This is a genomic window from Geobacillus sp. C56-T2 (genome assembly GCF_007829715.1).
Lineage (GTDB): Bacteria > Bacillota > Bacilli > Bacillales > Anoxybacillaceae > Geobacillus > Geobacillus icigianus.
Genome location: NZ_VJWB01000001.1, coordinates 2,650,994 through 2,708,664, shown reverse-complemented (window position 1 = coordinate 2,708,664; position 57,671 = coordinate 2,650,994). Strand labels below are relative to the sequence as shown.

At 54.9% G+C, this 57,671-nt stretch carries 58 protein-coding genes, 1 riboswitch and 3 other annotated features (2 of these 62 running past the window's edge); of the genes, 49 read left to right on the top strand and 9 right to left on the bottom strand.

Going from position 1 to position 57,671, the window contains the following annotated elements:
* Together GC56T2_RS13495 and argH are read left to right on the top strand one after the other, a co-directional pair.
* A protein-coding gene (locus GC56T2_RS13495; RefSeq protein WP_033844322.1) for an argininosuccinate synthase crosses the window boundary here: on the top strand, positions 1-343 show its 3' portion. 878 nt of this gene lie to the left of the window's left edge; the window shows 343 of its 1,221 coding nt (coding positions 879-1,221); the start codon falls outside the window, past its left edge; its stop codon occupies positions 341-343.
* Between the two features lie 50 nt (positions 344-393).
* A complete protein-coding gene (gene argH, locus GC56T2_RS13490) occupies positions 394-1,770 on the top strand; it encodes an argininosuccinate lyase (protein WP_144975886.1) in 1,377 nt (458 codons plus the stop codon).
* A 457-nt stretch (positions 1,771-2,227) separates the two neighbouring features.
* Here the strand turns inward: argH and GC56T2_RS13485 are convergent, their stop codons facing one another.
* Positions 2,228-2,674, bottom strand: coding sequence for a universal stress protein (locus GC56T2_RS13485; protein ID WP_144975884.1), 447 nt, complete (start codon positions 2,672-2,674; stop codon positions 2,228-2,230).
* A gap of 113 nt (positions 2,675-2,787) precedes the next feature.
* On the opposite strand from GC56T2_RS13485, the gene GC56T2_RS17855 reads away from it, so the two are divergent.
* The 3 genes from GC56T2_RS17855 to ald all read left to right on the top strand — a co-directional run bounded on the left by GC56T2_RS17855 (position 2,788) and on the right by ald (position 4,992).
* Entirely contained in the window at positions 2,788-2,928 is a 141-nt protein-coding gene (locus tag GC56T2_RS17855) for a hypothetical protein (RefSeq protein WP_165570922.1), read from the top strand.
* A 94-nt stretch (positions 2,929-3,022) separates the two neighbouring features.
* On the top strand, positions 3,023-3,787 hold the full coding sequence (locus GC56T2_RS13480) for an SDR family oxidoreductase (protein ID WP_144975882.1): 765 nt from the start codon (positions 3,023-3,025) through the stop codon (positions 3,785-3,787).
* An 86-nt stretch (positions 3,788-3,873) separates the two neighbouring features.
* On the top strand, positions 3,874-4,992 hold the full coding sequence (gene ald / locus GC56T2_RS13475; RefSeq protein ID WP_144975879.1) for an alanine dehydrogenase: 1,119 nt from the start codon (positions 3,874-3,876) through the stop codon (positions 4,990-4,992).
* A gap of 242 nt (positions 4,993-5,234) precedes the next feature.
* Here the strand turns inward: ald and GC56T2_RS13470 are convergent, their stop codons facing one another.
* Complete coding sequence (locus GC56T2_RS13470; RefSeq protein ID WP_144975877.1) at positions 5,235-6,329, bottom strand: M24 family metallopeptidase; 1,095 nt, start codon at positions 6,327-6,329, stop codon at positions 5,235-5,237.
* 138 nt (positions 6,330-6,467) lie between these two features.
* On the opposite strand from GC56T2_RS13470, the gene GC56T2_RS13465 reads away from it, so the two are divergent.
* Together GC56T2_RS13465 and GC56T2_RS13460 are read left to right on the top strand one after the other, a co-directional pair.
* A complete protein-coding gene (locus GC56T2_RS13465; protein ID WP_033019505.1) occupies positions 6,468-7,148 on the top strand; it encodes a metal-dependent hydrolase in 681 nt (226 codons plus the stop codon).
* Positions 7,149-7,409: 261 nt separating this feature from the next.
* Positions 7,410-8,717, top strand: coding sequence for a CBS domain-containing protein (locus GC56T2_RS13460; protein ID WP_144975875.1), 1,308 nt, complete (start codon positions 7,410-7,412; stop codon positions 8,715-8,717).
* A gap of 153 nt (positions 8,718-8,870) precedes the next feature.
* On the opposite strand, the gene GC56T2_RS13455 is transcribed toward GC56T2_RS13460, so the two are convergent.
* The gene (locus GC56T2_RS13455; protein ID WP_033844312.1) at positions 8,871-9,176 is read right to left on the bottom strand and encodes a YtpI family protein; all 306 of its coding nucleotides are present in this window, start codon (positions 9,174-9,176) and stop codon (positions 8,871-8,873) included.
* 101 nt (positions 9,177-9,277) lie between these two features.
* On the opposite strand from GC56T2_RS13455, the gene GC56T2_RS13450 reads away from it, so the two are divergent.
* Positions 9,278-10,225: a DHH family phosphoesterase gene (locus GC56T2_RS13450; protein WP_144975873.1), complete on the top strand. Its 948-nt coding sequence runs from the start codon at positions 9,278-9,280 to the stop codon at positions 10,223-10,225.
* Between the two features lie 217 nt (positions 10,226-10,442).
* On the opposite strand, the gene ytrI is transcribed toward GC56T2_RS13450, so the two are convergent.
* Together ytrI and ytrH are read right to left on the bottom strand one after the other, a co-directional pair.
* Positions 10,443-10,946, bottom strand: coding sequence for a sporulation membrane protein YtrI (ytrI, locus tag GC56T2_RS13445; RefSeq protein WP_144975870.1), 504 nt, complete (start codon positions 10,944-10,946; stop codon positions 10,443-10,445).
* Positions 10,943-11,284: a sporulation membrane protein YtrH gene (gene ytrH, locus GC56T2_RS13440; RefSeq protein WP_033844310.1), complete on the bottom strand. Its 342-nt coding sequence runs from the start codon at positions 11,282-11,284 to the stop codon at positions 10,943-10,945. The genes ytrI and ytrH overlap by 4 nt, the downstream gene beginning before the upstream one ends.
* A gap of 101 nt (positions 11,285-11,385) precedes the next feature.
* Here ytrH and dnaE point away from each other — a divergent pair, with 101 nt between their 5' ends.
* From dnaE to pyk, 5 genes are all read left to right on the top strand, one after another.
* A complete protein-coding gene (dnaE, locus tag GC56T2_RS13435) occupies positions 11,386-14,667 on the top strand; it encodes a DNA polymerase III subunit alpha (protein ID WP_144975868.1) in 3,282 nt (1,093 codons plus the stop codon).
* 117 nt (positions 14,668-14,784) lie between these two features.
* A complete protein-coding gene (accD, locus tag GC56T2_RS13430) occupies positions 14,785-15,657 on the top strand; it encodes an acetyl-CoA carboxylase, carboxyltransferase subunit beta (RefSeq protein ID WP_144975866.1) in 873 nt (290 codons plus the stop codon).
* The gene (gene accA / locus GC56T2_RS13425; protein WP_144975864.1) at positions 15,642-16,619 is read left to right on the top strand and encodes an acetyl-CoA carboxylase carboxyl transferase subunit alpha; all 978 of its coding nucleotides are present in this window, start codon (positions 15,642-15,644) and stop codon (positions 16,617-16,619) included. The genes accD and accA overlap by 16 nt, the downstream gene beginning before the upstream one ends.
* A 238-nt stretch (positions 16,620-16,857) precedes the next feature.
* Positions 16,858-17,817, top strand: a complete 960-nt coding sequence (gene pfkA, locus GC56T2_RS13420; protein ID WP_033844305.1) for a 6-phosphofructokinase — start codon at positions 16,858-16,860, stop codon at positions 17,815-17,817.
* A 253-nt stretch (positions 17,818-18,070) separates the two neighbouring features.
* A complete protein-coding gene (gene pyk, locus GC56T2_RS13415; RefSeq protein WP_144975862.1) occupies positions 18,071-19,834 on the top strand; it encodes a pyruvate kinase in 1,764 nt (587 codons plus the stop codon).
* Between the two features lie 160 nt (positions 19,835-19,994).
* Here pyk and ytvI read toward each other — a convergent pair whose 3' ends face one another.
* Complete coding sequence (gene ytvI / locus GC56T2_RS13410; protein ID WP_144975860.1) at positions 19,995-21,113, bottom strand: sporulation integral membrane protein YtvI; 1,119 nt, start codon at positions 21,111-21,113, stop codon at positions 19,995-19,997.
* A gap of 103 nt (positions 21,114-21,216) precedes the next feature.
* Here ytvI and GC56T2_RS13405 point away from each other — a divergent pair, with 103 nt between their 5' ends.
* From GC56T2_RS13405 to GC56T2_RS13275, 27 genes are all read left to right on the top strand, one after another.
* Entirely contained in the window at positions 21,217-21,672 is a 456-nt protein-coding gene (locus GC56T2_RS13405; RefSeq protein WP_061912418.1) for a DUF441 domain-containing protein, read from the top strand.
* Positions 21,673-21,960: 288 nt separating this feature from the next.
* Positions 21,961-23,079, top strand: coding sequence for a citrate synthase (gene citZ, locus GC56T2_RS13400; protein ID WP_144975858.1), 1,119 nt, complete (start codon positions 21,961-21,963; stop codon positions 23,077-23,079).
* Positions 23,080-23,183: 104 nt separating this feature from the next.
* On the top strand, positions 23,184-24,455 hold the full coding sequence (gene icd / locus GC56T2_RS13395) for an NADP-dependent isocitrate dehydrogenase (RefSeq protein ID WP_033019480.1): 1,272 nt from the start codon (positions 23,184-23,186) through the stop codon (positions 24,453-24,455).
* A 26-nt stretch (positions 24,456-24,481) separates the two neighbouring features.
* Positions 24,482-25,420, top strand: coding sequence for a malate dehydrogenase (gene mdh / locus GC56T2_RS13390; protein WP_033019478.1), 939 nt, complete (start codon positions 24,482-24,484; stop codon positions 25,418-25,420).
* 144 nt (positions 25,421-25,564) lie between these two features.
* On the top strand, positions 25,565-26,032 hold the full coding sequence (locus tag GC56T2_RS13385) for a MaoC family dehydratase (protein WP_144975856.1): 468 nt from the start codon (positions 25,565-25,567) through the stop codon (positions 26,030-26,032).
* A 249-nt stretch (positions 26,033-26,281) separates the two neighbouring features.
* Positions 26,282-26,989, top strand: coding sequence for a response regulator transcription factor (locus GC56T2_RS13380; protein ID WP_144975854.1), 708 nt, complete (start codon positions 26,282-26,284; stop codon positions 26,987-26,989).
* The gene (pnpS, locus tag GC56T2_RS13375) at positions 26,982-28,730 is read left to right on the top strand and encodes a two-component system histidine kinase PnpS (protein WP_033844298.1); all 1,749 of its coding nucleotides are present in this window, start codon (positions 26,982-26,984) and stop codon (positions 28,728-28,730) included. The genes GC56T2_RS13380 and pnpS overlap by 8 nt, the downstream gene beginning before the upstream one ends.
* Positions 28,731-28,882: 152 nt before the next feature.
* Positions 28,883-31,519, top strand: a complete 2,637-nt coding sequence (gene polA / locus GC56T2_RS13370) for a DNA polymerase I (protein WP_144975851.1) — start codon at positions 28,883-28,885, stop codon at positions 31,517-31,519.
* Positions 31,520-31,594: 75 nt separating this feature from the next.
* On the top strand, positions 31,595-32,419 hold the full coding sequence (gene mutM, locus GC56T2_RS13365; protein WP_144975850.1) for a DNA-formamidopyrimidine glycosylase: 825 nt from the start codon (positions 31,595-31,597) through the stop codon (positions 32,417-32,419).
* A gap of 26 nt (positions 32,420-32,445) precedes the next feature.
* On the top strand, positions 32,446-33,051 hold the full coding sequence (gene coaE / locus GC56T2_RS13360) for a dephospho-CoA kinase (protein ID WP_144975847.1): 606 nt from the start codon (positions 32,446-32,448) through the stop codon (positions 33,049-33,051).
* 116 nt (positions 33,052-33,167) lie between these two features.
* Positions 33,168-34,196 carry a glyceraldehyde-3-phosphate dehydrogenase gene (locus GC56T2_RS13355; protein ID WP_144975845.1) on the top strand — a complete coding sequence of 343 codons (1,029 nt, stop codon included), beginning with the start codon at positions 33,168-33,170 and terminating at the stop codon, positions 34,194-34,196.
* Between the two features lie 315 nt (positions 34,197-34,511).
* On the top strand, positions 34,512-34,886 hold the full coding sequence (speD, locus tag GC56T2_RS13350; protein ID WP_033019460.1) for an adenosylmethionine decarboxylase: 375 nt from the start codon (positions 34,512-34,514) through the stop codon (positions 34,884-34,886).
* Between the two features lie 122 nt (positions 34,887-35,008).
* Complete coding sequence (locus GC56T2_RS13345; RefSeq protein ID WP_033844294.1) at positions 35,009-35,407, top strand: hypothetical protein; 399 nt, start codon at positions 35,009-35,011, stop codon at positions 35,405-35,407.
* A 67-nt stretch (positions 35,408-35,474) separates the two neighbouring features.
* Positions 35,475-35,936: a transcriptional regulator NrdR gene (gene nrdR, locus GC56T2_RS13340; RefSeq protein ID WP_033019455.1), complete on the top strand. Its 462-nt coding sequence runs from the start codon at positions 35,475-35,477 to the stop codon at positions 35,934-35,936.
* Between the two features lie 105 nt (positions 35,937-36,041).
* Complete coding sequence (locus GC56T2_RS13335; RefSeq protein WP_144975842.1) at positions 36,042-37,424, top strand: replication initiation and membrane attachment family protein; 1,383 nt, start codon at positions 36,042-36,044, stop codon at positions 37,422-37,424.
* A gap of 11 nt (positions 37,425-37,435) precedes the next feature.
* A complete protein-coding gene (dnaI, locus tag GC56T2_RS13330; RefSeq protein ID WP_033019454.1) occupies positions 37,436-38,377 on the top strand; it encodes a primosomal protein DnaI in 942 nt (313 codons plus the stop codon).
* Between the two features lie 325 nt (positions 38,378-38,702).
* Positions 38,703-39,578 (top strand): putative sporulation protein YtxC, encoded by an 876-nt coding sequence (ytxC, locus tag GC56T2_RS13325; RefSeq protein ID WP_144975840.1) that lies wholly within the window; start codon positions 38,703-38,705, stop codon positions 39,576-39,578.
* A gap of 45 nt (positions 39,579-39,623) precedes the next feature.
* Positions 39,624-39,849, top strand: a binding site (T-box leader).
* A 49-nt stretch (positions 39,850-39,898) separates the two neighbouring features.
* The gene (gene thrS, locus GC56T2_RS13320; RefSeq protein WP_144975837.1) at positions 39,899-41,848 is read left to right on the top strand and encodes a threonine--tRNA ligase; all 1,950 of its coding nucleotides are present in this window, start codon (positions 39,899-39,901) and stop codon (positions 41,846-41,848) included.
* 321 nt (positions 41,849-42,169) lie between these two features.
* Positions 42,170-42,305, top strand: a sequence feature (ribosomal protein L20 leader region).
* A 53-nt stretch (positions 42,306-42,358) separates the two neighbouring features.
* Positions 42,359-42,880, top strand: a complete 522-nt coding sequence (gene infC / locus GC56T2_RS13315) for a translation initiation factor IF-3 (protein WP_074044349.1) — start codon at positions 42,359-42,361, stop codon at positions 42,878-42,880.
* A gap of 12 nt (positions 42,881-42,892) precedes the next feature.
* On the top strand, positions 42,893-43,093 hold the full coding sequence (gene rpmI / locus GC56T2_RS13310) for a 50S ribosomal protein L35 (protein WP_025949458.1): 201 nt from the start codon (positions 42,893-42,895) through the stop codon (positions 43,091-43,093).
* A gap of 25 nt (positions 43,094-43,118) precedes the next feature.
* Positions 43,119-43,478: a 50S ribosomal protein L20 gene (gene rplT / locus GC56T2_RS13305; RefSeq protein ID WP_011887944.1), complete on the top strand. Its 360-nt coding sequence runs from the start codon at positions 43,119-43,121 to the stop codon at positions 43,476-43,478.
* 64 nt (positions 43,479-43,542) lie between these two features.
* On the top strand, positions 43,543-43,794 hold the full coding sequence (locus tag GC56T2_RS13300) for a DUF1294 domain-containing protein (RefSeq protein WP_144975835.1): 252 nt from the start codon (positions 43,543-43,545) through the stop codon (positions 43,792-43,794).
* 15 nt (positions 43,795-43,809) lie between these two features.
* Positions 43,810-44,295: a dUTP diphosphatase gene (locus GC56T2_RS13295; RefSeq protein ID WP_144975833.1), complete on the top strand. Its 486-nt coding sequence runs from the start codon at positions 43,810-43,812 to the stop codon at positions 44,293-44,295.
* Between the two features lie 88 nt (positions 44,296-44,383).
* On the top strand, positions 44,384-45,469 hold the full coding sequence (locus GC56T2_RS13290; protein ID WP_033019448.1) for a M42 family metallopeptidase: 1,086 nt from the start codon (positions 44,384-44,386) through the stop codon (positions 45,467-45,469).
* Positions 45,470-45,708: 239 nt separating this feature from the next.
* Positions 45,709-46,353 carry a hypothetical protein gene (locus GC56T2_RS13285; protein WP_255516090.1) on the top strand — a complete coding sequence of 215 codons (645 nt, stop codon included), beginning with the start codon at positions 45,709-45,711 and terminating at the stop codon, positions 46,351-46,353.
* 91 nt (positions 46,354-46,444) lie between these two features.
* Positions 46,445-46,792, top strand: coding sequence for a hypothetical protein (locus GC56T2_RS13280; RefSeq protein ID WP_033844286.1), 348 nt, complete (start codon positions 46,445-46,447; stop codon positions 46,790-46,792).
* An 11-nt stretch (positions 46,793-46,803) separates the two neighbouring features.
* Positions 46,804-47,088, top strand: a complete 285-nt coding sequence (locus GC56T2_RS13275) for a hypothetical protein (RefSeq protein WP_033019443.1) — start codon at positions 46,804-46,806, stop codon at positions 47,086-47,088.
* 446 nt (positions 47,089-47,534) lie between these two features.
* Here the strand turns inward: GC56T2_RS13275 and GC56T2_RS13265 are convergent, their stop codons facing one another.
* Entirely contained in the window at positions 47,535-48,062 is a 528-nt protein-coding gene (locus tag GC56T2_RS13265; protein WP_255516089.1) for a hypothetical protein, read from the bottom strand.
* Between the two features lie 161 nt (positions 48,063-48,223).
* Positions 48,224-48,433 carry a small acid-soluble spore protein SspI gene (gene sspI / locus GC56T2_RS13260; protein ID WP_033019442.1) on the bottom strand — a complete coding sequence of 70 codons (210 nt, stop codon included), beginning with the start codon at positions 48,431-48,433 and terminating at the stop codon, positions 48,224-48,226.
* A 140-nt stretch (positions 48,434-48,573) separates the two neighbouring features.
* On the opposite strand from sspI, the gene GC56T2_RS13255 reads away from it, so the two are divergent.
* From GC56T2_RS13255 to crcB, 9 genes are all read left to right on the top strand, one after another.
* Positions 48,574-49,317 (top strand): HI0074 family nucleotidyltransferase substrate-binding subunit, encoded by a 744-nt coding sequence (locus GC56T2_RS13255; protein WP_144975827.1) that lies wholly within the window; start codon positions 48,574-48,576, stop codon positions 49,315-49,317.
* A 130-nt stretch (positions 49,318-49,447) separates the two neighbouring features.
* Entirely contained in the window at positions 49,448-49,972 is a 525-nt protein-coding gene (msrA, locus tag GC56T2_RS13250; protein ID WP_144975825.1) for a peptide-methionine (S)-S-oxide reductase MsrA, read from the top strand.
* The gene (locus tag GC56T2_RS13245) at positions 49,969-50,724 is read left to right on the top strand and encodes a TrmH family RNA methyltransferase (protein WP_144975823.1); all 756 of its coding nucleotides are present in this window, start codon (positions 49,969-49,971) and stop codon (positions 50,722-50,724) included. The genes msrA and GC56T2_RS13245 overlap by 4 nt, the downstream gene beginning before the upstream one ends.
* 41 nt (positions 50,725-50,765) lie before the next feature.
* Positions 50,766-51,095, top strand: a complete 330-nt coding sequence (locus tag GC56T2_RS13240) for a hypothetical protein (protein WP_144975821.1) — start codon at positions 50,766-50,768, stop codon at positions 51,093-51,095.
* 54 nt (positions 51,096-51,149) lie between these two features.
* Positions 51,150-51,391 (top strand) — a binding site (T-box leader).
* 39 nt (positions 51,392-51,430) lie between these two features.
* Positions 51,431-52,465, top strand: a complete 1,035-nt coding sequence (gene pheS / locus GC56T2_RS13235; RefSeq protein ID WP_144975818.1) for a phenylalanine--tRNA ligase subunit alpha — start codon at positions 51,431-51,433, stop codon at positions 52,463-52,465.
* Positions 52,466-52,486: 21 nt separating this feature from the next.
* Positions 52,487-54,901 carry a phenylalanine--tRNA ligase subunit beta gene (gene pheT / locus GC56T2_RS13230; protein WP_144975816.1) on the top strand — a complete coding sequence of 805 codons (2,415 nt, stop codon included), beginning with the start codon at positions 52,487-52,489 and terminating at the stop codon, positions 54,899-54,901.
* Positions 54,902-54,988: 87 nt separating this feature from the next.
* Positions 54,989-55,768 (top strand): molybdate ABC transporter substrate-binding protein, encoded by a 780-nt coding sequence (gene modA, locus GC56T2_RS13225; RefSeq protein WP_144975814.1) that lies wholly within the window; start codon positions 54,989-54,991, stop codon positions 55,766-55,768.
* A 305-nt stretch (positions 55,769-56,073) separates the two neighbouring features.
* Positions 56,074-56,136: riboswitch (Fluoride riboswitch) on the top strand.
* Positions 56,137-56,182: 46 nt separating this feature from the next.
* Positions 56,183-56,569 (top strand): fluoride efflux transporter FluC, encoded by a 387-nt coding sequence (locus GC56T2_RS13220; protein WP_144975811.1) that lies wholly within the window; start codon positions 56,183-56,185, stop codon positions 56,567-56,569.
* Positions 56,566-56,937 carry a fluoride efflux transporter CrcB gene (gene crcB, locus GC56T2_RS13215; RefSeq protein ID WP_144975809.1) on the top strand — a complete coding sequence of 124 codons (372 nt, stop codon included), beginning with the start codon at positions 56,566-56,568 and terminating at the stop codon, positions 56,935-56,937. The genes GC56T2_RS13220 and crcB overlap by 4 nt, the downstream gene beginning before the upstream one ends.
* A 212-nt stretch (positions 56,938-57,149) precedes the next feature.
* Here the strand turns inward: crcB and GC56T2_RS13210 are convergent, their stop codons facing one another.
* Positions 57,150-57,671, bottom strand: the 3' portion of a protein-coding gene (locus GC56T2_RS13210; RefSeq protein WP_144975807.1) for a YibE/F family protein. Its footprint extends 240 nt past the window's final position; 522 of the gene's 762 nt are visible here — the last part of the coding sequence; its start codon lies beyond the right edge, outside the window — the gene reads right to left on this strand; the stop codon is at positions 57,150-57,152.

The following is a 57,671-nucleotide window of genomic DNA, read 5'->3' as shown; positions in this document are numbered from 1 at the left end:
GGAAGTTGCCCATTTCAAACCGCTCATCGAGCAAAAAATCGCTGAAGTCATTTACAACGGCCTTTGGTTCTCGCCGCTTAAAGACGCGTTGGTTGCGTTTTTGAAAGAAACACAGAAAAACGTCACCGGCGTCGTGCGCGTGAAGCTGTTTAAAGGCCATGCGATCGTTGAAGGGCGCAAATCGCCGTTCTCGCTCTACGATGAGAAATTGGCGACGTACACGTCGGAAGATGAATTTGACCATCAAGCGGCGGTCGGCTTCATTTCGCTGTACGGCTTGCCGACCAAAGTCAACAGCATCGTGAACAAACAAAACAAAGCGTCGGTGTCGACCGGCCAATAAAAATGGAGAGAAAAGGAAGGAGGAAGTCGCATTCCTCTGCGGCGTGAGGCGTGAAAAAGCTTTGGGGTGGACGGTTTACGAAAACAGCGGAAGAATGGGTCGATGAGTTTGGTGCGTCGATCCCGTTCGACCAAGAGCTCGTCGAGGAAGACATTGAAGGGAGCCTCGCCCATGTGACGATGCTCGGCGAGTGCGGCATTTTGCCGGCGGATGACGTCGAAAAAATTAAAGGCGGGCTTTTGCGCCTGCTCGAAAAAGCGAAGCGGGGAGAGCTCGAGTTTTCCGTCGCGTATGAAGACATTCATTTAAACATTGAAAAAATGTTGATTGACGACATCGGTCCAGTGGGCGGCAAGCTGCACACCGGACGGAGCCGGAACGACCAAGTGGCGACCGATATGCATCTATATTTGCGCAAGCGCGTCGAAGAGATTCTCGGCCTCATCCGCGGACTGCAGCGGGCGCTTGTGTCTCAAGCCGAGAAGCATGTCGAAACGATCATGCCGGGGTATACGCATTTGCAGCGGGCGCAGCCGATTTCGTTCGCCCATCATCTGCTGGCGTATGTTTGGATGTTGGAGCGCGATTATGAGCGATTTTCTGAGTCGCAAAAGCGCATCAACAAGTCGCCGCTTGGCGCCGGGGCGCTCGCCGGCACGACGTTTCCGATCGACCGGCAGCGGACGGCGGAGCTTTTGGGCTTTGCCGATAGTTACGAAAACAGCTTGGACGCCGTGAGCGACCGCGATTTCATCATCGAATTTTTAAGCAACAGTTCGATGCTCATGATGCACTTGTCGCGGCTCGCTGAGGAGCTTATTCTTTGGTCAAGCCAGGAGTTCCAGTTCATTGAGCTCGATGACGCGTTTGCGACCGGCAGCAGCATCATGCCGCAAAAGAAAAACCCGGACATGGCCGAGCTCATCCGCGGCAAAACGGGCCGCGTGTACGGCCACTTAATGGCCTTGTTGACGGTGATGAAAGGGCTGCCGCTCGCTTACAACAAAGATATGCAAGAGGATAAAGAAGGCATGTTTGATACGGTGAAGACGGTCATCGGGTCGCTGAAAATTTTCACCGGCATGATTGAAACGATGAACGTGCGCGCGGATGTGATGGAGCGGGCGACGAAACAAGACTTTTCGAACGCGACCGAGCTCGCCGATTACTTGGCCGCCAAAGGCGTGCCGTTCCGTGAAGCGCATGAAATTGTCGGCAAGCTCGTCTTGCGCTGCATCGAACAAGGCGTCTTTTTGACCGATTTGCCGCTTGACGTGTATCAAGAAGCGTCGCCGCTGTTTGAGGAAGACATTTATGACGCCTTGAACCCGCGCACGGCCGTCAATCGCCGCAACAGCGCCGGCGGCACCGGGTTCGCGGAAGTGCTTGCCGCGCTTGAAAAAGCGAAAGAACGATTGGGAGGCTGACCGAAAAGGTGCTCTCCCCTTAAGAAAGACACAATTATCGTGTGACAGAGAAACAGCTGGGTACTTATATAGCGATGAGGCAAGGGGGCTGACCGAAAAGGTGCTCTCCCTTCAAGAAAGATACGACCTATCGTGTGGCAGGGAAGCGGCTGTTGTTTATCATAGCGATGAGAGAGGGTGTCCCGGTCCGTTCGGGACATCCCCGTTACATCGTGCATACCGCTTCCCGGCATCGTTTCTCAAATAGAAAAACGTTGCCACATTGCCCACATTTATTCATCGATCAAAGGAAACCGCTGTTTTTCCCACCCTTCTCGAAGGCTAGTGATTTAAGGGAGCAGGCCGCTTACCGACCTCGTTTCTCAAATCGAAAAGCTCTGCCGCACCAAGATCGCCTTTCGTACGCTCCCCCATTGCTCAAGAGAAACAACCATTTTTTGCATCTTTCTAGCGAACGTCACTCTTTCGGGGTTCTGACGACCAGCACATCGCATTTGGCATGACGGACGATGTTTTCCGACACGCTGCCGATTAAGAACCGCTCGACCGCGTTCAACCCGGTCGCACCGCAAATGATGAGGTCGGCTTTGTATTTCGGGGCGACGTCCTTGGCGATTTTTACCTTCGGCGAACCGAACTCGATGTCCGTTTCGACATCGTTGAGCCCCGCGGCGACGGCCGCCTGTTTGTATCGTTCAAGCAGTTTGACCGCGTATTGTTCCGATCGCTCGGCGAGGGTGTAATCGGGGGCGCCCATGGCGTTGAAATCTCGCACATCGATCACATGGGACAAAATGAGCTTCGCCCCATTGCGCTTGGCGATTTGAATCGCTTTTTTTAACGCCCACTCCGCTTCTTTTGAGCCGTCAACGGCGACGACAATCGTGCGATACGTCATCGTCACGGTTCTTCCCTCCCTTTGGATAAAAATGTTATTTCTATAAATCGTATACCCGCCCGATGCCGGCGATAAACTACGCCATATAGAACGATTGGTGAACAAGGGAGGAAAACGACATGGAAAAGCGGAATAACGATTGGCTGTATGATGAGGAAGAAGTGCGGACGATCACCGAACAAATCACGGAATCATATGAAAGCGGCATGATTGACGATAACGAATCGTATTACGATCCGCGCCGGGAGGTCGGCGAATAGCCATAGCGCCAGCGAGCTATGGTTCTTTTTTTGTATTCGCTCCTGTTTATAAAGTAAAATGGAAGAAAGAGAATGGCGAAAAGGAGGAGAAACGGTGCGGCACGCCTTGATTACGGCCGGAGCGAAAGGGCTGGGGAGAAAAGTGACAGAGCTGCTCCTTGATAAAGGGTATTCGGTGACGGTGAACTACCGGAGCGATGAACAGGCGGTGCGCTCCCTGGCCGAGAAGTACCGCAGCGCCGCTGACCGCCTCCAGTTTGTGCGCGGCGATGTGACAAACAAAGACGATTTGGCAGCGCTCGTTGACGCCGCCATGGAGCGGTTCGGCCGCATTGACTGTTTGATTAACAACGCGGGACCATACATTTTCGAACGAAAAAAATTGGCCGATTATACAGAAGACGAATGGTATGAAATGATAGAAGGCAATTTGAGCGCGGTCTTCCACTTGGTAAGACGGGCGATTCCGATCATGCGCCAGCAGCGGTTTGGCCGCATCATCACCTATGGGTTTCAAGGAGCGGCGGATGCGCCGGGGTGGGTGCACCGCTCGGCGTTCGGCGCGGCGAAAGTTGGATTGGTGTCGCTGACGAAAACGATCGCTCTCGAAGAGGCGGAATACGGCATCACCGCCAATATGGTCTGTCCAGGCAACATCGTCGGTGAGATGAAAGAAGCCGGGATCGCCGCTGCCCGTAACAAGCGCGATGCCGAAACGCCCATTGGGCGCCCGGGCACCGGCGAAGACATCGCCCGCGTCATCGCCTTTTTGTGCGAGGACGATTCTGATTTCATCACCGGCGCCGTCATTGACATCACCGGCGGGGCGAACGTCATTTACCGCCACTTTTTCCGGTGAGAACAGCGCCTCCTTTTTCGTTTGCTTTCGCGCGAAACAGGGCACAATAAAAGGAGAAGCGGGAAGGAAAAAGGAGGAAAAAAGCGATGAAGATCGGCGTTCCAAAAGAAATCAAAAACAATGAAAATCGCGTCGCCATCACTCCGGCTGGCGTGATGACGCTCGTCAAAGCCGGGCATGACGTGTATGTGGAGACAGAAGCCGGCGCAGGGTCGGGATTTTCCGATTCCGAGTATGAAAAAGCCGGGGCGGTGATTGTGCCAAACGCCGAGGACGCCTGGGCGGCGGAGATGGTGTTGAAGGTGAAGGAGCCGCTTGCCGAAGAGTTTCGTTATTTCCGGCCGGGGCTCATTTTGTTTACGTACTTGCATTTGGCGGCGGCCGAAGCGCTGACGAAAGCGCTCGTCGAGCAAAAGGTGGTCGGCATCGCCTATGAGACGGTGCAGCTTGCCAACGGCTCGCTGCCGCTGTTGACGCCGATGAGCGAGGTGGCGGGCCGCATGTCGGTGCAAGTCGGGGCCCAGTTTCTCGAGAAGCCGCACGGCGGGAAAGGCGTTTTGCTTGGCGGAGTACCTGGAGTGCGGCGCGGCAAAGTGACGATCATCGGCGGCGGAACGGCGGGGACGAACGCGGCGAAAATCGCGGTCGGCCTTGGCGCGGACGTGACGATCTTAGATATTAACGCCGAACGGCTGCGCGAACTCGACGATTTGTTCGGCGATCAAGTGACGACGCTCATGTCCAACCCGTACCATATCGCTGAATGTGTGCGCGAGTCGGATTTGGTTGTCGGCGCTGTTCTCATCCCAGGGGCGAAAGCGCCGAAGCTCGTCACAGAAGAAATGGTGCGCTCGATGACGCCAGGCTCGGTGTTGGTCGACGTCGCCATTGACCAAGGCGGCATTTTTGAAACGACCGACCGCGTCACGACGCACGACGATCCGACCTATGTCAAGCACGGCGTCGTTCATTACGCGGTGGCGAACATGCCGGGCGCCGTCCCGCGCACGTCGACGTTCGCGCTCACGAACGTCACGATTCCTTACGCTTTGCAAATCGCCAACAAAGGCTACCGCGCCGCTTGCCTCGACAATCCGGCGCTGGTAAAAGGGATCAACACGCTTGACGGGCACATCGTGTATGAAGCGGTGGCGGCGGCGCACAACATGCCGTATACGGACGTTCATTCGCTGCTGCGAGGTTGACGCTGCTAGACTCGCGGGCCGTGGGATCCGCTTGGTCCAAACGGTCGGTCAAACGCGGCTCGTTCGTTTGCTTGGCGCGCAGCCAAAAGAAACTAAGCGAACGCGACTCCAGATTCGTTTGCTTCAAAAACGCGATTGGCGCTGTCGAAGGGGGAATGGGAAAGAAAAACAAGCTGTCCGAGCGGAGCAACAGTCCACCGGCGGACAGCTTGTTTTTTCCTTGGCAGCCGCAGCGGTGCCGGCTACACGATGATCAGTTCTTTGCTGAAGGAGGTCAGCACTTCGATCCCGTTGGCGGTGACGGCGACATCGTCTTCGATGCGCACGCCGCCGGCCGGCGGAACGTAAATGCCCGGCTCGATCGTAAACACCATGCCGGCGGCGAGCGGCGCGCGGTTGGCGCTGTGCAGCGACGGGTATTCGTGAATGTCAATCCCTAAACCATGGCCGACGCGGTGAGTGAAGTACGGACCGTAGCCGGCTTGTTCGATGACGCGGCGGGCGGCGCGGTCGATCTCCCCCATGGCGATTTGCGGGCGGCAAGCATCGATCGCCGCCTGCTGGGCGCGCCGGACGGTTTCGTAAATGAACCGTTGTTCGTCGTCGAGCGTCCGGCAGGCGACGGTGCGGGTAATGTCTGAGCAATACCCGTCGACGACGACGCCTAAGTCGAACAAGACGAAATCGCCCGGGGCGACCGCTGCGGTTCCCGGCGTGCCGTGCGGATCGGCCGTTTTCGCGCCCGTGAGCACGGTCGTCGGGAACGACATCCGTTCGACGCCGAGCTTTTTCAGTTCATATTCAATGACAGCGACAAGTTCGAGCTCCGTCACGCCGGGGCGGATGGCCGATACGCCGATTTCGATCGCCTTGTCGGCCAACTTCGCTGCCTGGCGCAACGCTTTCATTTCCTGCTCGTCTTTGATCATTCGGAGCTGGCGCAGCTTTTCTTCGCTGTCGTGCCAGTGGGCGTTTGGAAATAACGCCGCAAGCCGTTCGAAGCGAGCGAGCGACAAATGGTGCTTTTCGACGGCGATGCTAGTTGCCTGAATGTTGCGTTGTCGCAGGTGGCGGTCAATTTCTTTCCACGGGTCGGCGCTGTCATCATAGCCGATCACTGTGCATTCCAAAGCGCTTCGGCGGGCGCGTCGGACTTCCATGTGCGGGCAGACGAGCGCCGGTTCGCCGTCGGGGAACACCAAAAGCGCCAGCAACCGCTCATGCGGGTCGCACCAAAATCCGCTCAAATAAAAGACGTTGGTGCTTGACGTGATCAAGGCGAATGAACTATGTTGTTGTTGAAGCCAAGAGGAAAATGCTTGCAGCCGTTCGTTCATCGTTTCCTGCCTCTCTTTCTTGCGATCGTTCAGTTTGAGCGTACCAAGAAACGGGCCGCTTGTAAATGGGCAGGCAGGAAAAGAAGGAAATGAGCGGGCGGCGGCGAACCATGTGGAGTGGAAAGGAGAGATGTGGGGATGAAAGTCAGCTACCATGGCCATTCGGTCGTCCGCATTGAGACGAACGGAAAAACGATTTTGATTGATCCGTTCATCACTGGCAACGCGACGACCGACTTGAACGCGGCCGACGTCAAAGCGGATGTCATTTTGTTGACGCACGGACATGGGGATCATGTCGGTGACACGGTGGAGATCGCCAAGCGGAACAACGCCCTGGTCGTTGCAACGTTTGAGCTGGCGACGTATTTAAGTTGGCAAGGCGTTGAGACGTTTGGCATGAACATCGGCGGGGCGCGCGAATTTGACTTTGGCACCGTCAAGTTGACGCAGGCGTTCCATAGCTCCGGATTTGTGACGAATGACAAGCAGATCATTTATTTAGGCATGCCGACCGGCATTTTGTTCACCGCCGAAGGCAAAACGATTTACCATGCCGGCGACACCGGGCTGTTTTCCGACATGAAACTGATCGGCGAGCGCCATTCCATCGATGTCGCCTTCCTGCCGATTGGGGACAGCTTCACGATGGGGCCGGAAGATGCGGCCGTGGCCGCCGAGTGGCTCGGAGCCAAGCTCGTCGTGCCGATTCATTACAACACGTTCCCGCCGATCGCCCAAGACCCGGAACGGTTCGTTTCGCTCCTCCCGCCGGGGGTTGGCCGCGCCCTGAAGCCGGGCGAAAGCATCGAGCTGTAGCGCGCCGCTGGTGAGCGGAGCGGTTGGATGGGGACGGTGGCGCGAAAAGAGGTGGAAGAGAGGAAAGGAATTCGCCTTTCCTCTCTTTTTGTCCTGTGAATCTTCCCGTTTCCGTCGAACCGATGGACGAAGAGGCGACTTTGTGGCGCAAAACGACCAGCTTCCGCCACCGCGGTGCGGTTCGCCGGGTTTCCTCCCGTTGAATCGCGGCCGTTGCGGCCGTTATAATGAAAGTAACAACAGGCAAAGGGTGAAGAACCGTTGGCGACAAAACACGAACAAATTTTGGAATACATCCATCGGCTGCCGATTGGCGAGAAAATTTCCGTGCGCCAGATCGCCAAAGAAATGGGTGTGAGCGAAGGAACGGCGTACCGGGCGATCAAAGATGCCGAAAATAAAGGGTATGTGAGCACGATTGAACGTGTCGGCACGATCCGGATCGAGAAAAAGCGCAAGGAGAACATCGAGAAGCTCACTTACGCTGAGGTGGTCAACATCGTTGACGGGCAAGTGCTTGGCGGACGTGAAGGGCTTCATAAGACGCTCAACCGCTTTGTCATCGGCGCCATGCAGCTCGAAGCGATGATGCGTTATACCGGGGCGGGCGATCTGCTCATCGTCGGCAACCGGACGAAGGCGCACGAGCTGGCCCTGCAAGCCGGAGCGGCCGTGCTCATCACGGGCGGGTTTGACACGGCCGACCATGTTAAAAAGCTCGCCGATGAGCGGCAGCTGCCGATCATTTCGACGAGCTATGACACGTTTACGGTCGCGACGATGATCAACCGCGCCATTTACGATCAGCTCATTAAAAAAGAAATCGTGCTCGTTGAAGATATTATTATTCCAGTGGAAAAAACCGCGTACTTGCGCGTCGACGATCCGGTTGAGCGCTGGTACGCATTAAACAAGGAAACACGCCATAGCCGTTTCCCGGTCGTCGATGAAGATTTGAAAGTGCAGGGGATCGTGACGGCGAAAGATGTGCTCGATATGGATCGAAAGCTGCCGATTGAAAAAGTGATGACGAAGCAGCCGATCACTGTGAGCGGAAAAACATCGGTCGCCTTTGCGTCTCACATTATGGTATGGGAAGGGATTGAGCTGCTTCCAGTGGTCGACGACCACCATCGGCTGCAAGGGATCATCAGCCGCCAAGATGTGTTAAAAGCGCTGCAAATGGCGCAGCGCCAGCCACAAGTCGGGGAGACGATCGATGATCTCATCACCGCCCAGTTTCGAGAGTCCGGCGACAAAGAAACGCTGTTCCGCTGCACGATCACGCCGCAAATGACGAACTATTTAGGCACGCTCTCGTACGGCGTGTTTACGACGATCGTCACCGAAGCGGCGGCGCGCATGCTGCGGGCGTACAAGCGCGGCGATTTGGTGATGGAAAACCTTACCGTCTACTTCATCAAACCGGTGCAGATTGATAGCACGGTTGACGTGCGAGCGAAGCTTTTAGAGCTCGGGCGCAAGTTTGGGAAGGTGGATGTCGAAGTGTACAATGAAGGCGATCTTGTCGGCAAGGCGATGATGATGTGCCAGCTGATCGATCGATGAACGGGCAAGGCAGCCAACAGAGCAATCCATGCCCCGTTTTTGATCGCAACGAGCCCGAAAAGCAAGGGGACGGCAAGGCAAACGAAAAGGATGCCCGCTTTCTGTCCGGGACATCCTTTTCCTTGTGCCGCCCGTTGTCAGCGCCAAACGGCCTTACTTTTGTTTGGCCGCCTCCGCCTCCTCGACCGCCTGGGGCAAGTAGTAGCGGTAGGCGCGGTAGCCGGCCCAAGCGCTGCCAAAGCCTAAGATGATAAAAATGGCGGCGATGATATACGTCACCGTTGTCTGATACAAAAACAATTGGTTGATCCCGAACAAGGCGACGAACAGCCCGAGCGCCACGCTCGCTTTCGCCGAGAGAAAGCGGCGCTCGATCGGACGTTCCGAACGGACGTAGCGGATTTTATAATAGACGTAAAACGAAAAGGAAAATATAATGAAAATAACCAAAGCTGGCATGGTGGATCCCTCCGTTGTCCATTTCGTTTTCCATTGTACATAGAAGCAGGGAAAAAGGCCAGCGGTTGACTATGACAGGTGACGAAAAAGGGGAAAAACGAATGAAACCGGTTCAGCAACAAATTGTTGATGCGATTCGCGAGTTTGACACGATCATCATCCATCGCCACGTGCGCCCGGATCCGGACGCGTACGGATCGCAAGGCGGGTTGGCGGCGCTGCTGCGGGCGTCGTTTCCAAACAAGCGGGTGTATGCGGTGGGGACGGACGACCCGTCGTTATCATTTTTACGCCAAATGGATGTCATTGACGATGCGGTCTATGAGCAGGCGCTCGTCATCGTCTGTGACACAGCCAACGAGGAACGGATTTGCGACAGCCGCTACCGGCTCGGGCGAAAGCTCATTAAAATCGATCATCATCCGAACGACACGCCGTATGGCGACATCATGTGGGTCGACACCGCCGCCAGTTCGACAAGCGAGATGATCTATGAGTTGTATTTATCTGGGAAAGACGAAGGGCTGACGATGACCGCTGAGGCGGCGCGCCTCATTTACGCCGGCATTGTCGGCGATACGGGCCGCTTTTTGTTTCCGCGCACGAGCGAAAAAACGTTCCGCTACGCCGGTGAGCTCATTTCGTACGGTTTTTCGCTGACGGAATTGTACGACGGATTGTATCGAACGAGCTTGCCGCTTGCCCGCTTAAGCGGCTATGTGCTGTCGAACTTTACAATCGAAGAAGGAGTGGCGGCCGTTAAAATGCCGCGGGCGCTGCTTGAGGAATATGGGGTCACCCCGCTCGAGGCGTCTCAGCTCGTCAGCTTGCTCGGCAATATCGACGGCATCATCGCTTGGGTGTTTTTTATTGAGGAGGAGAAGGACATCCGCGTCCGCTTCCGCTCGAAAGGACCGATCGTCAACGCGGTCGCCAAACGCTACGGCGGCGGCGGACACCCGCTTGCGGCTGGCGCGTCCATCGCGTCATGGGAAGAAGCGGATCGCGTTATTGAGGACGTGAAGGCCATCTGCCGCGCGGAGCGGTAGCCTTAACGCTATCATTCTAGCGCCTGCCGCGGCATTCGGTTTGGAGTGCTGTCACCCAGCGGCGGGGCGCTGGGCGTGCGGTAGCGCTGAGCAGGGATTCCGCTTGAGAATTGCGGTTACCCGGCGCCGGGATGTTGCGCGTGCGGTGGCGCCGGGAAAAGGGCCCCGCCCGCCTGGGGCCGCTTCTTTTGCCGCCGGCGCGCCAAGGCGTGTCGGATTACGGGAGCGGCGTTACTTTTACTTCAACCGCTAAAACGGTGAAAATGGTGAGGGTGTGAAGTTGCAGCCGGTATTGTTTTTCATGGATTGAGAACGTTTTGTTCTCGACGGCCCGCTTGATCAATTCGCGGCTGTTGTACACTGTTTCAATGTCCTTTGTAATTAAATGGGACAAGTCTTCTTTGACGCTGTCTTCGATGCGGAATGTCGTGTACGAATCAAATTTATACTGCTCAGCGTTGGCGAGATGAACAGTGATGTCTTGGACGGTCAGCTTTTTTTTCATTTCTTTGTTGTAATGAATATAATCTTCCTGCCAGATGCGAATCTCTTTTTGCAGATCGGCGATTTGCTCGTTCAGCTCGTTGACATGCCGCACTTGTTTTTCTTGCAGAACGCCGAAAATGTATAAAAAGACGAACCAACTGATCAGCGCTCCGATCGCGACGCCGGCAAAAAAGCGTTGCCATGATGGGTATTGATAATACGGAGGAATTCTCATGGCGAAATGTGCTCCTGCGTCAGCCACGTAACGATGGCTACCCCTGTTTGCGCGCCGCCCATGGCAGACAAAATGAGCAAAAATTGGCGCACAATATCTTTCGTTTCGCCAAGAAACAGCCCCCGTTCGACGACATAAAACGTATCAAACGTCCCGCCGATGGCGGCCACCACCGCCCAAATGCGCAAATCGCCGGCGAACCGATACATGGCGGTCAGCGGTTGGCCGCCGCTCAAAAAAGCGCCGAGCGCGCCGATCACGGCGCCGCCGAGCAGCACGCCGACCGCGATAAAATAGCTTTGAATAAACGCCGGCAAAAAAGCCACTTTTTCGTTCATCGGTTTCCCCGTCCTTTCTTTATTTATGTATATCAGGCCATCGGACGCAATATGTAGCGGAAGAGAAAGTTTTCGCCCGCGAAACGGAGAGGGGGAGGACCATGTCGTTCGTTCATTTGCATGTGGTCAGCGCGTATAGCTTGCTGCAAAGCGCGGCGACGGTCGAGGCGCTTGTGGCCAAAGCGAAACAGCTCGGCTATGAGGCGTTGGCGCTCACCGACCGTCATGTGCTGTATGGCGCCATTCCGTTTTACCGGGAGTGCGAGCAGCACGGCCTCCGCCCCATCATCGGCATGATGACGGATGTCATCCTCGAGGGAGATGAAGCGGCATTTCCGCTCGTCCTGCTGGCTGCCAATGAGGAAGGATACCGCCATTTAATCGAAATCAGCACAGCGGTGCAAATGGGGGAAGAAAAGCGCATTCACGAGGACGTCCTCCGCCGCTTGAGCGAGGGAATCATGGCCATCACGCCAGGGCCTAACGGGCGGCTCGAATCGCTGCTCGCCGCTGGGGATGTGGAGCGGGCGAAAGAAACGTTGTTCCGCTACCGCCAGCTGTTTGCTGGCCGCCTGTATATCGCCATCCAGCGCGGCGAACGGTGGCGCGCGCCGTATGAGGACGGGCTGCGGCGGCTCGCGGAGGAGCTCGGGATTCCGCCCGTTGCGACGAACGATGTCCGCTACGTGGAGCGCGAGGATGCGCTTGCGTTTCGCTGCTTGCAGGCGCTGAGCCGCGGGGTACCGCTCGCAAACATTGCCGAAGAGGACGGGCGTCACTTGGCGGCGCCGGACGAGATGGCCCGCCGCTTTGCCGATTGGCCGGAGGCGCTTGCCAACAGCATCGAGATTGCCAATCAGTGCGCGCTCCGCCTCGAGTTCGGTCGCCGGCGGCTGCCGAAGTTCCCGGTGCCGGATGGGGAAACGGCGGATGGCTATTTGCGCCGCCTTTGCGAACAAGGACTCGCTCGCCGCGTGCCGTCAGCGGATGCGCGCTATTGGCGGCGGTTGGAGCACGAGTTGGCTATCATTGAATCGCTTCGTTTCAGTGACTATTTTTTGATCGTCGCCGATGTGGTCGCCTACGCGCGCCGGCGCGGCATCATGACCGGACCGGGCCGCGGCTCGGCTGCCGGCTCGCTTGTCGCTTACGCGTTGTCGATCACCGATGTTGATCCGCTGGAATACGGGCTGTTGTTCGAGCGGTTTTTAAACCCGGAGCGCGTGTCGGTACCGGATATTGACTTGGACTTTCCCGACGATCGACGCGAGGAAATGATTCGTTACGTCGCCGACAAATACGGTCATGATCGCGTCGCGCAAATCATTACGTTCGGCACGTTCGGCGCCAAAGCGGCGCTGCGCGAGACGGCGAAGGCGCTCGGCCTTGCCGGGGAGGAAACGGAGCGGGTGATCGCGCTGCTGCCCAACCGACAAGGACTCACGATTCGTCGCTGGCATGACGAATCGGCTGCCTTTCGTCGGGCGGTTAGCGCCGTTCGCGGCGGGGATCGTTGGCTTTTTGTAGCGCAAAAACTGGAAGGCTTGCCGCGCCACACGTCGATTCACGCCGCCGGCGTCATCATCAGCCCCGAGCCGCTGCTCGCCCATGTGCCGTTGCAGCCTAGCCACGGCCCATGGCCGCTCACGCAATACGCGATGGGCGCGCTTGAGGCGCTCGGATTGTTGAAAATCGATATTCTCGGGTTGCGCACGTTGACACTGATCGGCCGGATGGCGCGCCTCGTCGAGCGGCAGACGGGGCGGCCGTTTGCGGTTGACGCGCTGCCGCTCGATGATGCCAAAACGTACGCCCTCCTTAGTTCGGGGGACACGAACGGCATTTTTCAGCTCGAATCCGCGGGAATGAAGCGCGTGCTTGCTGAACTGCGGCCGTCCGAGTTTGAGGATTTGGTCGCGGTCAACGCGTTGTACCGCCCCGGCCCGATGGAGATGATCCCTGTTTACATTCGGCGCAAGCGCGGCGAAGAGCCGGTGTCGTATGCGCACCCCGATCTGGCTCCCATTTTGGCGCCGACTTACGGTGTATTGATTTATCAGGAGCAAATTATGCAAATCGCTGCCCGGCTGGCGGGCTTTTCGCTCGGACAAGCGGACGTGCTCCGGCGGGCGGTGGCGAAAAAGGAAAAGGCGCTGTTGGCCGAGCAGAAAGAGGCGTTTGTCGCCGGCTGCCTTGCGAACGGTTACGCCGAGGACGTGGCCGAGGAGCTGTACCGGCACATCGTTCGCTTTGCCCATTATGGTTTTAATCGAAGCCACGCGGTCAGCTATGCGCGGCTGTCGTATGCGATGGCGTATATTAAAGCGCATTATCCGCTCTGTTTTTATGCGGTCATGTTGGCGGATGCGGCCGGCGATCGGGAAACGATGGCGCTTTACAGCCGCGAGGCGGAGCGGAAGGGCCTTCCGGTTTTGCCGCCGTCGATCAACCGGAGCAGCTATCGGTTTGCGATCGAAGGGGAGGCGATCCGCACGGGGCTTTCGGCGGTGAAGCATGTCGGCTCGGCTGCGAAGCTCATCATCGATGAGCGAAAAGCGCACGGGGCGTTTGCCGACTTTTTCGACTTTGCCGTTCGCCTGCTGCCGAAAGGATTGGCGCGTCCGGCGCTGGAGGCGCTGATTTCTGCCGGCGCCTTCGATGAGTTTGGAGTCGAGCGCGCCGTCCTTTCAGCGAGCATTGAGATCGCCGCCGAACATGCCGAATGGCTGAGCGCGTACGGGGGAGCGATCGGATTTTCACCCCAGCCGAAATACGCCGAGGCCAAACCGTGGACGCCCAACGAGCGGCGCCGCCGGGAGAGAGAATGTCTCGGTTTTGCCGTCACCCCGCATCCAGCGGCGGTATGCCGACCGTTGTTTCAGGCGGCGCATGCCGTGTTCGCCGCTGAGGCGGACGGCCCGTCCGTGGTGGTCGGGGGGGCGGTCGCGCAGCTGCGGAAAACGCGGACGAAGTTTGGCGAGGAGATGGCGTTTTTGACCATCGGCGATGAAAGCGGAGAAGTGGAGGCGGTCGCTTTTCCACCGATATATGCCCGCGCTGCTGCTGAGCTCGTGGAGGGAGCGTTCGTTTTGCTTTCCGGGACGATGGAAAGGCGCGGAGGACGGCGCCAGCTCGTCATCCGCCGCGCGTGGGGCTTGCCGGTGTCGGCGCTCTACATCAATGCCAGCGGCGCGGACAGCGGCCGGCTCGCTGCGCTAAAACAGCTGCTTGAACAGCATAGCGGCCGCACGCCTGTTTACTTGTATGACGAACGTAAACGCGCGCTTCTCCGCCTGCCGGAGCGGTATGCAGTAGCTTTGACGGCGCCCTTTGTCGATGAACTGATCGCTTTGTTCGGATTTGGTGCCGTTGCCGTCAAATAAATCGCTCTTTACGGAAAAGCTCCATGGGCAGCGCGATCTGCCCTCCACTTTTCTTTTTCGGTGTTGCAGTATAAACCATGAAACCGATACAATGGATCATAAAGGAGGGGCTCCCTCATGTGGAAAGACTTATTTGGCAAAAAGAAAAAATACGCGCCGCTGCCTGCCGAACAACTGAAGCATGAAGTTCCGGAAGGCGTGATGACGAAATGTCCGCAATGCAAAAAAATTATGTATACGAAAGAATTGGTCAAAAACTTGCGCGTCTGCCTAAGCTGCGGCTACCATCACCCGCTGCCGGCGCGCGAGCGAATTGCCAGCCTTCTGGATGACGGCAGCTTCCGCGAGTATGACGCCGATATGATCTCGGTCAATCCGCTCGGCTTTCCGGGCTACATAGAAAAACTGGAAGAAGACCGGCGCAAGTCCGGACTGAATGAGGCGGTCGTCACCGGCGAAGGGACGCTTGACGGCCATCCGCTCGTCATAGCTGTCATGGATTCGTCGTTCCGCATGGGCAGCATGGGCTCGGTTGTCGGCGAAAAAATCGCCCGCGCTGTTGAACAGGCGAGGGAGCAAGGCGTGCCGTTTCTCATTTTCACCGCGTCCGGCGGCGCCCGCATGCAAGAAGGGGTGCTCAGCCTCATGCAAATGGCGAAAACGAGCGCCGCGCTCAAACGATTCAGCAACGACGGCGGCTTGTTCATCTCCGTCATGACCCATCCGACGACCGGCGGTGTATCGGCGAGCTTTGCCTCGCTTGGGGATTATAACTTTGCCGAACCGGGGGCGCTCATCGGCTTTGCCGGCCGCCGCGTCATCGAGCAGACGGTGCGCGAAGAGCTGCCGGAAGACTTCCAGACGGCGGAGTTTTTGCTGAAGCACGGGCAGCTGGATGCTGTCATCCATCGCCATGAGCTGAAGGAAAAGCTGGCCGTTGTGCTGGCGATTCATAACGGAGGAGGGGAAGCGGGATGGTGGCGGAATTAGAATTTGAAAAGCCGCTTGTCGAGCTGCGCCGCAAAATTCAAGAGTTGAAAGAGTTTATGAAAACGGCCGATGTCGATTTAGCAGCGGAAATCGAAAAGCTGGAGGCGCGCCTAGCCAAATTGGAAAACGAAGTGTACGCGAACTTGACGCCGTGGGATCGCGTGCAAATCGCCCGCCATCCGCAACGGCCGACGACGCTCGATTACATCGAGCGGCTGTTTACAAACTTTCTTGAGTGCCACGGCGACCGCTGCTTCGGCGATGACGAAGCGATCGTCGGCGGCATTGCCATGTACGACGGGCTTCCGGTGACGGTGATCGGCCACCAGCGCGGCAAAGATACGAAAGAAAATTTGCGCCGCAATTTCGGCATGCCGCACCCGGAAGGCTACCGGAAAGCGCTGCGGCTCATGAAGCAGGCGGAAAAGTTTTCCCGTCCGATCATTTGCTTCATTGATACAAAAGGTGCCTATCCGGGCAAAGCGGCGGAAGAGCGCGGGCAAAGCGAGGCGATCGCCCGCAACTTGTTTGAAATGGCGGGACTCACCGTACCGGTTGTCTGCATCGTCATCGGCGAAGGTGGAAGCGGCGGGGCGCTGGCGCTTGGCGTCGGCAACCATATTCATATGCTCGAAAACTCCACGTACTCGGTCATCTCGCCGGAAGGGGCGGCAGCGATTTTGTGGAAAGACGCCTCATTGGCGCAGCGGGCGGCGGAAACAATGAAAATCACCGCCCATGACTTAAAAGCGCTCGGCGTCATTGATGAAATCATCCCAGAAGTGAAGGGCGGCGCCCACCGCAATGCCGATGAACAGGCGAAAGAAATCGACCGCGTGCTGCGCGCTTCGCTAAAAGAGCTGCTGGCGCTCGACGGCGAGGCGCTCGTGGAACAGCGCTACGAAAAATTTAAACAAATGGGCTGCGTCTCGTTTTTACAAGAGACGATTCGGGCAAGATAAGAAACAAGCTGTCTCCGCTGGCGGGACAGCTTTGTTCTGTCTAAACAATGGCGTCTCAACACATGATCCGGTTCCCTATGGACAGCTTTGTTCTGTTAAAAAAATCGCCTCTTGTAAGCCGTTTCAGCGTGCGTTCCCTGTTGTGTTCAACAGGCGTTCATGGTACATTAGGAATGTTTAGAGGCGACAGACGTATGAGGTCGGACGTGGGCAATTCGAGACAAATGAGGTGGAAGTGATGAAACGGATTGGTGTATTGACGAGCGGCGGCGACTCGCCGGGCATGAACGCGGCCATTCGCGCGGTCGTCCGCAAAGCCATTTACCACGGCGTCGAAGTGTACGGCGTGTATCATGGCTATGCCGGGCTGATTGCCGGCAATATCAAAAAGCTCGAAGTCGGCGATGTCGGGGATATTATCCATCGCGGCGGCACGATTCTTTACACCGCCCGCTGTCCGGAGTTTAAGACGGAGGAAGGGCAGAAAAAAGGAATCGAGCAGCTGAAACAACACGGCATTGAAGGGCTGGTCGTCATCGGCGGTGACGGGTCCTACCAAGGGGCAAAAAAATTGACGGAGCACGGCTTTCCGTGCGTCGGCGTGCCCGGGACGATCGACAACGATATCCCGGGGACGGATTTTACCATCGGGTTTGATACGGCGTTGAACACCGTTATTGACGCTATTGACAAAATTCGCGACACGGCGACGTCGCATGAGCGGACGTATGTCATTGAAGTCATGGGCCGTCATGCCGGCGACATTGCCTTATGGTCGGGGCTTGCCGGCGGGGCGGAGACGATTTTGATCCCGGAAGCGGACTACGATATGGATGATATCATCGCTCGCTTGAAGCGCGGCCATGAACGCGGCAAAAAACATAGCATCATCATTGTCGCCGAAGGAGTCGGCAGCGGCGTTGACGTTGGGCGGCAAATTCAAGAGGCGACCGGTTTTGAGACGCGCGTGACGGTGCTTGGCCACGTGCAGCGCGGCGGATCGCCGACGGCGTTTGACCGCGTGTTAGCGAGCCGTCTCGGCGCCCGGGCGGTCGAACTTTTGCTTGAAGGCAAAGGCGGCCGTTGCGTCGGCATCCAAAACAACCGGCTCGTCGACCATGACATCGCCGAAGCGTTGAGCCAAATTCATACGATCGATCAGCGGATGTATGCGTTGTCGAAAGAGCTGTCGATTTAACGGTTTTGAAAACCATCTCCCGGCGCCAAGAAAGGGCGAGCGGCGGTCCCATGGGCCCGCCGGGAGAGAAATCGCGGTTGGCAATCATTGACGAATATGCTAGTCTACGAGTAGAGCAGACATTTCGGAATGAAAGGTAGCGTAGTCGGGACGGTGTCTTGCCGTTCGGCAAACACGCCCAAGCCGCTTGAAGCCCCCGCCTGTTCGGAAGCGGCGGGGAGTTCACTTCCCGAGGGGAAAGGAAGAAGAAGCGATGAAGCGGAAAACGAAAATTGTTTGTACGATTGGGCCGGCAAGCGAAAGCGTGGACAAGCTCGTGCAATTGATCGAGGCAGGCATGAACGTAGCGCGCCTCAACTTTTCGCACGGCGATCATGAAGAACACGGGAGGCGCATTGCCAACATTCGCACAGCGGCGCAGCAAACCGGGAAAACGGTGGCGATTTTGCTTGACACAAAAGGTCCGGAAATTCGCACGCATAACATGGAAAACGGCGCCATCGAGCTGAAGGAAGGCGCAAGGCTCGTCATTTCGATGGACGAAGTGCTCGGGACCCGAGACAAAATTTCCGTCACTTATCCGGGACTGATCGATGACGTGTCCGTCGGCTCGACCATTTTGCTCGATGATGGGCTGATCGGCCTCGAAGTCACGGCGATCGATAAAGGAGCGGGGGAAATTGTCACCACCGTCTTAAACGGCGGGGTTCTGAAAAACAAAAAAGGGGTCAACGTTCCCGGCGTGCGCGTCAATTTGCCGGGCATCACCGAGAAAGATCGCGCTGACATTTTGTTCGGCATCCGCCAAGGGATCGACTTCATCGCTGCGTCGTTCGTGCGCCGGGCGTCCGATGTGTTGGAAATCCGCGAGCTGCTTGAAGCGAACGATGCGCTCGGCATCCAAATCATCGCCAAAATTGAAAACGAAGAAGGCGTGGCCAACATCGATGAAATTTTGGAAGCAGCCGACGGCCTCATGGTGGCACGCGGCGACTTAGGCGTAGAAATTCCGGCTGAGGAAGTCCCCCTCATCCAAAAAATGCTCATTAAAAAATGCAACATGCTCGGCAAGCCAGTCATTACAGCGACGCAAATGCTTGATTCAATGCAGCGCAACCCGCGTCCGACGCGGGCGGAGGCCAGCGACGTCGCCAACGCCATTTTTGACGGCACGGATGCGGTCATGCTGTCCGGGGAGACGGCGGCCGGCCAGTACCCGGTCGAAGCGGTCCGCACGATGCACCAAATTGCGCTTCGCACCGAACAGGCGTTGGAGCACCGCGACATTTTGTCGCAGCGCACAAAAGAGAGCCAAACGACGATCACCGATGCCATCGGCCAGTCGGTCGCCCATACGGCGCTGAATTTGGACGTCGCCGCGATCGTCACGCCGACAGTGAGCGGAAAAACGCCGCAGATGGTGGCCAAATACCGTCCGAAAGCGCCGATTATCGCCGTCACTTCAGACGAGGCGGTATCGCGTCGGTTAGCGCTCGTCTGGGGCGTCTATACGAAAGAGGCGCCGCATGTGAACACGACGGATGAAATGTTGGATGTGGCCGTCGATGCAGCGGTGCGCTCCGGTTTGGTCAAGCACGGCGACTTGGTCGTGATCACCGCCGGCGTGCCGGTCGGCGAAACCGGTTCGACGAACTTGATGAAAGTGCACGTCATCAGCGATCTGCTCGCCAAAGGGCAAGGCATCGGCCGCAAGTCGGCGTTCGGCAAGGCGGTCGTCGCCAAAACGGCGGAAGAGGCGTGCCGAAAAATGGTGGAAGGCGGCATTTTGGTCACCATCAGCACCGATGCCGATATGATGCCGGCGCTGGAAAAAGCGGCGGCGATCATCACGGAAGAAGGCGGGCTGACGAGCCATGCGGCCGTGGTCGGGTTAAGCCTCGGCATTCCGGTCGTCGTCGGGGTCGAGAATGCGACCCGCCTGTTTCAAGACGGACAAGAAATCACGGTCGATGGCGGGTTTGGCGCCATCTACCGCGGACATGCGAGCGTTTTGTAGCCGGTTCACATCAAAAGAGGGTGTCCCCAATGGATGGGAACACCCTCTTTCCTCATCTATTTTTTGTGCCGCGCGATATGTTGAGCCTGTCTTCACGGAAGACGGTTTTTTCCGCCGCCCCTTTCGCCTAAACGGACAAACGGCAGCCGCGCCGCGTCAGTTATGCGGCCGGCTTGCCGATGATAAACCGCCAAATGTCGCGAAAGACGTTGGCGCTGTGAAGGGTGCGGATGATGACGAGCGCAACCGGCCCGGCGATCAGCCCGAGAAAGCCGAGCAGCTTGAAGCCGACGAACAAAGCGATGAGCGTGGCGAGCGGATCAAGGCCGATCGACGAGGAGAGCACTTTCGGTTCCATAATCTGCCGCTGGACGAGCACGACGATATACAAAACGCCAAGGCCGATCGCAAACGGGATGTCGCCGCTCACCGCCGCGTAAATGATCCAAGGGACGAATACGATCCCGGTCCCTAAATACGGCAAAATATCGACGAACCCGATGATCAAGGCGATGGTAATCGCGTAATCGACGCGCAAAATCAACAGGCCGATTAACACGATGACCGTCGTAATCGAAATGAGCGTCGCCTGCGCTTTCATAAAGCCGAACAGCGCCCGCTTCAAATCGGCGAACACCGTTTTGCCGCTTGTGCGAGCTTTCGCCGGCAGCCAGCGCTGCGCCATGCGCATGAGCCGATGCCAGTCTTTGCTGATGAAAAACGTGGCCAGCAGCGAAAAAATAAAGACGGTTGCGATATTGGGCAGCCAGGCGAGAAGCTGGGGAATATTTTGCAAAATCGTTTGGATAAATTCCCCTACCGTTGTGCCGATTTTTTGCCCTACCGACTGGATGTTTTTCATGATCGTATCTTGCTGCTGACTGCTTAAACTTTTGAACATGCCCGCCAAATCTTTGTAGATCGGGATGAGCTGATCGGCAACGAACGTTTCGATGTACGAAACTAGTGTTTGAAATTTGCTAGGCACGACATTGGCCAAATATTGCGTTCCCGACACGATTTCGGCGATCAACAGCGTCACGATCCCAGCGACGGCGGCGAACAGGACGATGAGCGTGACACTGACCGCCAGCCAGCGCGGCATTTTCGCTTTCCGCTCCAGCCCATCGACGAGCGGATTAATGAGCAGGGCGATGAAGAAAGCGATGATAAACGGGTACGTCAACGTTGCGATGTAATACAGCGCCCAAACGCTAATGACGGCGATGGCAACGACGAAAAAAAAGCGCAAAAAACGGTCGACATACACTCGGGACAATGTTTCACCCCCAACCGAATCTCCATATGGATAATATTACACGTTTGTTTACGAAGAAGCAAAAAACAAGTTTCCTATCCCGCTCGAAGGAGGATGAGCCGCCGTGAATGAATCGGTGCTGTTTTTGCTGGCGCTGTTGGCGCTTGGCTTGCTGTCGAAAAACGAGTCGCTTGTGATCGCGGTCGCCGTGCTGCTGGCCGTAAAGTGGTCCGGCTTTAGCGAGCCGCTTTTGTCGATCCTTCAATCGAAGGGGATTCATTGGGGAGTGACCGTTATTACGATCGCGGTGCTCGCTCCGATTGCCGCTGGACACATCGGCTGGAAAGAGCTCGTTGGTTCGCTGCAATCGCTGTCGGCTTGGATCGCTTTGTTATCCGGCATTTTGGTCGCCTTGATCGCCAAAGGAGGGGTGACACTGTTGGCGAGCGATCCGCAAATGACGGCCGCTTTGGCGTTCGGGACGATCATCGCCGTCGCGCTTTTCCATGGTGTGGCGGTCGGTCCGCTGATTGGGGCTGGCATTGCCTATGCGGTCATCAAAATGGTAGAATATTTTTAACCGCTCGAGCAAATGACCGGTTCGTTTGTCGGCGAAGCGCGTTCCGCTTGTTCGTGGAGCTTGTTTCTTTTGATGTATGACAGCTGACAAAAGTCTGATAATTGTTTATAATAATAAGCGTGAGTTCGTTTTTCGGGCCAAGCGGGGAACAGCGTTTTTGCAAGGCGGCTGACACGGCGATGTAAGCACTTTCGCCCATGCCTTCGTTTTTGCCACGGTTTCGAGCAAGCGCTCATCGTCCTTCCAACGATGATGGGCGGAACTTATGAAAAGAAGGGGAGATTGGACATGACGGTAACCCGCGGTTTAGAAGGGGTTGTGGCGACAACCTCAAGCATCAGCTCGATCATCGATGATACATTGACGTACGTCGGCTACGATATTGACGATTTGGCCGAAAACGCTTCCTTTGAAGAAGTCGTTTATTTGCTTTGGCATCGGGAGCTGCCAACGAAAGCGCAGCTCGAAGAATTGAAGAAGCAGCTGGCGGAAAACGCGGACATTCCAAAGGAAATCGTTGAGCACTTCAAGCTGTATCCGATTGACAACGTGCATCCGATGGCGGCGTTGCGCACGGCGATCTCGCTTCTCGGCCTCTATGATGACGAGGCGGACGACATGACGAAAGAGGCGAACTACCGGAAAGCGATCCGTCTGCAGGCGAAAATCCCGACGATCGTCGCGGCGTTTGCCCGCGTGCGCAAAGGGCTGGAACCGGTTGCGCCGCGCCAAGATTTGAGCTTTGCTGCCAATTTCTTGTACATGCTGACCGGACAAGAGCCGGACGCCGTTGCTGCGGAAGCGTTCAACAAGGCGCTCGTGTTGCATGCCGATCACGAGTTGAACGCATCGACGTTCACGGCGCGCGTTTGCGTGGCGACGCTCTCCGACATGTATTCCGGCATTACAGCGGCGATCGGCGCCTTAAAGGGACCGCTTCACGGCGGGGCAAACGAAGCGGTGATGAGAATGTTGACGGAAATCGGCACCGTTGACAACGTTGAGCCGTACATTCGCGGAAAGCTGGCCAATAAAGAGAAAATCATGGGCTTTGGCCATCGCGTGTACCGGAAAGGCGACCCGCGCGCCAAACATTTGAAAAAAATGTCGGAAAAGCTGACGAAGCTCGTTGGCGAGCCGCATTGGTACGAAATGTCGACGAAGATTGAAGAAATCGTCACATCGGAAAAAGCACTGCCGCCGAACGTTGACTTTTATTCCGCCTCGGTTTACCATTGTTTAGGAATCGATCATGATTTGTTTACGCCGATTTTTGCGATCAGCCGCACGTCGGGATGGATCGCCCATATTTTGGAACAATATGACAACAACCGGCTCATTCGTCCGCGCGCCGAGTACACGGGTCCGGGCAAGCGGTCGTACGTGCCGATCGACGAGCGCGGCTGAACAAGGCTGAATAAGGCTGAGCAGGACGAAACAGGTGGACAAGGCGGGAAGGCGCGCCTTCACGCCTTTGCAAAATAAAAACCATGGCATTGGGGGTTTGACTCGTGACGCAAGGGGAAAAAATTACTGTAACCAATGGTGTGCTCAACGTTCCAAACAATCCGATCATCCCGTTCATTGAAGGGGACGGAACCGGCCCGGACATTTGGGCGGCCGCTTCGCGCGTGCTCGAGGCTGCGGTGGAAAAAGCGTACAAAGGCGAGAAAAAAATCGTCTGGAAGGAAGTGCTCGCCGGCGAGAAAGCATACAAACTGACGGGCAGCTGGCTTCCGGATGAAACGCTCGAGACGATCCGCGAATACATAATCGCCATTAAAGGGCCGCTGACAACGCCGGTTGGCGGAGGCATCCGCTCGCTGAACGTCGCGCTTCGTCAAGAGCTTGACTTGTTCGTCTGCCTGCGGCCGGTTCGCTACTTCCAAGGCGTTCCGTCGCCGGTGAAACGCCCGGAAGACACCGATATGGTCATTTTCCGCGAAAACACGGAAGACATTTACGCCGGCATTGAATATGCCAAAGGCACGCCGGAAGTGAAAAAAGTGATCGACTTTTTGCAAAACGAGATGGGCGTGCGCAAAATCCGCTTCCCGGAAACGTCCGGCATCGGCATTAAGCCGATTTCCGAACAAGGAACGAAACGGCTTGTGCGCGCGGCGATCAACTATGCGATCGAACATGGCCGCAAATCGGTGACGCTCGTTCATAAAGGAAACATCATGAAATTCACCGAAGGCGCGTTTAAAAACTGGGGCTATGAACTTGCTGAGGAAGAGTTTGCCGACAAAGTGTTCACATGGGCGCAATACGACCGCATCGTCGAAGCGGAAGGCAAAGAAGCGGCGAACAAAGCGCTGGCCGAAGCAGAAGCGGCTGGAAAAGTCATCATCAAAGATGTGATCGCCGACATCTTCTTACAGCAAATCTTAACGCGCCCGCGCGAGTTTGACGTCATCGCGACGATGAACCTAAACGGCGACTACATTTCCGACGCGCTCGCGGCTCAAGTCGGCGGCATCGGCATCGCGCCGGGGGCGAACATCAACTACGAAACCGGCCACGCCATCTTCGAAGCGACGCACGGCACGGCGCCGAAATACGCCGGGCTTGACAAAGTCAATCCGTCGTCCGTCATTTTGTCCGGCGTCATGATGTTTGAGCATCTCGGCTGGAACGAAGCGGCGCAATTGATCATCAAAGCGATGGAAAAAACGATCGCCGCGAAAATCGTGACGTATGACTTTGCCCGCCTGATGGAAGGGGCAACCGAAGTGAAATGTTCGGAATTCGCTGATGCGCTCATCCGCAATATGGACTAACCTGTAAAAGAAAGGGATGGCAAACGATGGCGATGAAACGGAAAAAAATCTCGGTGATCGGCGCTGGATTCACGGGGGCGACAACGGCGTTCCTGCTGGCGCAAAAAGAGCTCGGCGACGTCGTGCTCGTCGACATTCCGCAGCTCGAAAACCCGACGAAAGGAAAGGCGCTCGACATGCTCGAGTCGAGCCCGGTGCTCGGGTTTGACGCCAACATCGTCGGCACGTCGGACTACGCCGATACGGCGGATTCCGACATCGTCGTCATTACGGCCGGCATCGCTCGCAAGCCGGGCATGAGCCGCGATGATTTGGTGACGACGAATCAAAAAATTATGAAGCAGGTGACGAAAGAAGTCGTCAAATACTCGCCGAACTGCTACATCATCGTTTTGACGAACCCGGTCGATGCGATGACGTACACCGTCTTCAAGGAATCCGGCTTCCCGAAAAACCGGGTCATCGGCCAATCGGGCGTCCTCGATACGGCGCGCTTCCGCACGTTCGTCGCCCAAGAGCTGAACATTTCTGTTAAAGACGTCACCGGTTTCGTGTTGGGGGGGCATGGCGACGACATGGTGCCGCTCGTCCGCTATTCGTACGCCGGCGGCATCCCGCTCGAAAAGCTGATTCCGAAAGACCGTTTGGACGCCATCGTTGAGCGGACGCGCAAAGGCGGCGGGGAAATCGTCAATTTGCTCGGCAACGGCAGCGCCTACTACGCGCCGGCCGCTTCGCTTGTTGAAATGGTCGAGGCGATTTTGAAAGACCAGCGCCGCATTTTGCCGGCGATCGCCTACCTCGAAGGCGAATACGGATACGAAGGCATTTATTTGGGCGTGCCGACAATCTTGGGCGGCAACGGCATTGAGAAAGTGATCGAGCTCGAGCTGACGGAAGAGGAAAAAGCGGCGCTCGCCAAGTCGGTCGAGTCGGTGAAAAACGTCATGCGCGTGCTCGAATAGTACGATGCAAAAATTCGGGCTTGGCCCGGATTTTTGCCGCCGCTTTTTGAAAGCGCTTTCTGATTTAGGGTGTGAAAACAGCGCTTGGCGCCGCTAGTGACGATCGCAGCCCATGAGGGTCAGGAGCAACAAAGGGGTGGAACCATGTTGAAAAAGCGAAAGCTGGGGAGACGAATCGGAGAAATTCAAGTTGGGGAAAAACTTGTGTTCCAAGCGGCCATCGAAGACAAAGATTTGCTGCTTTACCTCGGGTTGACCGACGATGCCAACCCGCTCTACATTCAGCACGATTACGCTTCGCAAACGCCGTTTGGCAAGCCGGTCGTTCCGCCGATCATGCTGATGGGAATGATCACATCGGCGGTGTCGAAATATTTGCCAGGCCCGGGCAGTTATATTACAAGGAATGATATTCGCTTTCTCCGGCCAGTGTATCATTATGAAACGCTTGAATTTTTGCTGGAAGTGACTGACGTGGATGAAGAAAGCCATTGCGTCACGTTGGCGGTGACAGCGACGCGCGGGGCGGAAATGGTGCTCACCGGTGAGCTGTCCGCCTGTCCGCCGCATACGTTGCCACGTTTGGACAGCCGTGCGCTTGAAAATTTTTAGGCTGAAAGAGCAGCGCTCGCTTCGCTTGGACGGGAAGATGGAACAGCGGAGGCGAGATGGGCGCGGGACGGATGCGAAAGGGGGCTGCTTTCGGGCAGCCGGGCGGTTATAAACGGAGAACGTCTGTTTTTATAGCGAAAAAGAGGGGGTCTTGCCGCAGTTTGCGACACCCTCTTTCTTTTTTTGCCGAACGAAAGCGGAAAGTATGGTATGATACAAATAGAATGACTGGCGAATGGGAGGAGCGGAATGGGTAAGAAAATTTTGGTTGTTGACGATGAGCAGCCGATTGTGACGTTGTTGACCTACAATTTGGAGAAGGCCGGTTTTCAAGTGGCCGCCGCCTATGATGGCGAAGAGGCGCTAGATAAAGTGGAGCGTGAACAGCCGGCGCTGATGATCCTCGATTTGATGCTGCCGAAGCTGGACGGCGTTGAAGTGTGCAAGCGGCTTCGCCAGCGGCAAATCATGACGCCGATTTTAATGTTGACGGCTCGCGATGATGAGTTTGATAAAGTGCTCGGGTTGGAGCTGGGCGCCGATGACTACATGACGAAGCCGTTCAGCCCGCGCGAGGTCGTCGCGCGGGTGAAGGCGATTTTGCGCCGCACCGAGCTTTCTCAACCGGCGGCTGAGTTAGGTGAACGGCTTGTCATCGGGCAGTTGGAAATTTTCCCGGACCGCTACGAAGCGACGGTGGGCGGCAGACCGCTCGAGTTGACGCCGAAAGAGTTTGAATTGCTTCTTTATTTGGCCCGTCATAAAGGAAGGGTGCTGACGCGCGACCAGTTGCTCAGCGCGGTTTGGAATTACGATTTCGCCGGCGATACGCGCATCGTTGACGTCCATATCAGCCACTTGCGCGACAAGATCGAAGACGATACGAAAAAGCCGGCGTACATCAAAACGGTGCGCGGCCTCGGATACAAACTGGAGGAGCCCAAACGGCATGAGTAGCCTTCGCTCCCGGCTTCTTTTCTGGCTTGTGGCGCTGATTGCGGCCGTGTTGATCGCCCTCGGCTTTTTGCTTGGCCAGCTGCTGAAAGAGTTTTATACCGAGACGATCAATAAGCGGATGGAAAAGGAGGCGAAAGCGCTCGCCATTTTGCTGGAAAATGAACCGCTTGAGCGCATTCGCACCGATTTGCAAGAAATGGGGGACGAGCTGTCCTCGCGCATCACCGTGCTCGATCGTGATGGGCGGGTGCGGTTTGACAGCGGGCGCATCGCGGCGATCAGCGACAAGGACCACGCGCGCATCATCCGCTCCATTTTGCCGACGACAACGTCCGCGCGCTTTTCGGTGATTGAAAAAACGGACGACGTGTACTACTGCCTTGTTCCGTATGGGCCAAGCGGACAGGACGGATACGTCGTTGTCAGCACACCGACGAGCTCGCTCAAAGCGGTGAACGAGCGGATTTGGGGGGTTCTCATCAGCAGCCTTGGCATGGCGCTCGTTGTCATCATCGCCCTTGGCTGGAAAATCGCCAATCAATATATGAGACCGATTGAAGAGGCGACCAAGGTGGCGTTTGAGCTGGAAAAAGGCAATTACGCCGCCCGGGTGCCCGATGGCGAATATAAAGAAGCCGGCATGTTGGTCCGTTCCATCAACCGGCTCGCTCGCCATTTGCAAGAAATGAGCCGGGCGCGGGAAATTCAGACCGATCGCCTTCATACGCTCATTGAAAACGTCGGCAGCGGCCTTCTGTTCATCGATCACCGCGGCCATGTGTTTCTCATTAACCGCGCCTTTCAGTCCCAATTTCACATCGATCCGTCCGACGCCTTGTATCGCCCGTATGCCGATGTGCTCCCGCACCGCGACATCGTCCGCTTGATCGACGAGATTTTCATGACCGAGGCGGCGATGCGCCGTCATATGCGGCTGACGGTCGGGATTGAGCGAAAGCACTTTGACGTCTACGGCGCCCCGATTATCGGAAAAGGCGCTGAGTGGAAAGGGATTGTCGTCGTCTTCCATGACATTACCGAACTGAAGCGGCTCGAGCAAATCCGCAAAGATTTTGTCGCCAACGTCTCGCATGAACTGAAAACGCCAGTGACATCGATTAAAGGGTTTGCCGAAACGCTGTTGGATGGAGCGATGAAAGATGAGCAGGCGCTCGAGCACTTTTTGGCCATTATTTTAAAAGAAAGCGAACGGCTGCAAACGCTCGTCGAAGAGCTTCTTGATTTATCGAAAATCGAGCAGCAAGGCTTTCAGCTTCAGTGGGAGGAAGTGAACGCGGCCGAGATCATGGAGGAAGCGGCAGCGGTGTTCCGCCAGCGGGCGGCGGCCAAGCGCATCGCTTTGCAAGTCAAGGCGCCGCCGGATCTGGTCATTCGCGGTGATCGAAACCGGCTGAAGCAAATTTTGCTTAACTTGTTGGCCAACGCCATCGCCTATACGCCCGAACAAGGGCAAGTCATCGTTGACGCCGGGGAGACGGCGCAGGAAGTGTGGCTGCGCGTCAAAGATACCGGCATCGGCATTGAGAAAAAGGAGATTCCTCGCATCTTTGAGCGCTTTTACCGCGTCGATAAAGCGCGCAGCCGCGATTCGGGCGGGACCGGGCTGGGCCTTTCGATCGTCAAGCATCTCGTCGAAGCCCATCACGGCTCCATCACAGTGGAAAGCGAAGTCGGGCGCGGCACGGTGTTTACGATTCACTTTCCCAAGCCGGAGCGGTAGCCGGCTTTTTTCATCGCTGCCGGGTTGGGGGAGGGCGAGTCCATTCGGGCTGAGGCGGCCCTTCACCACCGCTTTGGGAGCCGGAGCAGCGAGGCGATGTTTCTGGAACGCCGCCGCATGATACAATAAAAACAAGAAGCATCCGAGGAGGGATGGGGTTGAAGAAAAAACTTGTCTTGATTGACGGCAACAGTGTGGCCTATCGCGCTTTTTTTGCGCTGCCGCTTTTGCATAACGACAAAGGCGTTCATACGAATGCGGTCTACGGATTTGCCATGATGCTGCGTAAAATCGTGGCGGAAGAGGCTCCCACTCATTTGTTAGTGGCGTTTGATGCGGGCAAAACGACATTTCGTCATGAAGTGTTTCGCGAGTATAAAGGCGGGCGCCAGCAGACGCCCCCGGAATTGTCCGAGCAGTTTCCACTGCTGCGCGAGCTGTTGAACGCCTATCGCATTCCAGCTTACGAACTTGACAACTACGAAGCGGACGACATTATCGGAACGCTCGCCGCCCGCGCTGAGCAGGCCGGGTTTGAGGTGAAAGTCATCTCCGGAGACCGGGATTTGACCCAACTCGCCTCCCCCCATGTGACGGTGGAAATCACGAAAAAAGGGATCACCGAGATGGAATCGTACACGCCGGAAACGATTCGCGAAAAATACGGGCTCGCTCCCGAGCAAATCGTTGACTTAAAAGGACTGATGGGGGATAAATCGGACAACATCCCTGGCGTGCCCGGCATCGGCGAAAAAACGGCGGTCAAGTTGTTAAAGCAGTTCGGGACAGTCGAAAATGTGCTCGACTCCATTGATGAAATCCAAGGGGAAAAGCTGAAAGAAACGCTGCGCCAACATCGCGATACCGCCCTCCTAAGCAAACGGCTGGCGGGCATTTGCCGCGACGCTCCGATCGCCCTGTCGCTTGAGGATACGGCCTACGAAGGCGAAGACCGGGAGAGCGTGATCGCTTTGTTTAAAGAGCTCGGGTTTCAGTCGCTCCTTGAGAAGATGGAAGGGCCGAGGGCGGAAGAGAGCGAGCCGCTTGCCCACATCGACTTCACCATGGCGGAGTGCGTGACGGAAGAGATGCTCGCCGACAAGGCGGCCTTGGTCGTTGAAGTCGTGGAAGACAACTATCATGACGCGCCGATCGTCGGCATTGCTGTTGTCTCGGAACGCGGGCGGTTTTTCCTGCCTTCGGAGGTGGCGCTGGCTGACCCGCAGTTTCGCGCTTGGCTTGCCGATGAGACGAAGAAAAAAAGCATGTTTGACTCGAAGCGGGCGACGGTCGCTTTACGATGGAAAGGGATCGACCTGCGCGGCGTCTCGTTTGATTTGCTGCTGGCGGCGTATTTGCTCAACCCTGGACAAGATGCCAGCGATGTCGCGGCGGTGGCCAAAATGAAACAATACGAGGCCGTGCGGTCCGATGAAGCGGTCTACGGCAAAGGGGCGAAACGGTCTGTTCCGGACGAGCCGGCACTCGCCGAGCATCTCGTCCGCAAGGCGGCGGCGATTTGGGCGCTCGAGCGGCCAATGATGGATGACTTGCGCCGCAACGAGCAGGACGAACTGTTGATGGCGCTTGAGCAGCCGTTAGCGGCGATTTTGGCCGATATGGAATTCACCGGGGTGAAAGTGGACACCGAGCGCCTGAACCAGATGGGACAGGAACTCGCCGAGCAGCTGCGCGCGGCCGAACGGCGCATTTACGAACTGGCCGGCCAAGAATTCAATATCAATTCGCCGAAACAGCTCGGCGTCATTTTATTTGAAAAGCTGCAACTGCCTGTGTTGAAAAAAACGAAGACCGGCTATTCAACATCGGCGGACGTGCTGGAAAAGCTTGCGCCCCATCACGAGATTGTGGAGAATATTTTGCACTACCGCCAACTAGGCAAGCTGCAGTCGACATATGTCGAAGGATTGTTGAAGGTCGTGCGCCCCGATACGAAGAAAGTGCATACGATCTTCAATCAAGCGTTGACGCAAACCGGCCGCCTCAGCTCGACGGAGCCGAACTTGCAAAACATTCCGATTCGGCTGGAAGAAGGGCGGAAAATCCGGCAAGCGTTCGTGCCGTCCGAGCCTGGCTGGCTCATGTTTGCGGCTGACTATTCGCAAATCGAACTGCGCGTGTTGGCCCATATCGCCGAAGATGACAATTTAATTGAAGCGTTTCGCCGCGATTTGGACATTCATACGAAAACGGCTATGGACATTTTTCACGTCAAGGAAGAGGACGTCACCCCCAACATGCGCCGGCAAGCGAAGGCCGTCAACTTTGGCATCGTCTATGGGATCAGCGATTACGGATTGGCGCAAAACTTAAACATTACGCGCAAAGAGGCCGCCGAGTTTATCGAACGCTATTTTGCCAGCTTCCCGGGCGTCAAGCGGTATATGGAAACGATCGTGCAAGAGGCGAAACAGAAAGGATATGTCACCACGCTTTTGCATCGGCGCCGCTATTTGCCGGACATCACGAGCCGCAACTTCAACGTCCGCAGCTTTGCCGAGCGGACGGCGATGAATACGCCGATCCAAGGCAGCGCCGCTGACATCATTAAAAAGGCGATGATCGATTTGAGCGCGCGCCTGAAGGAAGAGCGGCTGCAGGCGCGCCTGTTGCTGCAAGTGCACGACGAGCTCATTTTGGAGGCGCCTAGTGACGAAATAGAGCGGCTGTGCCGAATCGTGCCGGAAGTGATGGAGCAAGCCGTCACGCTCCGCGTGCCGCTGAAAGTCGATTATCATTACGGACCGACATGGTATGATGCGAAATAAAGCCCGGTCTTAAAGGCGCGCCGATGCCGGAAGCCGCACGGGCGGATCGACAACAGAGGAAAGGAGGGATTTCCTATGCCTGAACTGCCTGAGGTGGAAACGATCCGGCGCACGCTCTTGCCGCTCGTTTCCGGCAAAACGATCGCGGCGGTGCGCGTGTTTTGGCCGAAGATCATTCGCCATCCGCACGACCCGCAAGCGTTTGCCGACCGGTTGGCTGGCCAGACGGTGCGCGGCATTGAGCGGCGCGGAAAGTTTTTGAAGTTTTTGCTTGATGAGGATGTGCTCATCTCCCATTTGCGCATGGAAGGTCGCTATATGGTCGCTAGCGCCCACGATCCGCTCGCGCCGCACACGCATGTCGTATTTTCCTTCACCGATGGAAGCGAACTCCGTTACCGCGATGTGCGCAAGTTCGGCACGATGCACGTTTACCGCAAAGAAGAAGCCGACCGCCGCCCTCCGCTTGACCAGTTGGGGCCGGAGCCGCTCTCACCGGCATTTTCCCCGGCGGTGTTGGCCCAACAAGCCGCGAAAACGAAACGGACGGTCAAGGCGCTGCTGCTCGATCAAACGGTTGTGGCCGGATTTGGCAACATTTATGTCGATGAAGCGCTGTTTCGCGCCGGCATTCTTCCGGACCGCCCGGCCGCTTCCTTGACGGACGAAGACATTCGCCGGCTCCATGAACACATGGTCGCGACCATCGGCGAGGCGGTGATGAGAGGAGGAAGCACGGTGCGCACGTATGTCAACACGCAAGGGAAAGAAGGGACTTTCCAACATCACCTGTCCGTCTATGGGCGCAAAGGGGAGCCGTGCAAACAATGCGGAACGTTGATTGAAAAAACGGTCGTCGCTGGCCGCGGGACGCACTATTGCCCGCGTTGCCAGCGGTAGGCGACCGATGGGAAAGGAGACAAGCGATGGTACTCACGATCGGGCTGACTGGGGGGATCGCCAGCGGCAAAAGCACGGTCAGCGCCATGATGCGCCAACTCGGGCTTCCGGTCATTGACGCGGACGAAGCGGCGCGTGCGGTCGTACGGCCGGGAGAAGACGCCTATCGGCAAATCGTTGCCGCCTTCGGTCCGGGCATTTTGCAAAAAAACGGGGACATTGATCGCGCGAAACTGGGGGAGATCGTCTTCAGCGATGAAGCCGAGCGGACGAAACTCAACGCCATCGTTCATCCCGCCGTGCGCCGCCATATGCTGGCGGAAAAGGAGGAGCTCGTTCGCGCCGGGGCGAAAACGATCGTGCTTGATATTCCGCTGCTATTTGAAAGCGGATTGACCGATTGGGTGGATAAAGTGCTGGTCGTTTTCGTTGATGAAGAGACGCAGCTTCGCCGGCTGATGGCGCGAAACGGATTTACGAAAGAGGAAGCGCTCGCCCGCATTCGCGCCCAATGGCCGCTGGCGGAAAAAGTGAAGCGAGCCGATGCGGTTCTGGACAATAACGGAACGATCGAGGAGACGCGCCGGCAGCTGCTGGCCGTTTTGGAAACATGGGGCGCCTTGGAAAAATAGGCGTCTTTTTTATTGCTTTTTTGTTATTTTGTTCTCCACGATCTCGAAAAATATGATATACTATTTATAGGGATTTAAACAAATAGTATAACATATATGAGAGGGGAACAAAGCGAATGAAGGCGAAAGTGGCGATTAACGGATTCGGGCGAATCGGACGGATGGTGTTCCGCCGCGCCATCGGCTGTTCAGACCTTGATATCGTGGCGGTGAACGCCAGCTACCCGCCGGAAACGTTAGCCCATTTAGTGAAATACGATTCCAACCATGGCCAATTCCAAGGTGAGGTAGTCGCTTTGGAAGACGGGCTGTTGGTCAATGGCAAAAAAGTAAAGTTATTGAACTCGCGCGACCCGAAATGGTTGCCATGGAACGATATGGATATTGATATCGTCATTGAGGCGACCGGCAAATTCAATGATCGCGAGAAAGCTAGCCTTCACCTAGAAGCGGGGGCGAAGCGTGTCATTTTAACAGCGCCTGGGAAAAACGAAGATGTGACAATCGTTGTCGGTGTCAATGAACACGTGCTCGATATTGACCGCCATTTCATCATTTCCAACGCATCGTGCACGACCAACTGCTTGGCGCCGGTCGTCAAAGTGCTTGATGAAGCCTTTGGCATTGAAAACGGGCTGATGACAACCGTTCACGCGTATACGAACGACCAAAAAAACATCGACAATCCGCACAAAGACTTGCGCCGTGCTCGTTCGTGCGCGCAATCGATCATCCCGACGACAACCGGAGCGGCAAAAGCGCTTGGACTGGTGCTGCCGCATTTAAAAGGGAAGCTCCATGGCATGGCGCTCCGCGTTCCGACGCCGAACGTTTCCCTCGTTGACTTAGTGGTCGATGTGAAGCGCGAGGTGACCGCCGATGAGGTGAACGAAGCGTTCATCCGTGCCGCTCGTGGGCCGCTGAAAGGAATTTTGGACTTTACGATGGAGCCGCTCGTCTCGATTGATTTCAATACGAATCCTCATTCGGCGATCATCGATGGCTTATCGACGATGGTGATGGAAGGACGGAAAGTGAAAGTGCTCGCTTGGTATGACAATGAGTGGGGCTATTCCTGCCGCGTTGTCGATCTTGCTCAACTTGTCGCGGCAAAAATGAAGGAGAGACTCCAAGTCAACGCGTGACACCGTCTTCGCTCGCTGCCAAGAAGGGCGGAAAGCGCCTGTCTGTTTTGCGGCGCGGTATTGATCAGGGCGCCGAACAGGCACGGGCGCTTTTTCTTTTCGGCAGGCAAAAAAAAATGAAAAAGTCTGTTGCAAAAACCCCCTAAACAAAGTATACTATGTCTCGTGAACTTCTTAACGGCAAAGGTAATGTGACTACTTAAAGGGTTAGGACCTCTTAGGACTAACTTTCCCCCGTGGTAGTTATACATGCCATTTTGCAGCTGTTCTTCTATTTTTTTCTTTGAGAAAATTGGTTAAAAGGGGGATTTTTGCATGGACACGATGGGTCGTCACGTTATCTCGGAACTTTGGGGATGCGACTTTGACAAACTGAATGATATGGACTTTATCGAAAAAACGTTCGTTGACGCCGCGTTGAAATCGGGAGCGGAAATTCGCGAAGTAGCGTTCCACAAATTCGCTCCACAAGGGGTAAGTGGAGTCGTCATTATCTCGGAATCGCATTTGACGATTCATACGTTTCCCGAACACGGCTATGCGAGCATTGATGTGTATACATGCGGCCATCTCGATCCGACGATTGCCGCCGACTATATCGCTGAAAAGCTCGGTGCGCAAACGCGGGAGACGATTGAACTTCCGCGCGGCATGCGCCCGATTGAAGTGAAAAAAGCGCAAGCGCTGTAACGGACAGCACGAACGGCAGAAAAGGAGCGTACACAGAACGCTCCTTTTTCTATTTTCACCGTGCCGCGGCAGTGAAAAACATGGTATGATGAAAGCAAATCAAGGACTAGGGAGCGTGGCAGATAAGCATGTGGAACAAATGGAAATACGCCTTGACGAACCATTGCGAAACGAGGGAGAATCATGAAGACGTCGAGCTAAGAAGCCATTATTACAAAGCGGCGAACCGCGCTGTCATGGCCGCTGTCAAAGAGCTGCTCGCCTCGCTGCCCGGGGCTGAACTTCTTTCCGTTTCCGAAGAGCGCGGCGAAATTTGTGCGCAAACGAAGCGCGGAAAAAAGCTGTTTATCGTCGCGACAGTCATCTCGGTGCGGCCGTTTGAAACGGCGGTCGACTTTTCCGTAACAACGGAGACGCGCCTATTGCCGTTTGACTTTGGCCGCAGCCGATCGGTGATTCTTGAGCTATACCGGAAGCTCGATGCGCGCTTGCCGTATATCGGATCGGGATTGAACGGCTAACTATGGCTTGTCTGCTTGCCGCCATTCCGGTATGATAGATAATAAGAAAAGCAACGGAGTGAATGTTATGCGATGTCCGTCATGCCATCATCAAGGTACGCGCGTGCTCGACTCGCGCCCGGCCGAGGAAGGGCGTTCGATCCGGCGCCGGCGCGAATGCGAACAGTGTCATTACCGGTTTACAACGTTTGAACGAATTGAAGAGCCGCCGCTAATTGTCGTCAAAAAAGGCGGAACGCGCGAAGAGTTCAGCCGCGAGAAAATTTTGCGCGGCTTGATCAAAGCGTGCGAAAAGCGGCCGGTGGCGCTCGAGGAGCTGGAAAAGGTGACGCAGGAAATCGAGCGCGAGCTGCGCCAGCAAGGAGTGTCGGAAGTCAAAAGCGAAACGATCGGGGAAATGGTGATGGAGCGGCTGTCGCGCATCGATGAGGTCGCCTATGTCCGCTTCGCTTCCGTCTATCGGCAGTTCAAGGATATTAACGTGTTTATCGAAGAACTGAAAGAGCTGATCAAAAAAGAACAGCGGTAAAAAGGGCTTTGGCGTTGGACGGCAAGCCCTTTTTTCAACGCCTTTTCCCTGCCGAAAGGGGGAGGACGGGTTGAAACGAATCACGCAAGATGGAAGGTTGAGATGATGCGGCATCATTGGAAAGAACTGATTGCTGTTGACCGGTATGTCGTGCAAAGCCGCGGAGCGCTGCACGAGCTGGACCGCCAAGTGTTGACGCTGTTGTACCAGCCGCTCATCGGCCATCGCGCGCTAGCTTTGTATATGACGCTTTGGGGGGACTGGGAGCTGCTTAGCGGGCAGGAGGCGACCCATCGCCGCCTCATGGAGCTTATGCAATGCAGCCTTCCGGACATCTACGGCGAACGGCTGAAGCTGGAGGGAATCGGGTTGCTGAATACGTATGTCCGCGCTTTCGGTGACGATGAGCCGAAGCTGTTTCTTTACGAGCTGCGCCCGCCGATGACACCGGAACAGTTTTTTCGCGATGAGATGTTGAGCACCTTTTTGCAGCGTCAAGTTGGCCGCCATTTGTTCGCCCAGTTGAGCGACTTTTTCGCCCGGCCGATGGAGGATGTCGCTCGGTTCACCCCGGTAACGCGCTCATTTTCCGACGTGTTTGCCGCCGTTCCTGCCGAGCGGATGGTGTCTCGTTTCAGCGAAGAACAGCGGCCACTGAATGAAGGAAAGGCGCATGTCGGGCGCGAGGAGGCATCGTACGCCCTCGATGACGAGGTGTTTGATTTTGAGTTGTTTTTCGCCGGGTTGTCGAAACAGCTCGTGCCGCGCCGCGCGATGACAGCAAAAGTGAAAGAGGCGATTAAAAAGCTGGCGTTTTTGTATGGCATTCCGCCGCTTGAGATGCAAAAGCTTGTTCTTGGCGTCATTGATCCGTCGTATCATATCGACATCGACGCCTTGCGGCAGGCGGCGCGCGAATGGTATGAGCTGGAGCATGGCGGCGTTTCCCCGCGCCTGGTGGAACGGGTGCAGCCGCTTGCTTATCGAACGATGGAAAACGCCAACCCGCGCACGAAAGAAGAACAGCTGGTGAAACAGCTCGAAACGATTTCCCCGCGCCAGCTGCTGAAAGAAATCGCCGGCGGCGCCGAGCCGTCGCTGGCCGATTTGCAGCTGATCGAAGACATTATGTTCCAACAGCAGCTGCTTCCCGGCGTCGTCAATGTGCTCATTTATTATGTCATGCTGCGGACGAATATGAAATTGTCAAAAAAATACGTAGAAAAGATCGCCAGCCATTGGGCGCGCAAAAAGGTGAAGACGGTGAAAGAAGCGATGGAGCTAGCGAAAGAGGAAGCGAAAACGTATCAAAGCTGGGCGAATGAAAAAGAAAAAGGGACGAAAACGGTGCGGAAAGTGGTGCGCACCGAAATGGTTCCGGACTGGCTGAAGATGGATTACAGCGAGCCGGAAGACGATGATTTCGATGTCGAACAGGCGCGCAAGGAGATCGAGGAGCGGCTGAAAAAATATCGGGACGGATCGTAGGTGGAAAGGCGATGGAACGAGTCAATCAATTATTGCAGCGGCTGCTTGGCAATCAACGCTTTAAGCAGCGCTACGAACAAATGAAGCGCTATATTTTGTCGCATCCGGACGTGCAGCCGTTTTTGCAGGCGCATGAACCGCAGCTGTCTGCGGAAGCGGTCGACCGCAGCCTCATGAAGCTGTACGAGTTTATCGAGCAGAACGGGCATTGCCGCCAATGCCCGGGGCTGGAGCGATGTCCAAACATGTTGCCAGGGTATCAGCCGAATTTGGTGATCAGCAGCGGCCGAATAGAGATTGAGTATGACCGCTGCCCGAAAAAGGTGCAGCATGACGAACGGAAGCGCCAAGAGTCGCTCATCCAAAGCATGTTTATGCCGCGTGAAATTTTGCGGGCGTCGCTCTCCGATGTCGACCTCAGCGATGACGGCCGGATCAAAGCGATTGGATTTGCCGAGCGGTTTGTGGCCGAATACGAGCCGGGAAAAAAAATGAAAGGTCTGTATTTACATGGGTCGTTCGGCGTCGGCAAAACGTACTTGCTTGCGGCGATCGCCAATGAGCTTGCCAAACGAAACATCGCGTCGCTCATCGTCTATGTGCCGGAGCTGTTTCGCGAGATGAAGCATTCGCTGCAAGACCAGACGATGAACGAAAAGCTCGATTACGTGAAAAAAGTGCCGATTTTGATGCTCGATGACCTTGGAGCTGAGGCGATGTCGAGCTGGGTGCGCGATGACGTGCTCGGGCCGATTTTGCAATACCGGATGTTTGAAAACTTGCCGACCTTTTTTACGTCGAATTTTAATTTGCAGCAGTTGGCCCATCATTTGACTTATTCCCAGCGCGGTGAAGAGGAAAAGGTGAAGGCGGCGCGCATCATGGAACGAATTCGCTACTTGGCGTACCCGATTGAACTGACCGGACCAAACCGTCGCGAGCAAAACGGCTAACGCACGCACCGCATTCTCGCGCCCCTTGCTCGCTCTTTGCCATCGGCTCCTGAAAACAGGACGCCGATGTTTTGTCTGGCCGCGCCTAGAAGGCCGGTGAAAAACCACTGTCAACTCCCGATCGGCGGCATTTTCATTCAGAAGAGAAAGCGGATTCTGCAAGGTTTTTCTAATTGAGAAATGAGTGGAATCCGTCGTTTTTGCACTAAATCACCCGCCCCCTAGGTGAAACGCCGCTACGCTTTGCGCTTTTTTTTAGTCTAAACGGCCGGTTGTCCCCATATATATAAACCAAGCATTCCTTTAGGCTGAGGGGGGACAGCGGGTGATCGAAATCCATTTTGACGAGGCAAGCGAGGCGGAAAAGCTGTTTTGGCTGCTGAACGAACGAAAACCGGCCGATGCTCCGCTGTTTCATGCCGCGTATGACGGAAAGAAAACGGTGGCGGTTTACATACAAGGCGAGGAAGCGCGTGCGCTGGAAACGCAAATCATCCCAGCGATGACGGCGTTTGTGCGCGAACATATGGAAGATCGGTTCATGCTAACGATGATTTCCGATTGGTTTTATTTTCGCGACCCGGAAGAACAGCAGCAAATTTTGGCGCTCGCCCATTCGTTTTTGGACGGCGAGCGGCGCGATTACCGAAAAGGGCCGGCGTTTGCCGCTTCGCGAACGGCGCTTTTGGTTGAAGCGTTCCGCGCCTTTTTGCGCGACGAGCTGTCGTTTTCGTTTTCCTCGTTTGCGATGTTTCGGTTGAAACCGTATATGGAGCGGTTGCAGCATTATGTCGAACTGGCGATCGATGAATATAAGCTTGAACAAGAATACCAAACCTTTGTGCAGACGTTGCGCGATTGCGTCGCTGCAAGGAAACCGGCATGGCCGCGGCTGTATTTGCTGCATGATCCGCCTCGCTTTTTGTTCTATGACAGCGAGCGGCGGGAGCTGTCCGCGGAAGACGTGAGGCAAATGATCGACCGCCATCTTGTCGTCAGCCAGCCGATGTACATCGATTCATCGGTGCTGGCGCCGCTTGTTTCGCTCGCCCCGTCGGAAATTGAACTGTACACGGATGACCCCGATGACGGCATGGTGCAGACGATCCAAAACGTGTTTGAAGAACGGCTTCGTCTCCACAGCCGCGCCGACTTTTCCCGGTTGTTTGCCGCCAATGCCGGGCATGGGGGAGAATGTTGATTTTCTCGACCGTTTTCGCTATAATGTCGTCATAGATAAGAGGAAAACAAAGCGATGACGAGGACATGGGCGCATTTTTACGGTTTCCAGAGAGGGAAGGCAGCGGCTGAAACCTTCCTAACACGAAAAGTGCGCTTACCCCCTCAGAGCTGCGGCAGCGAACGCTACGCCCAGTAGTTGCCGCCGGCGGACGGCCGTTATCGGTGTTGAGCCATGGCGTTGGTTTGCCATGGGAAGAAGGGTGGAACCACGACGAAAACTCGTCCCTTTTTAAGGGAGGAGTTTTTTTATTTTGATACCAATGCAAAGGAGTGAAGTTTATGCCAGACGTCATTCGCATTACGTTCCCCGACGGAGCGCAAAAGGAGTTTCCAAGCGGAACGTCAACCGAAGACATCGCTGCCTCGATCAGCCCGGGGCTGAAGAAAAAAGCGATCGCCGGAAAATGGAACGGCCGGTTCGTTGATTTGCGCACGCCGCTTCACGAAGACGGTGAACTCGTCATTATTACCCAAGACATGCCGGAGGCGCTTGACATTTTGCGCCATAGCGCCGCCCATTTAATGGCGCAGGCCATCAAGCGGCTGTACGGCAACGTCAAGCTCGGCGTCGGCCCGGTCATTGAAAACGGCTTTTACTACGATATCGACATGGAGCATAAGCTCACGCCGGATGATTTGCCGAAAATTGAGGCGGAAATGCGCAACATTGTCAAAGAAAATCTCGACATCGTCCGCAAAGAAGTGAGCCGCGAAGAAGCCATAAGGCGGTATGAGGAAATCGGCGACGACTTGAAGCTCGAGTTGATCCGCGACATTCCGGAAGGCGAGACGATTTCCATTTACGAGCAAGGCGAGTTTTTCGACCTTTGCCGCGGGGTGCACGTGCCGTCGACCGGGAAAATCAAAGAGTTTAAGCTCCTTAGCATCTCGGGCGCCTATTGGCGCGGCGACAGCAACAACAAAATGCTGCAGCGCATCTATGGCACGGCCTTTTTCAAGAAAGAAGAGTTGGATCATTATTTGCACTTGCTTGAAGAGGCGAAAGAGCGTGACCACCGCAAACTCGGCAAAGAGCTCGAGTTGTTTACGACGTCGCAGCAAGTCGGACAAGGGCTGCCGCTTTGGCTGCCGAAAGGGGCGACGATCCGCCGCCTGATCGAACGGTACATCGTCGATAAAGAAATCGCCCTTGGCTACGATCATGTCTATACGCCGGTGCTTGGCAGCGTCGAGCTGTACAAAACATCAGGCCATTGGGACCATTACAAAGAAAACATGTTCCCGCCGATGGAAATGGATAACGAACAGCTTGTGCTGCGGCCGATGAACTGCCCGCATCACATGATGATTTACAAAAGCAAGCTGCACAGCTATCGCGAGCTGCCGATCCGCATCGCTGAGCTCGGCACGATGCACCGCTACGAAATGTCCGGAGCGCTCACCGGGCTGCAGCGCGTCCGCGGCATGACGCTTAATGACGCCCACATTTTCGTGCGCCCGGATCAAATCAAAGACGAGTTTAAGCGCGTCGTCAACTTGATTTTGGAAGTATACAAAGACTTTGGACTCGACGAATATTCGTTCCGTTTGTCATACCGCGATCCGCACGATAAAGAAAAATATTACGATGACGACGAGATGTGGGAAAAGGCGCAGCGCATGTTGCGCGAGGCGATGGACGAGCTTGGGCTCGACTACTACGAGGCCGAAGGAGAAGCGGCGTTTTACGGGCCGAAGCTCGATGTGCAAGTGCGCACGGCGCTCGGCAAAGACGAAACGCTCTCAACGGTGCAGCTTGACTTCCTCTTGCCGGAGCGCTTTGATTTGACGTACATCGGCGAAGACGGCAAGCCGCATCGCCCGGTCGTCATTCACCGCGGCGTCGTTTCGACGATGGAACGGTTTGTCGCCTTCTTGATCGAAGAATACAAAGGCGCGTTCCCGACGTGGCTTGCCCCGGTGCAGGTGAAAGTGATTCCGGTGTCGCCGGAAGCCCACCTCGATTATGCATATGAAGTAAAACAAGCGCTGCAGGCGAACGGCTTCCGTGTCGAAGTCGACGAGCGTGACGAAAAAATCGGCTATAAAATCCGCGAAGCGCAAATGCAAAAAATCCCGTACATGCTCGTCGTCGGCGACAAAGAAGCGGCCGAGCGGGCGGTCAACGTCCGCCGCTACGGCGAAAAAGAAAGTCGGACGGTCGCGCTAGATCAATTTATCGCTAGCCTGGAAGAAGAGGTGCGGCAAAAACGAGCGAAAGAACGATAAGCCAACAATGGCCCGCAGGCGGCCTGCCCGCTTGTCGGGCCGCGTTTGTTTCATAGAAAAGGTCCATGGGCAGCGTGATCTGCCCTCCAACCGGGGGATGAACATCCGCGTCAGGCCGGCATTTTCACGGAAAGACGGCCCCGTTGCATCGAAAACAAGGAAGAAAAGGACAGCAAAACGTTTTTATAAAAAATTATCATTTTTCTCTTGTCAACAAAAAGATGTTCGGTTATAATGAAGGACGTTGTGTTTATCAAGAACCGCTCCTTGACATGCCATCGCCAAGGTGGTATAGTGTATAAAGTGGAATGATTGCTTGTTTGTCCAAAGCAGAAGCGCCCGCTTCTCACCTGACCGACGCCAAGAGGTTGTTGGCAGGTTGCGATGGTTCGGCTCATCGCCGGTTGATGCGAACGCCGTGCGCGGGTGCTTTATGCATCCGCGCTTTTTTGCTGGGGGCGGAGTTCTGCCGGCAAACAAGCCAGTCGGAAAAAACCTTGGAGGTGGCTCATTATTAGCAAAGATTTTATCATCAACGAACAAATTCGTGCCCGGGAAGTGCGCTTGATCGACCAAAACGGCGAACAGCTCGGCATCAAGTCGAAGCAGGAAGCGCTTGAGATCGCGGCAAGACGCAACTTGGACTTGGTGCTTGTCGCGCCAAACGCCAAACCGCCCGTTTGCCGGATCATGGATTACGGCAAATTCCGCTTCGAGCAGCAAAAGAAAGAAAAAGAAGCGCGCAAAAAGCAAAAAGTCATCAATGTGAAAGAAGTGCGCCTCAGCCCGACGATCGAGGAGCACGATTTCAACACGAAGCTGCGCAACGCGCGCAAGTTTCTCGAAAAAGGCGATAAGGTGAAGGCGACGATCCGCTTCAAAGGGCGGGCCATCACCCATAAAGAAATCGGGCAGCGCGTCCTTGACCGCTTCTCCGAAGCGTGCGCCGACATTGCGGTCGTCGAAACGGCGCCGAAAATGGACGGGCGCAACATGTTTTTAGTGCTGGCACCGAAAAACGACAACAAGTAAGGAGGAACTACGATGCCAAAAATGAAAACTCACCGCGGCTCGGCGAAACGGTTCAAAAAAACGGCGAGCGGCAAATTAAAACGCGGCCATGCGTATACGAGCCACTTGTTTGCCAATAAAACGAAAAAACAAAAACGCCAGCTGCGCAAAGCGACGCTCGTCTCGCCTGGCGACTTCAAGCGCATCCGCCAAATGCTCGACAACTTGAAATAATGACCGACTATAGGAGGGAACGATTATGCCACGCGTAAAAGGTGGACCAGTGACGCGCAGACGTCGCAAAAAAGTATTAAAGCTTGCCAAAGGATATTTCGGCGCGAAACACGCGTTATATCGAGTCGCGAACCAGCAAGTGATGAAATCGCTCATGTATGCGTATCGCGACCGCCGTCAACGGAAGCGCGACTTCCGCAAATTGTGGATCGCCCGCATCAACGCGGCCGCCCGCCAAAACGGCCTGTCTTACAGCCGCCTCATGCACGGCTTGAAACTGGCCGGCGTTGAAGTCAACCGGAAAATGCTCGCCGACTTGGCAGTCAATGACCAAGCGGCGTTTGCCCAGCTCGCTGACTTGGCGAAGGCAAATTTGAATAAGTAACAACGATGGCCATCCTCGACCGGGATGGCCGTTTTTATTGAAAATGGAGTGAAGGAGGGACCATATGATACAATATGCCATAGCCGTCAATCTTCTCGCTTTTTTTGCCATGGGGCTTGACAAATATAAGGCGAGACGCCATCGGTTCCGCATCGCTGAGCGGACGCTTTGGCTGCTGGCGTGGGTGGGCGGCGCTTTCGGAGCCATGATGGGCATGTATACGTTTCGCCACAAAACGCGCCATCGCCGATTTCGATACGGCTTGCCGCTGTTGGCGGCGGCAGAATTGATGGTGTATTGGCAGTGGATCGAATAGAAAGGGGAGGAGAGAATGAACTGGCCCTTGCTTTACGACATGCAGCGGACGTTGGATGAACGGATTGAAGCGGAGCACGGTCTCGTGCAGGAAAACTTGTTCAGCCGAAAGATGCTTGCTTTTCTCGTTGAACTCGGCGAGCTGGCGAACGAGACGCGCTGTTTTAAGTTTTGGAGCGTGAAGCCGCCGGCGCCGATGGAGCGGGTGCTCGAGGAGTATGTGGATGGTTTGCATTTTCTATTATCGCTCGGACTGGAATGCGGATTTTTCTATGAAAAGAGAGAGATCCCGGCGGCTGAGCGGCTGCCTGTCGAACAGTTTCTTGCCGTGTTTCGCCACGCTGACCGGTTTGGGGAGACGAAAGCGCCTGAAGATTATGATGCGCTGTTCACGGAATATTGGCGTCTCGGCGTGACGCTCGGCTTTTCGTCCGAGGCGGTGGCTGCCGCGTATCGCCGGAAAAACGAAGTGAACCACCAACGGCAAAATGAACGATATTAATTGATTTTTTCGAAGGGCGAATGATTGAACATTGTCAACCGTTAGAAGTATAATAAAAAAGTGGACAAAACCGGAAAGGGGTGCCAAGATGGCGAAATTGGACGAAACGTTGACGATGCTGAAAGCGCTGACCGATGCCAAAGGCGTGCCCGGCAACGAACGGGAAGCGCGCGAGGTGATGAAAACGTACATAGCTCCTTATGCCGATGACGTGACCACCGATGGGCTCGGCAGCTTGATCGCCAAAAAAGAAGGGAAATCCGGCGGGCCGAAAGTGATGATCGCCGGCCATTTGGACGAAGTCGGCTTCATGGTGACGCAAATCGATGACAAAGGGTTCATCCGCTTTCAGACGCTCGGCGGCTGGTGGAGCCAAGTGATGCTTGCCCAGCGCGTGACGATTGTGACGAAAAAAGGCGACATCACCGGCGTCATCGGTTCGAAGCCGCCGCACATTCTTCCGCCGGAAGCGCGCAAAAAACCGGTCGACATCAAAGACATGTTCATCGACATCGGCGCGACGAGCCGCGAGGAAGCCATGGAATGGGGCGTCCGCCCGGGCGACATGATCGTGCCGTATTTTGAATTCACGGTATTGAACAATGAAAAAATGTTGCTGGCCAAAGCGTGGGACAACCGAATCGGCTGTGCGGTCGCCATCGATGTGCTCAAGCAGCTGAAGGGCGTCGACCATCCGAACACGGTATACGGCGTCGGCACGGTGCAGGAAGAAGTCGGCTTGCGCGGCGCGCGCACGGCGGCCCAATTCATTCAGCCGGACATCGCCTTTGCGGTTGACGTCGGCGTGGCTGGCGACACGCCGGGGGTGTCGGAAAAAGAAGCGATGGGCAAACTCGGCGCCGGTCCGCACATCGTCTTGTACGATGCGACGATGGTCTCGCACCGCGGCTTGCGTGAGTTTGTCATCGAGGTGGCTGAAGAGCTCGACATTCCGTATCATTTTGACGCCATGCCGGGCGGCGGCACGGACGCGGGGGCGATCCACTTAACCGGCAGCGGTGTTCCGTCGCTGACGATCGCCATCCCGACGCGCTACATCCATTCACACGCCGCCATTTTGCACCGCGACGACTACGAAAACACGGTCAAGCTGCTTGTCGAAGTGATCAAACGGCTTGATGCCGACAAAGTGAAGCAACTGACGTTTGACTAATGGAAACACCGGCCCAAGCGGCCGGTGTTTTTTGATATTGCGGCGGGGCAGACGGCAGGGCGCTGATGGACGCAGCCGGCCCCAGAAGGCCGGTGAATAAATAGGGTATAGTTCCCTCATGTCGGAAAAACATCATCAATCCCCCGCTTTTTTACCTTGTTCGATCGTAACATATTGACAAAAAAAAAAAAAAGATAAATTTTTTATTGTGAATATTATGACGATTGGGTGTGTTTGTTGTGAAATTATATTTACCCTTTTTACGCGAGATTGAGGTGAAATTCAAGGAGAATTTTTGTTGTATCAAGTCGACTGATGGGTTTTTTGATTTGAGTCATTTAATAGAAAAGGGGGAGGAAGAAAATAGATTAAGCATTTTCTTTAGGAAGCAGAGAATTCTAGAAATAAGCATCGACCTATTGACAAAAATGAAAAAGGATTTTAAGGATGCTTGCTTAGTAAAATGTTTGACATGCATGGGGGCGGAAAAAAATCATCAAGGTGTGCTTTTTCCATTACAGCCAACAAGTGATTTTAGCATTTATGATCGGGCATTATGTCTGTTTATGGAATTTCTTTATGTAAAAAAAGATCTGCCTGTTGTCATCGTTATTGAACAAAATAATACAATGGTATACGGTAATATAGACGTTATACCGGCTGGAAAGGGTGGGGGTTATCATAGAACTTTTGCACACGTTATTTTATTTGAACACAATCAGCTCTTAGAGCATGTTCAGAAAGCGAGTGAATATAAATTTTTCGTGTATTTGTTAAATGGTAGGAGGCTGGCTGAGGGTGTTTTTCGTATAAGGCGGGAAAAGCTTTCATATGGTAAGAAGTATTTTAATTGTGATAGCTATCATTTTGATCAAAAAACATGAGACTACTGTTTGGATCTTTCTTATATTCATAGGGTACAGTTATTCATTACTTAGCACTAAATTTCATTTCTAGTGGAAAGGATGGTTAGACATGTCTACATGGAGCAGAATCGAATCAGGAATTAAACAAGGATTAAAGGATGTAGCGGCTTCGTATGGAATTAATTGGAGTGGTGCTGCTAATACTGCTAGTAAGGTAGGTCCGGCTACAGTAGGTGCCCGTAATGGTTGGAGAGAAACAGAAGAAGAGGTGAAAACTAAGATATCCAAGGCTGAAACGCGATTAGCAGCTGGGAGAATTGAAAAGGCAGCAACGCAAATGATGATCAAAGGTGCAGCTAAAGGGGCTATCAAAGCGATAGGGATATGGGGATTCATACCTGATATCGTTATCTTTGCCAATGGTTTTAGAAAAGGGTACTCAGTTGCAGGCAACTAGGGGGATTTATAATGGAGGCTTACGAAATAAACGGAATTTTCCTCGTGATCTTAATCTATTGGCAACTATTTTATGCTGTTAAGAAAAAGGATACTAGCCGTATTATTTATGTAGTTGCTCCTATATTACTAATGTTTATCTTTATTTACACAACTCTTTTTGAATTTATTCATCCTTATCTACGTATTGGGATTGTTGTTATTGTATACATGTTGCTTATTTTAGTTGGTTTTAGAAATACAAAGAGGAAAATGAAAGATGAGATCGAAATAAAATTTGGAAAAAATGATACGTAACTTGTCCTGCTAGTCGAACCCTAGCACTCGACTAGCATGATGAGGACTAATATATTTTTGCGAACAATGCCTCGCGCTGTTCGCGTTTATTATTTTTGGGTAATTTTCTAATAAATTCTTGTGCATATGTTGTCATATATCAGTGAAAGCACAATAGGAGATGATGTATAACATTTTTTGTCAAGCATTTGGCGATGATGTATAAAATTTTGTGTAAAGCATTTTGCTAGACCAAAAGAAAAAAGGTAGGGGATTCTCTGATGGACCAAAAATCGTAGAGAAAGGAGAACCTTACCTATGTCTCTTTCCACGCAGAAGACTGAACGTTCAGTCCCCTGCGTGGAGGAAACTCGTTTCCTCCCTATTCATTCCAAATCCATTTCAGAGAACCCCTACTCCATTACATTACACAAAATGGTTGACGGTACCCGTTACTGCTGCCAAGATCAAGCTTTCATGCTCGCCGCTTTGGATGTATAGCGATGCGAGATCGAAGCATCGCCGTAGAACCAAATGGCCACAAGCGGCGGAAACGTGATGGTCAGCAACAAAGCAACGAGCAGAACGGTAAAGGAGAGCGGGCTTAGCTTTTTGCCTAGTTCCCCTTTATGCTTTTTCTCAAATTGCTTGATGTCCTCATTTTTGGAAAGGGAAGCGGAATCCAGCAGCTTTTGGCTATCAGCGTCGTAATAGAAAATTTGTTTGGCATGAAAAACGAACAGGCTGTCTCGGATCTCGCTCCCTTGAGCGAGCACGACTTGCACGGTTTTTGTCGTTTTCGTGTCGTTTTCGGTTACTTCCGTTGATGTGGTCATGCTGTCGAGGATTTGGACAGAACCATTTTTGTAGTAAGTCAGCGTGTCTTTAAACTGCTTGTTTACCGCTTCCGTCAGAGCGGATGAACCGGCACCGGATACGCGAAGCGGAACGAAAAGCAAAAGCATGAAAAGAACAATGGTTGTCCACCTTTTCAAAATAATCTCCCCTTTCTGTATTCTTTTGTCTATTTTATCATAACTTCTTATCGTCATTCCAGTTATTTATTTAGTTGGTAAATAGGGGGAGGAAACGATTTCTGTCATCATTCATGAGGAACTTGATGTGTGAGACGTTCCGACACGAAAAAAGCAGGCGGTTATTGTTTCACCGCCTGCTCGAGTGTCGTGAGCATCATGTCTTTTTGCTGCTCGGTGGCGTGCGTCCAAATGGCTTCAAACAGGACACCAAGGCCGGGCAAATATTTTTCCTCACCGCGTTGGATCGCGTCTTCAATCGTGTTTTCAAGCTGGTCTTTGGAATTGTTGGCGACATTGTGCATAATGGCTTTCCGCAAGTTCAAATCCATCTGTCTCACCTCGTTATTCGTATGGTACATCGTTATCGTTTGCCGATGGCGGCGGATTTATGCATCGACGGTCGAAGTCGTTGCGCTTGCCAGACTATGGTATAATGAAGGCAACGATCTTGGAAACGAGGGAAGAGAGGATGGCGGCTCAAACGAGATACGGATTCGAGCGAGCGGTGTTTCGCCAGCTGATTCATCTGTTTCAGCGCTACGCCGATGCCGTTGAAGAAGTGATTTTGTTTGGTTCAAGGGCGAGAGGCGATGATAAGAAAACGTCGGATATTGATATAGCCATCAAATTTAGAAAATCAAACGAGTTGTTGCACCGCTTGCAATCAGATTTGGATGAATTGCCCATCATTTATCGAATCGATCTGATTGATTATGATGAGATCGGCAACGAGCGGTTAAAAACAGCGATTGACAAGGAAGGGAAGACGATTTTCCAAACGAATGAGCGGGGAAAGGTGATGGTTACAATGAGCCGGCTGATGGATCGATGTTACGATTTCGAACGGGCGCTCGCCAAACTCCGGCAAAGCGCCGCAAGAGACGCGCAAACGGATGACCTTGTTGTCGATGCGACCATTCAACGGTTTGAATTCACATACGAACTGGCGTGGAAATGGATGAAACTTTATTTGGAGTACCAAGGATACTCCGAAGTGACGAGCCCACGAAAAACGATTCGCGAGGCGTTTCGGGAAGGGTTGATTGAAGACGGAGAGACATGGCTTCGCATGCTGGAAGACCGCAACCGGACGTCCCATACGTATGATGAAGAAACGGCGATGGGCATGTATGAACGCATTCGCACCGACTATATCCCGCTGTTTGACCGCTTGCTTGCCGAAATGAAACAACGGCTTGACTCGGAGACATGAGCGGCTGGCGTGCGGAACGGAACGCGTCTAGTTTGGTGAAGGAACTTGGCTTTGGGCGTGAAAGATGACAATCGTACACCGTTTGCTATAATCAGAAAGAAGAAACTTGACGCATGAGGTGAAGACCCAAATGGAAAAAGCGACATTCGCTGGCGGCTGCTTTTGGTGCATGGTGACGCCGTTTGAGGAACTCGACGGCATTTACGGCATCGTCTCCGGCTATACGGGCGGGCATGTTGAAAACCCGACGTATGAGCAAGTGAAAACCGGGACGACCGGCCATTACGAAGCGGTGCAAATCACGTTTGACCCGGACGTGTTCCCATATGAGCGGCTTTTGGAGCTGTATTGGTGTCAAATCGATCCGACCGATGACGGCGGCCAGTTTCACGACCGCGGCCCGCAATACCGGACGGCGATTTTTTACCATAACGAAAGACAGCGCCAGCTCGCTGAGCAGTCCAAGCGGGCGTTGGAAGAAAGCGGGCGCTTCTCGAAGCCGATCGTGACGAAAATTTTGCCGGCCACGACGTTTTATCCGGCGGAAGAGTACCATCAAAACTACCATAAGAAAAATCCGGAACATTATAAGCAAGACCGGGCCGCTTCCGGCCGCGACGAATTTATCGCCAAACATTGGGGGGCGAAGCGGTGAAGCGGATCGAATCACCAAAAAACGCGCGCGTGAAGCAATGGAAAAAGTTGCTGACGAAAAAAGGGCGCGACGAAACCGGGTGGTTTTTGCTCGAAGGATTTCATCTCATCGAAGAGGCGCTAAAAAGCCAAGCGCCGCTTGTTGAGCTGATTGTGGATGAGCGGGCCGCGATTCCGCCCGGCTGGGACGTCAGCGATGTTCCGGTGGTGATTGTAACGGAAGCGGTGATGAAGGCGATCAGCAGCACGGAAACGCCGCAAGGGATCATGGCTGTCTGCCGGCAAGCCGCAGCCGAGCTTGGTGATGTGAACACGGCGCTGCTCATTGACGCCGTGCAAGATCCCGGCAATCTCGGCACGATGATTCGCACGGCTGATGCGGCTGGCATCGATGCGGTCATTTTAGGGGAAGGATGCGCCGATTTGTACAACCCGAAAGTCGTCCGTGCGACGCAAGGATCGCTGTTTCACCTTCCGGTTGTCAAAGGCGATCTGGCGCAGTGGATCGCGCGTTTCCAGGAGCGGGGCATTCCTGTGTACGGCACCGCCTTGGAGAACGCCGTCGATTACCGCACCGTTCGTCCGTCGCCTTCATTCGCCTTGCTTGTCGGCAACGAAGGAAGCGGCGTCCGGCGCGAGCTGCTCGAGATGACGACAGAAAACGTCCACATCCCGATTTACGGCCAGGCGGAGTCGCTCAACGTCGCGGTGGCGGCCGGAATTTTGCTTTATTCTTTGCGGGCGGTGCGGTAAAATGGAATCGAACATCAATCGGACAAGGGAGCAGGAGACGGATGGATGACGAACTGCGGGCGCTGTTGAACGCGGTGCTTGAGCGCCTTGACGTTCGAGGCGCCTACATCGAACAAATGCGCATCGATATCGTCAAGCTGCAAGGAAGCGTGAAGCAACTTGAAGACAAAGTCGATCGCCTGCAACGTGATGTGGACGCCATGAAAAAAGACATGGAGGCCATGAAAAAAGACATGGTAGGGGTTAAAAAAGATGTTGCCGCGCTCAAGGAAGGGCAAGTGCGGCAGGAAAAAATGATGGAGCGCCTTGTGATCCGCTCGATTGAACAGGAAGCGGAAATCGATGAGCTGCGCAAAGAAATCTCGGCCTGACCTTGCCTTTGCCCGCCCATTTGCGTATAATGAATAGCGACATTTCCCATACCGACAACAACGATGACGGAGAAAAGTAGCTTGCTGCTCGCCATCCAGGGAGAAAACGCCATAGACTGGGAGCGTTTTTATGGCTGACGCAAGTGAAGTTCACCTCCCGAGTTGACACCGGGACCATCCCAGCGTGGGATGTAAAGGTGGTCCGGCTTTTGGCCGTTATGGCAAGGAAGCGAACAGCGCGTCTTCATTGGCGCTGTTAACAAGGGTGGTACCGCGAGCAACAACTCGTCCCTTACTGGGGCGGGTTTTTTTATTTGAAACGAGGAGGGATTGGCGTGAAAGAACGGTTGCATGAACTAGAGCGAGAAGCGCTTGCCAAAATTGAACAAGCTGGCGATTTAAAAGCGCTCAATGAGGTGCGCGTCGCCTACTTAGGCAAAAAAGGGCCGATTACCGAAGTGCTGCGCGGCATGGGGGCGCTGCCGCCGGAGGAACGCCCGAAACTCGGCGCGCTGGCCAACGAGGTGAGAGAGGCGATTCAACAGGCGCTCGAGGCGAAACAAACGAAACTGGAAGAAGAAGAAATCGAACGAAAACTGGCGGCCGAAGCGATCGATGTGACGCTGCCGGGCCGGCCGGTGCGGCTCGGCAATGCGCATCCGCTGACGCGCGTGATCGAGGAAATCGAAGACTTGTTTATCGGCATGGGCTATACGATCGCCGAAGGGCCGGAAGTCGAGACCGACTACTACAACTTTGAAGCCCTCAATTTGCCGAAAGGGCATCCGGCCCGTGACATGCAAGATTCGTTTTACATCACCGAAGAGATTTTGCTTCGCACCCATACATCGCCGATGCAAGCGCGGACGATGGAGAAGCACCGCGGGCGCGGCCCGGTGAAAATCATTTGCCCGGGCAAAGTGTACCGCCGCGACACCGACGATGCGACCCATTCGCACCAGTTTACACAAATTGAAGGATTGGTGGTGGACCGCCACATCCGGATGAGCGACTTGAAAGGGACGCTGCGCGAATTTGCTCGCAAGCTGTTCGGCGAAGGGCGCGACATCCGCTTCCGGCCGAGCTTTTTCCCGTTTACGGAGCCGTCGGTCGAAGTCGATGTGTCCTGCTTCCGCTGCGAAGGGAACGGCTGCAGCGTCTGCAAAGGCACGGGCTGGATCGAAATTTTAGGCGCCGGCATGGTGCATCCGAACGTGCTTGAGATGGCTGGCTTTGATTCGAAAACGTACACCGGCTTTGCGTTCGGCATGGGGCCGGAGCGGATCGCGATGCTGAAGTATGGCATTGATGACATCCGCCATTTCTATCAAAACGATCTACGTTTCTTGCGGCAATTTTTGCGTGTATAGCAGAAAAAGGAGGGGTTCTAAATGCTCGTGTCTTACCGTTGGCTAAGCGAGTATGTCGATTTGACCGGCATCACTGCCAAAGAGCTCGCGGAGCGCATCACCAAAAGCGGCATTGAAGTCGAGCGGGTCGAAGCGCTCAACCGGGGGATGAAGGGAGTTGTCATCGGCCATGTGCTCGAATGCGAGCCGCATCCGAACGCCGACAAACTGCGAAAGTGTCTTGTCGATCTTGGCGAAGGAGAGCCGGTGCAAATCATTTGTGGCGCCCCGAACGTCGCGAAAGGGCAAAACGTCGCTGTCGCCAAAGTCGGCGCGGTGCTGCCGGGCCATTTTAAAATCAAACGGGCGAAGCTGCGCGGCGAAGAATCGAACGGCATGATTTGTTCGCTCCAAGAGCTCGGCATCGAAACGAAAGTCGTGCCAAAAGAATACGCCGACGGCATTTTCGTTTTCCCGAGCGATGCGCCGGTCGGCGCCGATGCGCTGGAATGGCTCGGCTTGCACGATGAAGTGCTCGAACTCTCGTTAACGCCCAACCGCGCTGACTGCTTAAGCATGATCGGCGTTGCCTATGAAGTGGCCGCCATTCTCGGCCGCGCGGTGAAGCTGCCGGAAGCGGCGGTCAAAGAAAACAATGAAATGATCCACGACTACATTTCCGTCCGCGTCGAAGCGCCGGAAGACAATCCGCTGTACGCCGGGCGGATCGTGAAAAACGTCCGGATCGGCCCGTCGCCGCTTTGGATGCAGGCGCGCTTGATGGCGGCCGGCATTCGCCCGCACAACAACGTCGTCGACATTACGAACTATATTTTGCTTGAGTACGGCCAACCGCTGCACGCGTTTGACTACGACCGCCTCGGTTCGCGGGAGATCGTCGTCCGCCGCGCGAAGGAAGGCGAAACGATCGTGACGCTTGACGATGTCGAACGGAAGCTGACCGACGATCATCTCGTCATCACGAACGGCCGCGAGCCGGTCGCCTTAGCCGGCGTAATGGGCGGGGCCAATTCGGAAGTGCGTGACGACACGAAAACGGTGTTCATTGAAGCGGCGTATTTTGCGAGCCCGGTCATCCGCCAGGCGGTGAAAGACCACGGGCTGCGCAGCGAGGCGAGCACCCGCTTTGAAAAAGGGATCGATCCGGCGCGGACAAAAGAAGCGCTTGAACGCGCCGCGGCGTTGATGGCCGAATACGCCGACGGTGAGGTCGTCGGCGGCATCGTCGAAGCCAGCACATGGAAAGAAGAGCCGGTGGTCGTGACGGTCACGCTTGAACGGATCAACGGCGTCCTCGGCACGGCGATGTCGAAAGAGGAAGTGGCCGCGATTTTGGCGAACTTGCAATTTCCGTTCACAGAAGACAACGGAACGTTCACTGTTCATGTCCCATCGCGCCGCCGTGACATTGCCATCGAAGAAGATATCATCGAGGAAGTCGCCCGCCTGTACGGCTACGACCATTTGCCGGCGACGTTGCCGGTGGCCGAGGCGAAACCGGGCGGGCTCACGCCGTACCAGGCAAAGCGCCGCCGCGTCCGCCGCTATTTGGAAGGCGCCGGCTTGTTCCAGGCGATCACGTATTCGCTCACCAGCCCGGACAAAGCGACGCGGTTTGCTTTGGAGACCGCCGAACCGATCCGCTTGGCGCTGCCGATGAGCGAAGAGCGGAGCGTTTTGCGGCAAAGCTTGATTCCGCATCTGCTTGAAGCGGCGAGCTACAACCGCGCCCGCCAAGTCGAGAACGTTGCCTTGTACGAAATCGGCTCCGTTTATTTGTCGCGCGGGGAAAACGTCCAGCCGGCGGAAAACGAGCGGCTCGCCGGCGTCATCACCGGTTTATGGCATGCTCACCTTTGGCAAGGGGAGAAAAAAGCGGCCGATTTCTATGTTGCAAAAGGCGTGCTTGACGGCTTGTTCGACCTGCTTGGGCTGTCTGATCGCATCAGCTACCGCCCGGCGAAGCGCGCCGACTTGCATCCGGGGCGGACGGCAGAGATTGCGCTTGACGGAACGGTGATCGGCTTTGTCGGCCAGCTCCACCCAGCTGTGCAAAAAGAGTACGATTTGAAAGAAACGTACGTCTTTGAACTCGCCTTGGCCGAGCTGTTGAACGCGGAAAGCGAAGCGATCCGCTACGAGCCGATTCCGCGCTTCCCGTCGGTTGTGCGCGACATCGCTTTAGTCGTCGACGAAAACGTCGAAGCCGGCGCCCTCAAACAAGCGATCGAAGAAGCCGGGAAGCCGCTGCTGAAAGACGTCGCCCTCTTTGACGTCTACCAAGGCGACCGTCTGCCGGCCGGGAAAAAATCGCTCGCCTTCTCGCTCCGCTACTATGATCCGGAGCGGACGCTCACCGATGAAGAAGTTACGGCCGTCCATGAGCGAGTGCTCGCCGCGGCCGAGAAGCAGTTTGGCGCGGTGTTGCGCGGGTAATGCCGCCGCGGTATGAAGCAGGGAGCACGTGCAGCTCCCTGTTTTTCTATTCCGTCACACCGAAGCGCGCAAAAAGGGGGGAGAACGATGCGAACCATTCAGGCCGCGATCATTGCCTTGCTTTTGCTTGCTGGGTTGTATGGATGCGCCGCGGGGCGGCCGGAGGGCAGACAACAACCGGTTGAGCTCACCGTCTCAGCAGCTGCCAGTTTGCAAGACGCGCTAGAGGAAGTGAAAACCACCTTCGAGCGCGAGCATCCGAACATCCGCATTCACTATAACTTTGGGTCATCCGGCGCCTTGCAAAAACAAATCGCACAAGGGGCGCCGGTCGATTTGTTTTTCTCTGCCGCGGTCGAGCCGTTTGCGAAGCTGAAACAAGAAGAGCTGATCGATTCCGGGCACGAAAAAACGGTGCTGGCCAACGAACTCGTGCTCATTGTGCCAAAACAAGGGGAAGAAGCGATTCGGTCGCTCGATGACATCACTCGCGCGAAACGGGTGGCCATCGGCATCCCTGAGTCGGTGCCGGCCGGCATGTACGCGAAACAAACGCTTGAGCAGGCCGGGTTATGGGAAAAAGTCAAGCCGCGCCTCGTTCTGGCCAAAGACGTCCGCCAAGTGTTGACGTATGTCGAAACGGGCAACGTCGATGCCGGCTTTGTGTACCGGACGGACGCGCTTGTCTCCGGCAACGTGAAAATTGCGGTTGTGGTGCCTAATGAGATGCACGAACCGATCGTCTACCCGCTCGGCGTGATCAAAACGAGCAAACATCTCAAGGAGGCACGGGAGTTTTACTCTTATTTGACGAGTGAACAGGCGCTCCACACTTTCGAACAACACGGGTTCCGCCGCGCCCGTTAGAAAGCGCGGGAAAGCCTACTGTTTCCCTTCATCGATCGCGGAAGGTGGGAAAAGCGGCACCGACGCTACAAGGGTCTATGTGAGAAACGATGCAGGGAAGCGACATGCCGGCTTTACTCCTCATCTTTCTAGAAGGCTGGTGAAAAACATTGGTTTTCTTTGGTCGATGAATAAAAGTGTACAGTGTTGCAAAGCTTTTCTATTTGAGAAACGATGCTAGGAAGCGGTGTGCACGATTTAATCACCATCCTCCTAGGTCGGTCTTCACAGCGAACCAAGACATATGGTACAATGAAGAAAAACTGAACTTCATAGGCGATGGAGTTCGCCATAACCGCCGGTTTCCGGCTGATGACTCCTGCTGCGAATGAAAGCGGCAGGAGTCTGTTCATTTTTCGGAAGGAGGGGATCTGATTGGTCTATCTCGCGGTCGGCATCGCCGGCATGATCGGCGCGCTTGTCCGTTATGGGCTCGGTTTGCTTGTTCCCGCCGCCCATGGCTTTCCGTTTGCGACGCTTTTCATCAACTGGACAGGCGCATTTTTGCTCAGCTGGCTCGCGGTCACATTCACCCGCCGCCCGGCGTGGCCGCCATGGCTGCAAACGGCGGTGACGACCGGTTTTGTCGGCTCGTATACGACGTTTTCCACCCTTAGCGTCGAGTGTGTTGAATTGCTGGAACAAGGACGATGGGGCATGGCTGCTGGTTATATCGCCGCCAGTTTGTTCGGCGGTCTAACCGCGGCATGGGCGGGCTCCGCTGCCGCCCAGCCAAAGCGAAAGGGGGAAATGGTCCGATGATGGAAGCGCTATTGGTGATGATCGGCGGTTTTTTTGGCGCCATCTGCCGTTACGCCGTCAGCCGCTGGGCGGCCCGGCGCTCGCCGCGTTTCCCGCTCGGGACGCTCATTGTGAACTTACTTGGCTCGTTTTTGCTCGGCTGGCTGGCTGGAAGCGGCGCCGCCGATGTTGAAAAACTACTGGTCGGCACCGGTTTTATGGGGGCGTTTACGACGTTTTCCACATTGAAATGGGAAAGCGTGCAAATGATGCAACGAAAACAACAGGGAAAAACGAGGGCTTATTTGGTGGTCGCTTACGTTTATTTGGTCGTTACCTACTCGTTTGGCGTGTTGTTAGCATGGCTTGGCTATCATCTTGGGCGTTGAAAGTTTCCCAAAAAGCGGATCGGTGTGTACAGCGAGGCATGGAGCGGAACATGATGGTAAACTTTGTTCGCCGAACAGAATGGGTAAAGCAACGATGACAGCAGGGCGTTCCAAAATGCCTATCCATCCGGATGTTCGCTTTTCCCAACCGATCCGCTAAACGGGGTGTCGACGGACGACTATGATGTCAACGAAAACAACATTGATAACATTTATTTCCTCCCTTTTTTGACTAAAAAATAAGCGGTCACCCACGAAGTGATTGGAATAGTCGATGCTACACCAATCCCGGCAAAAAAGATCGCGATCATTTCTGCGCTAAATATTTTTGAATTTACGATTTGATCGATAGAGTAGGATAAATCTTTAAACCAGATAAGCAATGCCAAATAGCTGCCGAAGAAGGCGAAAAACAACGTATTTGTACTCGTTCCTAATAGATCCCTCCCCATACGTAAACCGAAGGCAAACAAATCTTTCCTGCTAATGGATGGATGGTGATGGAATATTTCGCGCATTGGAGACGAAATGGCAATCGCCGTATCGGTAATCGCACCTATTGTACTCATAATAATGACAGATGCCCCGATTTTCACAAAGTCGATTCCAATGTACAGGGAAAAGGCGGAAATTTCCTCAACTTCCTCTTCGCCAAATCCTTGAATCATAGCATTTTCAGTCACAATGACAATAAAGAAGAGCAGGATCACCACAGTGGCCATGCTAGAAATGAA

Coding starts and splice junctions, on each gene's coding strand:
- GC56T2_RS17855 (WP_165570922.1), top strand. CDS start 2,788: ATGGAAAAGCGGAATAACGATTGGCTGTATGATGAGGAAGAAGTGCGG.
- ald (WP_144975879.1), top strand. CDS start 3,874: ATGAAGATCGGCGTTCCAAAAGAAATCAAAAACAATGAAAATCGCGTC.
- GC56T2_RS13470 (WP_144975877.1), bottom strand. CDS start 6,329: ATGAACGAACGGCTGCAAGCATTTTCCTCTTGGCTTCAACAACAACAT.
- GC56T2_RS13465 (WP_033019505.1), top strand. CDS start 6,468: ATGAAAGTCAGCTACCATGGCCATTCGGTCGTCCGCATTGAGACGAAC.
- GC56T2_RS13455 (WP_033844312.1), bottom strand. CDS start 9,176: ATGCCAGCTTTGGTTATTTTCATTATATTTTCCTTTTCGTTTTACGTC.
- GC56T2_RS13450 (WP_144975873.1), top strand. CDS start 9,278: ATGAAACCGGTTCAGCAACAAATTGTTGATGCGATTCGCGAGTTTGAC.
- ytrI (WP_144975870.1), bottom strand. CDS start 10,946: ATGAGAATTCCTCCGTATTATCAATACCCATCATGGCAACGCTTTTTT.
- ytrH (WP_033844310.1), bottom strand. CDS start 11,284: ATGAACGAAAAAGTGGCTTTTTTGCCGGCGTTTATTCAAAGCTATTTT.
- dnaE (WP_144975868.1), top strand. CDS start 11,386: ATGTCGTTCGTTCATTTGCATGTGGTCAGCGCGTATAGCTTGCTGCAA.
- accD (WP_144975866.1), top strand. CDS start 14,785: ATGTGGAAAGACTTATTTGGCAAAAAGAAAAAATACGCGCCGCTGCCT.
- accA (WP_144975864.1), top strand. CDS start 15,642: ATGGTGGCGGAATTAGAATTTGAAAAGCCGCTTGTCGAGCTGCGCCGC.
- pfkA (WP_033844305.1), top strand. CDS start 16,858: ATGAAACGGATTGGTGTATTGACGAGCGGCGGCGACTCGCCGGGCATG.
- pyk (WP_144975862.1), top strand. CDS start 18,071: ATGAAGCGGAAAACGAAAATTGTTTGTACGATTGGGCCGGCAAGCGAA.
- citZ (WP_144975858.1), top strand. CDS start 21,961: ATGACGGTAACCCGCGGTTTAGAAGGGGTTGTGGCGACAACCTCAAGC.
- mdh (WP_033019478.1), top strand. CDS start 24,482: ATGGCGATGAAACGGAAAAAAATCTCGGTGATCGGCGCTGGATTCACG.
- GC56T2_RS13385 (WP_144975856.1), top strand. CDS start 25,565: ATGTTGAAAAAGCGAAAGCTGGGGAGACGAATCGGAGAAATTCAAGTT.
- GC56T2_RS13380 (WP_144975854.1), top strand. CDS start 26,282: ATGGGTAAGAAAATTTTGGTTGTTGACGATGAGCAGCCGATTGTGACG.
- pnpS (WP_033844298.1), top strand. CDS start 26,982: ATGAGTAGCCTTCGCTCCCGGCTTCTTTTCTGGCTTGTGGCGCTGATT.
- polA (WP_144975851.1), top strand. CDS start 28,883: ATGGGGTTGAAGAAAAAACTTGTCTTGATTGACGGCAACAGTGTGGCC.
- mutM (WP_144975850.1), top strand. CDS start 31,595: ATGCCTGAACTGCCTGAGGTGGAAACGATCCGGCGCACGCTCTTGCCG.
- coaE (WP_144975847.1), top strand. CDS start 32,446: ATGGTACTCACGATCGGGCTGACTGGGGGGATCGCCAGCGGCAAAAGC.
- GC56T2_RS13355 (WP_144975845.1), top strand. CDS start 33,168: ATGAAGGCGAAAGTGGCGATTAACGGATTCGGGCGAATCGGACGGATG.
- speD (WP_033019460.1), top strand. CDS start 34,512: ATGGACACGATGGGTCGTCACGTTATCTCGGAACTTTGGGGATGCGAC.
- nrdR (WP_033019455.1), top strand. CDS start 35,475: ATGCGATGTCCGTCATGCCATCATCAAGGTACGCGCGTGCTCGACTCG.
- GC56T2_RS13335 (WP_144975842.1), top strand. CDS start 36,042: ATGCGGCATCATTGGAAAGAACTGATTGCTGTTGACCGGTATGTCGTG.
- dnaI (WP_033019454.1), top strand. CDS start 37,436: ATGGAACGAGTCAATCAATTATTGCAGCGGCTGCTTGGCAATCAACGC.
- thrS (WP_144975837.1), top strand. CDS start 39,899: ATGCCAGACGTCATTCGCATTACGTTCCCCGACGGAGCGCAAAAGGAG.
- rpmI (WP_025949458.1), top strand. CDS start 42,893: ATGCCAAAAATGAAAACTCACCGCGGCTCGGCGAAACGGTTCAAAAAA.
- rplT (WP_011887944.1), top strand. CDS start 43,119: ATGCCACGCGTAAAAGGTGGACCAGTGACGCGCAGACGTCGCAAAAAA.
- GC56T2_RS13300 (WP_144975835.1), top strand. CDS start 43,543: ATGATACAATATGCCATAGCCGTCAATCTTCTCGCTTTTTTTGCCATG.
- GC56T2_RS13295 (WP_144975833.1), top strand. CDS start 43,810: ATGAACTGGCCCTTGCTTTACGACATGCAGCGGACGTTGGATGAACGG.
- GC56T2_RS13290 (WP_033019448.1), top strand. CDS start 44,384: ATGGCGAAATTGGACGAAACGTTGACGATGCTGAAAGCGCTGACCGAT.
- GC56T2_RS13280 (WP_033844286.1), top strand. CDS start 46,445: ATGTCTACATGGAGCAGAATCGAATCAGGAATTAAACAAGGATTAAAG.
- GC56T2_RS13275 (WP_033019443.1), top strand. CDS start 46,804: ATGGAGGCTTACGAAATAAACGGAATTTTCCTCGTGATCTTAATCTAT.
- sspI (WP_033019442.1), bottom strand. CDS start 48,433: ATGGATTTGAACTTGCGGAAAGCCATTATGCACAATGTCGCCAACAAT.
- GC56T2_RS13255 (WP_144975827.1), top strand. CDS start 48,574: ATGGCGGCTCAAACGAGATACGGATTCGAGCGAGCGGTGTTTCGCCAG.
- msrA (WP_144975825.1), top strand. CDS start 49,448: ATGGAAAAAGCGACATTCGCTGGCGGCTGCTTTTGGTGCATGGTGACG.
- GC56T2_RS13240 (WP_144975821.1), top strand. CDS start 50,766: ATGGATGACGAACTGCGGGCGCTGTTGAACGCGGTGCTTGAGCGCCTT.
- pheT (WP_144975816.1), top strand. CDS start 52,487: ATGCTCGTGTCTTACCGTTGGCTAAGCGAGTATGTCGATTTGACCGGC.
- modA (WP_144975814.1), top strand. CDS start 54,989: ATGCGAACCATTCAGGCCGCGATCATTGCCTTGCTTTTGCTTGCTGGG.
- crcB (WP_144975809.1), top strand. CDS start 56,566: ATGATGGAAGCGCTATTGGTGATGATCGGCGGTTTTTTTGGCGCCATC.